At 72.6% G+C, this 56,711-nt stretch carries 50 protein-coding genes and 2 pseudogenes (2 of these 52 only partly in view); 20 read left to right on the top strand and 32 right to left on the bottom strand.

Features of this window, described 5'->3' with window-relative positions:
- Together ACZ31C_RS29860 and ACZ31C_RS29855 are read right to left on the bottom strand one after the other, a co-directional pair.
- Positions 1-198: the 5' portion of a rhodanese-like domain-containing protein gene (locus ACZ31C_RS29860; RefSeq protein WP_465798111.1), read on the bottom strand. It extends 300 nt beyond the left edge of the window; only the first 198 of its 498 coding nucleotides appear in the window; the start codon lies at positions 196-198; its stop codon lies off the left edge, out of view.
- A gap of 64 nt (positions 199-262) precedes the next feature.
- Positions 263-724, bottom strand: coding sequence for a cysteine dioxygenase (locus tag ACZ31C_RS29855; RefSeq protein WP_396747727.1), 462 nt, complete (start codon positions 722-724; stop codon positions 263-265).
- 143 nt (positions 725-867) lie between these two features.
- On the opposite strand from ACZ31C_RS29855, the gene ACZ31C_RS29850 reads away from it, so the two are divergent.
- Positions 868-1,263, top strand: a complete 396-nt coding sequence (locus ACZ31C_RS29850) for an ankyrin repeat domain-containing protein (RefSeq protein ID WP_396747724.1) — start codon at positions 868-870, stop codon at positions 1,261-1,263.
- Positions 1,264-1,272: 9 nt separating this feature from the next.
- Here the strand turns inward: ACZ31C_RS29850 and ACZ31C_RS29845 are convergent, their stop codons facing one another.
- The 4 genes from ACZ31C_RS29845 to secA2 form a co-directional block, all read right to left on the bottom strand.
- Complete coding sequence (locus ACZ31C_RS29845) at positions 1,273-2,037, bottom strand: class I SAM-dependent methyltransferase (protein WP_465798130.1); 765 nt, start codon at positions 2,035-2,037, stop codon at positions 1,273-1,275.
- A gap of 109 nt (positions 2,038-2,146) precedes the next feature.
- Positions 2,147-2,650: a DUF2231 domain-containing protein gene (locus tag ACZ31C_RS29840; RefSeq protein WP_465798110.1), complete on the bottom strand. Its 504-nt coding sequence runs from the start codon at positions 2,648-2,650 to the stop codon at positions 2,147-2,149.
- A gap of 71 nt (positions 2,651-2,721) precedes the next feature.
- Positions 2,722-3,462 carry an ANTAR domain-containing protein gene (locus ACZ31C_RS29835; protein WP_465798109.1) on the bottom strand — a complete coding sequence of 247 codons (741 nt, stop codon included), beginning with the start codon at positions 3,460-3,462 and terminating at the stop codon, positions 2,722-2,724.
- Between the two features lie 183 nt (positions 3,463-3,645).
- Entirely contained in the window at positions 3,646-5,940 is a 2,295-nt protein-coding gene (secA2, locus tag ACZ31C_RS29830; protein WP_350697362.1) for an accessory Sec system translocase SecA2, read from the bottom strand.
- A 347-nt stretch (positions 5,941-6,287) separates the two neighbouring features.
- Between secA2 and ACZ31C_RS29825 the strand changes: the two genes are divergently transcribed.
- From ACZ31C_RS29825 to ctaD, 3 genes are all read left to right on the top strand, one after another.
- A complete protein-coding gene (locus ACZ31C_RS29825; protein ID WP_465798129.1) occupies positions 6,288-7,274 on the top strand; it encodes a glucosyl-3-phosphoglycerate synthase in 987 nt (328 codons plus the stop codon).
- A gap of 138 nt (positions 7,275-7,412) precedes the next feature.
- Complete coding sequence (locus ACZ31C_RS29820) at positions 7,413-8,138, top strand: ATP-binding protein (RefSeq protein ID WP_396747718.1); 726 nt, start codon at positions 7,413-7,415, stop codon at positions 8,136-8,138.
- A gap of 87 nt (positions 8,139-8,225) precedes the next feature.
- On the top strand, positions 8,226-10,226 hold the full coding sequence (gene ctaD / locus ACZ31C_RS29815; protein WP_465798108.1) for an aa3-type cytochrome oxidase subunit I: 2,001 nt from the start codon (positions 8,226-8,228) through the stop codon (positions 10,224-10,226).
- A gap of 97 nt (positions 10,227-10,323) precedes the next feature.
- Here the strand turns inward: ctaD and ACZ31C_RS29810 are convergent, their stop codons facing one another.
- From ACZ31C_RS29810 to ACZ31C_RS29795, 4 genes are all read right to left on the bottom strand, one after another.
- Positions 10,324-11,187, bottom strand: a complete 864-nt coding sequence (locus tag ACZ31C_RS29810; RefSeq protein WP_396747712.1) for a SigB/SigF/SigG family RNA polymerase sigma factor — start codon at positions 11,185-11,187, stop codon at positions 10,324-10,326.
- A 218-nt stretch (positions 11,188-11,405) separates the two neighbouring features.
- The gene (locus ACZ31C_RS29805; RefSeq protein ID WP_465798128.1) at positions 11,406-12,827 is read right to left on the bottom strand and encodes a hypothetical protein; all 1,422 of its coding nucleotides are present in this window, start codon (positions 12,825-12,827) and stop codon (positions 11,406-11,408) included.
- Positions 12,828-12,903: 76 nt separating this feature from the next.
- Entirely contained in the window at positions 12,904-13,989 is a 1,086-nt protein-coding gene (locus tag ACZ31C_RS29800; protein WP_465798107.1) for a thiamine pyrophosphate-binding protein, read from the bottom strand.
- Entirely contained in the window at positions 13,982-15,100 is a 1,119-nt protein-coding gene (locus ACZ31C_RS29795) for a baeRF2 domain-containing protein (protein WP_465798106.1), read from the bottom strand. Before ACZ31C_RS29795 ends, ACZ31C_RS29800 begins: the two co-directional genes overlap by 8 nt.
- Positions 15,101-15,248: 148 nt before the next feature.
- Between ACZ31C_RS29795 and ACZ31C_RS29790 the strand changes: the two genes are divergently transcribed.
- Positions 15,249-15,788, top strand: coding sequence for a hypothetical protein (locus ACZ31C_RS29790; protein ID WP_465798105.1), 540 nt, complete (start codon positions 15,249-15,251; stop codon positions 15,786-15,788).
- 3 nt (positions 15,789-15,791) lie between these two features.
- On the opposite strand, the gene ACZ31C_RS29785 is transcribed toward ACZ31C_RS29790, so the two are convergent.
- Entirely contained in the window at positions 15,792-16,139 is a 348-nt protein-coding gene (locus ACZ31C_RS29785) for a DUF3817 domain-containing protein (protein ID WP_465798104.1), read from the bottom strand.
- Between the two features lie 101 nt (positions 16,140-16,240).
- Between ACZ31C_RS29785 and ACZ31C_RS29780 the strand changes: the two genes are divergently transcribed.
- On the top strand, positions 16,241-17,719 hold the full coding sequence (locus ACZ31C_RS29780) for a glutamate-cysteine ligase family protein (protein ID WP_465798103.1): 1,479 nt from the start codon (positions 16,241-16,243) through the stop codon (positions 17,717-17,719).
- Positions 17,720-17,805: 86 nt separating this feature from the next.
- Complete coding sequence (locus ACZ31C_RS29775) at positions 17,806-18,846, top strand: carboxypeptidase-like regulatory domain-containing protein (RefSeq protein WP_465798102.1); 1,041 nt, start codon at positions 17,806-17,808, stop codon at positions 18,844-18,846.
- A 7-nt stretch (positions 18,847-18,853) separates the two neighbouring features.
- On the opposite strand, the pseudogene ACZ31C_RS29770 reads toward ACZ31C_RS29775, so the two are convergent.
- From ACZ31C_RS29770 to ACZ31C_RS29750, 5 genes and pseudogenes are all read right to left on the bottom strand, one after another.
- Positions 18,854-19,247: pseudogene (locus ACZ31C_RS29770) on the bottom strand (serine hydrolase); the annotation flags it as partial.
- A gap of 56 nt (positions 19,248-19,303) precedes the next feature.
- Positions 19,304-20,317, bottom strand: coding sequence for a hypothetical protein (locus ACZ31C_RS29765; RefSeq protein WP_465798101.1), 1,014 nt, complete (start codon positions 20,315-20,317; stop codon positions 19,304-19,306).
- Between the two features lie 114 nt (positions 20,318-20,431).
- Positions 20,432-20,755: a hypothetical protein gene (locus ACZ31C_RS29760; protein ID WP_396747690.1), complete on the bottom strand. Its 324-nt coding sequence runs from the start codon at positions 20,753-20,755 to the stop codon at positions 20,432-20,434.
- 160 nt (positions 20,756-20,915) lie between these two features.
- Positions 20,916-22,364 (bottom strand): argininosuccinate synthase, encoded by a 1,449-nt coding sequence (gene argG / locus ACZ31C_RS29755; protein ID WP_465798100.1) that lies wholly within the window; start codon positions 22,362-22,364, stop codon positions 20,916-20,918.
- Positions 22,365-22,459: 95 nt separating this feature from the next.
- Entirely contained in the window at positions 22,460-23,353 is an 894-nt protein-coding gene (locus ACZ31C_RS29750; RefSeq protein WP_465798099.1) for a LysR family transcriptional regulator, read from the bottom strand.
- Positions 23,354-23,434: 81 nt separating this feature from the next.
- On the opposite strand from ACZ31C_RS29750, the gene ACZ31C_RS29745 reads away from it, so the two are divergent.
- From ACZ31C_RS29745 to ACZ31C_RS29735, 3 genes are all read left to right on the top strand, one after another.
- Positions 23,435-24,412, top strand: coding sequence for a DMT family transporter (locus ACZ31C_RS29745; protein ID WP_465798098.1), 978 nt, complete (start codon positions 23,435-23,437; stop codon positions 24,410-24,412).
- Between the two features lie 309 nt (positions 24,413-24,721).
- Positions 24,722-25,237 (top strand): NUDIX domain-containing protein, encoded by a 516-nt coding sequence (locus tag ACZ31C_RS29740; RefSeq protein WP_465798097.1) that lies wholly within the window; start codon positions 24,722-24,724, stop codon positions 25,235-25,237.
- A 373-nt stretch (positions 25,238-25,610) separates the two neighbouring features.
- Positions 25,611-26,579, top strand: coding sequence for a hypothetical protein (locus ACZ31C_RS29735; RefSeq protein WP_465798096.1), 969 nt, complete (start codon positions 25,611-25,613; stop codon positions 26,577-26,579).
- A gap of 66 nt (positions 26,580-26,645) precedes the next feature.
- On the opposite strand, the gene treZ is transcribed toward ACZ31C_RS29735, so the two are convergent.
- From treZ to glgX, 3 genes are read right to left on the bottom strand one after another with little or no spacing between them, the layout of a single operon-like run.
- Positions 26,646-28,370, bottom strand: a complete 1,725-nt coding sequence (treZ, locus tag ACZ31C_RS29730; protein WP_465798095.1) for a malto-oligosyltrehalose trehalohydrolase — start codon at positions 28,368-28,370, stop codon at positions 26,646-26,648.
- Positions 28,367-30,670 (bottom strand): malto-oligosyltrehalose synthase, encoded by a 2,304-nt coding sequence (gene treY / locus ACZ31C_RS29725; RefSeq protein ID WP_465798094.1) that lies wholly within the window; start codon positions 30,668-30,670, stop codon positions 28,367-28,369. Before treY ends, treZ begins: the two co-directional genes overlap by 4 nt.
- A gap of 2 nt (positions 30,671-30,672) precedes the next feature.
- Entirely contained in the window at positions 30,673-32,790 is a 2,118-nt protein-coding gene (gene glgX, locus ACZ31C_RS29720; protein ID WP_465798093.1) for a glycogen debranching protein GlgX, read from the bottom strand.
- A 325-nt stretch (positions 32,791-33,115) separates the two neighbouring features.
- Between glgX and ACZ31C_RS29715 the strand changes: the two genes are divergently transcribed.
- From ACZ31C_RS29715 to ACZ31C_RS29700, 4 genes are all read left to right on the top strand, one after another.
- On the top strand, positions 33,116-34,519 hold the full coding sequence (locus ACZ31C_RS29715) for a glycosyltransferase family 4 protein (protein WP_465798092.1): 1,404 nt from the start codon (positions 33,116-33,118) through the stop codon (positions 34,517-34,519).
- A gap of 673 nt (positions 34,520-35,192) precedes the next feature.
- On the top strand, positions 35,193-35,849 hold the full coding sequence (locus tag ACZ31C_RS29710; RefSeq protein ID WP_396747662.1) for a response regulator transcription factor: 657 nt from the start codon (positions 35,193-35,195) through the stop codon (positions 35,847-35,849).
- Positions 35,850-35,980: 131 nt separating this feature from the next.
- Positions 35,981-38,104 carry a M14 family zinc carboxypeptidase gene (locus tag ACZ31C_RS29705; protein WP_465798091.1) on the top strand — a complete coding sequence of 708 codons (2,124 nt, stop codon included), beginning with the start codon at positions 35,981-35,983 and terminating at the stop codon, positions 38,102-38,104.
- A 93-nt stretch (positions 38,105-38,197) separates the two neighbouring features.
- Complete coding sequence (locus ACZ31C_RS29700; RefSeq protein ID WP_465798090.1) at positions 38,198-38,878, top strand: fasciclin domain-containing protein; 681 nt, start codon at positions 38,198-38,200, stop codon at positions 38,876-38,878.
- A 76-nt stretch (positions 38,879-38,954) separates the two neighbouring features.
- On the opposite strand, the gene ACZ31C_RS29695 is transcribed toward ACZ31C_RS29700, so the two are convergent.
- The 7 genes from ACZ31C_RS29695 to ACZ31C_RS29665 all read right to left on the bottom strand — a co-directional run bounded on the left by ACZ31C_RS29695 (position 38,955) and on the right by ACZ31C_RS29665 (position 47,065).
- Positions 38,955-40,238: a citrate synthase gene (locus ACZ31C_RS29695; RefSeq protein WP_465798089.1), complete on the bottom strand. Its 1,284-nt coding sequence runs from the start codon at positions 40,236-40,238 to the stop codon at positions 38,955-38,957.
- A gap of 307 nt (positions 40,239-40,545) precedes the next feature.
- Positions 40,546-42,615, bottom strand: a complete 2,070-nt coding sequence (locus tag ACZ31C_RS29690) for a sulfatase-like hydrolase/transferase (RefSeq protein ID WP_465798127.1) — start codon at positions 42,613-42,615, stop codon at positions 40,546-40,548.
- 28 nt (positions 42,616-42,643) lie between these two features.
- Positions 42,644-44,146: a class I SAM-dependent methyltransferase gene (locus ACZ31C_RS29685; protein ID WP_465798088.1), complete on the bottom strand. Its 1,503-nt coding sequence runs from the start codon at positions 44,144-44,146 to the stop codon at positions 42,644-42,646.
- 9 nt (positions 44,147-44,155) lie between these two features.
- Entirely contained in the window at positions 44,156-44,305 is a 150-nt protein-coding gene (locus ACZ31C_RS29680; RefSeq protein WP_191088694.1) for a hypothetical protein, read from the bottom strand.
- Between the two features lie 243 nt (positions 44,306-44,548).
- Positions 44,549-45,991 carry a sensor histidine kinase gene (locus ACZ31C_RS29675; protein ID WP_465798126.1) on the bottom strand — a complete coding sequence of 481 codons (1,443 nt, stop codon included), beginning with the start codon at positions 45,989-45,991 and terminating at the stop codon, positions 44,549-44,551.
- 17 nt (positions 45,992-46,008) lie between these two features.
- Entirely contained in the window at positions 46,009-46,755 is a 747-nt protein-coding gene (locus ACZ31C_RS29670) for a response regulator transcription factor (protein WP_396747647.1), read from the bottom strand.
- An 85-nt stretch (positions 46,756-46,840) separates the two neighbouring features.
- Entirely contained in the window at positions 46,841-47,065 is a 225-nt protein-coding gene (locus tag ACZ31C_RS29665) for a hypothetical protein (RefSeq protein ID WP_396747644.1), read from the bottom strand.
- A 168-nt stretch (positions 47,066-47,233) separates the two neighbouring features.
- On the opposite strand from ACZ31C_RS29665, the gene ACZ31C_RS29660 reads away from it, so the two are divergent.
- From ACZ31C_RS29660 to ACZ31C_RS29650, 3 genes are all read left to right on the top strand, one after another.
- Positions 47,234-48,178: a serine/threonine-protein kinase gene (locus ACZ31C_RS29660; protein ID WP_396747641.1), complete on the top strand. Its 945-nt coding sequence runs from the start codon at positions 47,234-47,236 to the stop codon at positions 48,176-48,178.
- A 53-nt stretch (positions 48,179-48,231) separates the two neighbouring features.
- Positions 48,232-48,651: an OsmC family protein gene (locus ACZ31C_RS29655; RefSeq protein WP_465798087.1), complete on the top strand. Its 420-nt coding sequence runs from the start codon at positions 48,232-48,234 to the stop codon at positions 48,649-48,651.
- Between the two features lie 429 nt (positions 48,652-49,080).
- A complete protein-coding gene (locus ACZ31C_RS29650) occupies positions 49,081-49,950 on the top strand; it encodes a hypothetical protein (RefSeq protein ID WP_465798086.1) in 870 nt (289 codons plus the stop codon).
- 84 nt (positions 49,951-50,034) lie between these two features.
- Here ACZ31C_RS29650 and ACZ31C_RS29645 read toward each other — a convergent pair whose 3' ends face one another.
- From ACZ31C_RS29645 to ACZ31C_RS29630, 4 genes are all read right to left on the bottom strand, one after another.
- On the bottom strand, positions 50,035-50,481 hold the full coding sequence (locus ACZ31C_RS29645; RefSeq protein ID WP_431729366.1) for a response regulator: 447 nt from the start codon (positions 50,479-50,481) through the stop codon (positions 50,035-50,037).
- Positions 50,482-50,540: 59 nt separating this feature from the next.
- Positions 50,541-50,900, bottom strand: coding sequence for an STAS domain-containing protein (locus ACZ31C_RS29640; protein WP_465798085.1), 360 nt, complete (start codon positions 50,898-50,900; stop codon positions 50,541-50,543).
- 77 nt (positions 50,901-50,977) lie between these two features.
- On the bottom strand, positions 50,978-52,039 hold the full coding sequence (locus tag ACZ31C_RS29635; protein WP_465798084.1) for a cobalamin B12-binding domain-containing protein: 1,062 nt from the start codon (positions 52,037-52,039) through the stop codon (positions 50,978-50,980).
- Positions 52,036-53,619 (bottom strand): PP2C family protein-serine/threonine phosphatase, encoded by a 1,584-nt coding sequence (locus ACZ31C_RS29630; protein WP_465798083.1) that lies wholly within the window; start codon positions 53,617-53,619, stop codon positions 52,036-52,038. The genes ACZ31C_RS29635 and ACZ31C_RS29630 overlap by 4 nt, the downstream gene beginning before the upstream one ends.
- 439 nt (positions 53,620-54,058) lie before the next feature.
- Here ACZ31C_RS29630 and ACZ31C_RS29625 point away from each other — a divergent pair, with 439 nt between their 5' ends.
- Positions 54,059-54,412, top strand: a complete 354-nt coding sequence (locus ACZ31C_RS29625) for an STAS domain-containing protein (protein ID WP_465798082.1) — start codon at positions 54,059-54,061, stop codon at positions 54,410-54,412.
- A gap of 70 nt (positions 54,413-54,482) precedes the next feature.
- Positions 54,483-54,830 (top strand): STAS domain-containing protein, encoded by a 348-nt coding sequence (locus ACZ31C_RS29620; protein WP_465798081.1) that lies wholly within the window; start codon positions 54,483-54,485, stop codon positions 54,828-54,830.
- Positions 54,831-54,900: 70 nt separating this feature from the next.
- On the opposite strand, the gene ACZ31C_RS29615 is transcribed toward ACZ31C_RS29620, so the two are convergent.
- Positions 54,901-55,203 (bottom strand): hypothetical protein, encoded by a 303-nt coding sequence (locus ACZ31C_RS29615; protein ID WP_465798080.1) that lies wholly within the window; start codon positions 55,201-55,203, stop codon positions 54,901-54,903.
- A 230-nt stretch (positions 55,204-55,433) separates the two neighbouring features.
- Here ACZ31C_RS29615 and ACZ31C_RS29610 point away from each other — a divergent pair.
- Positions 55,434-56,078, top strand: a pseudogene (locus ACZ31C_RS29610) (DUF2267 domain-containing protein); the annotation flags it as partial.
- A 41-nt stretch (positions 56,079-56,119) separates the two neighbouring features.
- Here the strand turns inward: ACZ31C_RS29610 and ACZ31C_RS29605 are convergent.
- A protein-coding gene (locus ACZ31C_RS29605; RefSeq protein WP_396747611.1) for an NAD(P)/FAD-dependent oxidoreductase crosses the window boundary here: on the bottom strand, positions 56,120-56,711 show its final stretch. 710 nt of this gene lie beyond the right edge of the window; the window shows 592 of its 1,302 coding nt (coding positions 711-1,302); the start codon falls outside the window, past its right edge — the gene reads right to left on this strand; its stop codon occupies positions 56,120-56,122.

Raw genomic sequence — 56,711 nt, 5'->3', positions numbered from 1 at the left:
GGTGCCGTGCGCGGCGCGCTGGGCGGCCGGACGGATGTCGACCAGCAGGGCACCGGTCCGGTACGCCACGTGGGCCTGCTCGGGGTCGAGCCGGTCGAGTCGGGTGCGGGCGGCGGCCAGGATCTCGTCGATGCCCCGGGAGCCCGGGGGCGGCACCGACGCCGGACAGCGGGCGGCGACGGAACGGTTCTGCGACATCATCGGTTCCTTCCAAGGGGTACGCGGCCGAGTGCACGTTCGGGTGGCGACGCGGCGTGGGTGATCACCATGCCACGCCGGCTTCAGCCACCTCGGCGACGAGCAGCCGGCCCTGCGCGAGGCGATAGCGGGTCATCCGGCGCAGGGCCGGACGGTAGACGTGGACGCTGACCGCGGGGTCGGCGTGCCGGTTGGTCACCACGTGCACGTGCCGGGGCCCGAAGCGTCGGCCGGAGCCGGCGGCGAGCAGGTGCGGGCGCAGCCGCCCGCCGCTGACCGTCTCCTCGGTCAGGACACCCGCCGCGACCAGGAAGGCACCGGAGGAGCCGCCGTGATCGTGCAGGTCGGTGCCCTGCCCGGGCAGCCAGCTCAGCGCCCACACCTCGTGATGGGCGTCGGCGTCGAGTCGGGCGTACCACCGGGTGGTCGGGTCGAAGCGCAGCGGCACGGGCCAACTCGCGGTGTCGGCGGCCCACCGCCGGGCGACGGCGAGCAGGTCCGGCTCGGTGACGGGCAGAGCAGACATGGGACCTCACGAACGGTCAGCGGTGCGGATACCGGACCAGTCTAGACGGCAAACCCTATAGGTTTAGTAGGTAATCCTACATGTTGGGAAGCGGATACGGACCGCGCCGAGCGGCGCCGTGGCCGCACCTCTAACCTGTACCGGTGAGCGAGGAACTCGACGCCGAGACCCTGGAGTTCGCGCACCGGATGTTCGACCTGGCGCGCGACGGCGCGACCACCGAACTCGCCGGTTACGTCGACGCGGGGCTGCCGGTCAACCTGACCAACGAGCGGGGCGACAGCCTGCTGATCCTGGCGGCGTACCACGCCCACCCGGAGACCGTCGCCGCCCTGCTGGACCGCGGCGCCGACCACTCGCGTACCAACGACCGGGGTCAGACCGCCCTGGCCGCGGCGGTGTTCCGCAAGAACGGCCCGGCGGTCCGCGCGCTGCTCGACGCCGGCGCGGACCCGGACGACGGCAACCCGTCCGCCGTCCAGACGGCGCAGTTCTTCGACCTGCCGGAGATGCTCACGCTGCTGCGCCCGACCGCCTGAGCCGACGGGTCAGGCCGCCGGGCGGGTCGCCTCGACCAGGAAGCGCCGGGCGTACGCGACGAACGGGCCCTCGGCCTGGATGCGCGCGTGCAGGCGGGCCAGCGCCGGCCGGTGCGCCGCCACGGTGAAGCCGGGTACGGTCCAGACCACCTTGCGCAGGAACCAGACCACCGCGCCGATATCGTGGAAGACCGTCCGCAGTGTCGCCTCGCGCAGGTCCACCACGGTCAGACCGGCCGCGCGGGCCTGCGCTACCGCCTGCTCCGGATGCCGGTACGCCGGTGGCGGCAACGGCCCGAGGACGGCCTCGCTGAGTTCGCGTACCGTCCCGGGCCCGATCTGCTGCGACAGGAACGTGCCGCCCGGTCGTAGCACCCGCGCCACCTCCGGCCAGTCGGTCCGCACCGGATGCCGGCTGACCACCAGGTCGAAGCTGCGGTCGGCGAAGGGCAGCGGCGCGTCCGGGGAGACCGCCACCACGGTCGCGCCGAGCGGACGCAGGTTCTCCCGGGCCACCGGCACGTTCGGTGGCCACGCCTCGGTCGCCACCAGCCGTCGGGGCGGACGCGGCACCTCGGCGAGCACCTCTCCCCCGCCGGTGTCGATGTCCAGCGCCGCGTCGACCGTCGCCATCCGCGCCGCCACCAGGCGGGCGTACCCCCAGGGTGGACGCTCCTCGGTGGCCCGCCCGGCCAGCCAGTCGAAGCCCCACCCCTCGACCGGGGCGGACTCGCCGTCGGCGACCAGTTCCTCGAAGCTCGCTGCGGTGGACATCATCGGGCCAGCGTCCTCGGGAGGCCGCTGGCCCGGCAACCTGATTAGAGATGTAAGCAGGGGTCCCCTGCTATGCACCAGGCGTTAGCAGGGGACCCCTGCTTACATCTCAATAGGGGCGGGGGCGGGCCACCTCGACGGTGGGGGCGTCCACGCCGCGCAGGCCGTCGAAGCCGGGCGCCGCCGCGCCGGCGGACTCGAAGTGGCGCATCAGCCGCGAGCCGAGGTGCACGCCGACACCACCGATCGCCAGCGCGACCACCTCGACCACCAGCAGCGCGGGCGCCGCGCCCCGGTTCGGCGCGTCGGCCCGGACCAGGCAGGAGATCAGGAACAGCCCGGCCATGCCGGCGTTGACCAGGTTGAAGGTGATCGCGGTGCGGCGGACCCGGTCCGGCGGCACGTCCCACAGGTCGACCATCCCGGCGATCGCGGTCAACGCCGCCGCCACCAGCGCGGCCACCGCCGTCCAGTAGCCGACCTCACCGAGGAAGACCGGACCGCCGGCCACGTCGGCGAGGTCGAAGATGGTCGCGCAGACGAAGAGCCCGTACGGGAACGTCACCAGCATCGGTTGGATGGGGTGCCCCTGCACCCGCAGCCGGCTCTGCATCGATTCCCCCCTGGGTCGGATCAGCCGTCAGTCCAGGGTGCTACCCGGGTGGCAGGCGGGCGAAACGACGCTCAGTTGTCGCGCGGCCGGGAGACGGTGCTGACCAGCCGCTCAGCGACCTCCCGCAACGGGATGGACAGCGACGAGGCGGCGCTGCGCAACACATCGAGGGCGTCCTCGGCGGGGCAGCCGCGCTGCGTCATGATCACTCCGACGGCATGGCCGATCACGCCGTCGGCCAGCAGGGCAGCGTCCTGTTCACCGACCAGCGCGGCGCGCCGCTCCCGCTCGCGGACGGCGGCCAGCAGCAGGCCGGCGTGCTCGGCGAGCAGCATCGCGGTCAACTGGTGACCGGTGGAGAGCACATCGCACTCCCCGGCGTAGAGGTTGACCGCCCCGATCACCTGCTCGTCGATGTCGACCGGCGCGGAGATCACGCCGTGCACGCCGAGTTCCCGCGCCCGGGGCGTCCAGTCCGGCCAGCGGGACTCGGCGTCGAGGTTCTCGGCACCGACCATCTCCCGACGGCGGATCGCCTCCATCGCCGGGGTATCCGGGCCGTAGCTGAGGTCGTCCAACCCGGCGAGCGGAGCGTCGGAGGCGGCCACCCCGGCGGGCTCGCCGGCCCGCAGCGCGGTGAAGCCGCACCAGCTCACCCCGGCCAGCGCGTCACGGGTGATGCGTACCAGCGCGGTGAGCGCTGCGTCGAAGTCCTCCACCCCGATCAGCCCGGCGGTGAGTTCCCGCAGCAGAGCTGCCGTCTCCAGGACGCCGAGGGTCTCGGCCGGCGGAGGGCTGGTCTCCAGGTTCACCGGCAGCCCGCCCCGGTTCCCGCGGCCAGCGTCGTCACCTGACTCCTCCTCGGTCTGCGCCTCGACCTGACGGCGGCTCCGGTAGCACGGACCCGCCCTACTACCCACCGAAACATGGGTCGAAACGGCGCAAACCGGAGCCCCTCCCAGGGTACGACGACCACCGGGAGGGGCGTGGCCGGGTCAGCGGGAACCGGCTCCCGACAGGCGACGGCCGACCGAGGCGATCAGTCGGTCCAGCTCGGAGCCGAACGGGTTGTCGTGCACCAGGTAGGTCCAGGTGGCACTGGGCCGGCTCAGCTCGGACTCGTCCGGCTCCCAGTCCTCGTCGAACTCGGTCTCCTCGAAGGTGGCCAGCGTGCGAGCCTCGATCTCGGGCACCAGGTTGGTGAAGGCGGGCACGGCGGCGCGGTGGAACTCGTCCAACGGGTCGAGGCGGCCCAGGGCCCGCAGGTGCACGCCCTCGCGTACCTCGGAGAGCTCGGCCAGGTGCGCGGCCCAGAGTCGGTCGAGGTGGTAGAGCGCGATCGACCGGGCGGCCCGGGCGAGCAGGTCCTCGTCCATCTCGCCGGCCTTGTCGGGCATCTTGTCCAGCAGCATCAGCGCCGCGACGTCGCTGGTCAGCAACCGCTCACGGCGCTCGGCGAGTGCCTTGCGCTGCTGCTCGATGACCACGCTGTAGCGCCAGGTGTTGCGGTGGATCTCGTGGTTGACGCCTTCCGCGACCCGCTGCGCGTGCTCCACGGCGTAGTCCACCTGCGCGTCGGTGACCAGGCCGTCGGCGTTCATCCGGGGCGACGCCGGCACGGTGTCGCCGGCGTGCCGGACCACCAGGTCGTCCTCCAGGCTGACGAAGAAGACCGACCCGCCCGGGTCGCCCTGCCGCCCGGCCCGGCCCCGGAGCTGGTCGTCGACCCGGCGGCTGTCGTGCCGGCCACTGCCCATCACGTAGAGGCCGCCCAGCTCGGCGACCTGGTCGCGGTCGGCCTGGTCGCTGCCGCCGAGACGGATGTCCACGCCCCGACCGGCCATCTGGGTGGAGACGGTCACCGTGCCGTGGGCACCGGCCTCGGCGATGATCGCCGCCTCCTCGTCGTCGTTCTTGGCGTTGAGTACCACGCAGGGCACGCCGGCCGCGTGCAGACCGGCGGCGAGCTGCTCGGACTCCTTCACGTCGAGCGTGCCCACCAGCACCGGACGCCCGTCGGCGTGGCAGCGCCGGATCTCGTCGATCAGCGCCTCCTCCTTCTCGGCCCGGGTGGCGTAGATGCGGTCCGGCTCGTCCACCCGCACACACGGGGTGTTCGGCGGGATCACCGCGACCTCCAGGCCGAAGAACTCCCGGAGCTGGTCGCCGACCAGCACCGCGGTGGCGGTCATGCCGCACACCTTGGGGTAGAGGCCGATGTACGCCTGCACGGCGATGGTGCCCAACACCTCGCCCTCGGCGGTGGCGTCCAGCCCCTCCTTGGCCTCGACCGCGGCCTGGAGCCCGTCGGGCCAGCGACGCCGCTGGGCGACCCGGCCCCGCATCTCGTCGATCAGCTCGACCGTGCCGTCGCGGACGATGTAGTCCACGTCCCGGTGCAGCAGGGCGTGCGCGTGCAGCGCCACGTTCACCGCGGAGAGCTGCTCGACGTTCTCCTCGTCGTACAGGTCGATGCCGAGCTTGGCCTCGACGGCGGCCAGGCCGGCGGAGGTGAAGGCGGCACTGCGGCCGTCCTCGGCGACCGTGTAGTGCTTGCCCTTGCGCAGGCCGCGTACCAGTCCGGCGGCGGTGTGCACGGGGTCCTGCTCGCCCGGCACCGAACCGGCGAGCACCATCGGCACCCGGGCCTCGTCGATCAGGATCGAGTCCGCCTCGTCGACGATGGCGGTGCGCAGCGGCGGCTGGACCCGGTCGGCGATGTCGGTGACGAGCTGGTCGCGCAGGAAGTCGAAGCCCGCCTCGCTGACCGAGACGTAGGTGACGTCGCAGGCGTACGCGGCCCGCCGCTCGATCGGGGTGGACGCCTCGTTGACCCACCCGACGGTGAGCCCGAGCAGCGTGTAGACCGGCTCCATCCACTGGGCGTCGCGGCGGGCCAGGTAGTCGTTGACGGTGAGCACGTGCACCGGGCCGTTGCCGAGCCGGACGTGCCCGTACGCGGCGATGGCGGCGGTGAGCGTCTTGCCCTCACCGGTGGCCATCTCGGCGACCTTGCCGGAGAGCAGCGACATCGCGCCGAGGAGCTGGACGTCGTACGGCCGTTGGTCGAGGCCACGACGGGCGGCCTCGCGGCCGAGCGCGCAGATCTCCTCGTAGCTCGACGCGGCGTCGGCGGCCTCGGTGAGTTCGGCGTCGTCGAACGCCGAGACCTTCTCCTCGCGGGCCTCGATGGCCGGCAGCAGCTTCTCCAGCGGGGCCAGATCGACCGTGGTCCCCGGGCGCTGGAGGAACCGGCGGAACCTGGTCTTCAACCGTTGCGACACACCCATGAGCCGCAACGGTACGCGACCGGAGGCCGGTTGTGACGGCCCGACCGGCGTGCCGTCGCGTGAGCCGGCCCCCTCGACCGCTCCTCCGGCCGTCTGGAGGCGGTGACTGCGCAGGTCAGCGCCGTTTCGGACACCGCGTGGTCCCGGCGGCGTTCCTCGTCGTGTACGTGCCCGGACCGCCCGCAATCAAACGTTCATCCGGCGGGAACGTGCCCGGAGCACGGTGGTGATCAAGCTGGGTGATGGATCCGATTAGCGTGCGGGGGGCTGGGAAATCCGACTCCCGGTCTTCCCGCGACGATCAGGGGGTGCCTGTGCGGAACACTGAATCTCTGGTCTCGCCCGTGGTGGAGGCCTGGGCCACGTATCGGACGACCTCGGCTGCCGACTGGCCGACGCGGCGGCTGCTGCGGGCCAAGGGCGACAGCCGGGTCAGCGTGGTGCTGCCGGCGCGCAACGAGGAGGCCACCGTCGGGGCGATCGTGTCGACCATCCGCGAACACCTGATGGACCGGGTGCCGCTGGTCGACGAGCTGATCGTGGTCGACTCGCGGTCCACCGACCGGACCGCCGAGGTGGCGCGGGCGGCCGGCGCCGAGGTGGTCGGCCAGGACGCGATGACCCAGGGGCTGCCCCGGCTGACCGGCAAGGGCGACGCGCTCTGGGCCGGGCTGGCCGCGGCGGAGGGTGACGTGGTGGCGTTCGTCGACGCCGACCTGCGGGAGTTCCGCCCGCACTTCGTCACCGGGCTGATCGGCCCGCTGCTCACCGACCCGTCGGTCGACTTCGTCAAGGGCTTCTACCACCGGCCTCTGATCAACACTAGCGGGGTGGAAGCCGACGGCGGTGGTCGGGTGACCGAGCTGATGGCCCGACCGATGCTCAACCTGTTCTGGCCGGAGCTGGCCGGTTTCGTGCAGCCGCTGGCCGGTGAGTACGCCGGCCGCCGCGAGGTGCTGGCCCAGGTTCCCTTCGTCTCCGGTTACGGCGTGGAGACCGCGATGCTGATCGACCTGCTGGAGCTCGTCGGGCTGGACGCGCTGGCCCAGGTCGACCTCGGCGAGCGCAAGCATCGGCACCAGGACACCGCCGCGCTGGGCCGGATGTCCGCGCAGATCATGCTCACCGCCTGGTCGCGGTTGCAGCGCCGGGGCTGGGCCGGCCCGGACGTGCTGCCCTCCGCGCTGCTCACCCAGTTCCGCCGGGGTGGTTCCGACGCGCTGCCGAACCTGGACCGGGAGATCGTGGTCAGCGACGTGTCGGTCCAGGAGCGTCCGCCCCTGGCGGAGCTGCGGCACCGGGTGCCGCGACGCCGGGTGGTCGCCGCGTCGTGACGTCGCTCGTCGCGGTCACGCTCCCACGCGGTACGGGTGGGTGACCGCAGCCCGGCACGGTTTCGCCCGACGGCCGGCCGGGTAGTTGGCAGACCTTGCGGCGGGCGTAGAAGCGGGCGAGACAAGTCGAGGGCGGAGATGGCGAGCCGGATCACCTGTGAGGTAGCCGACGGAGCACCAGTCACGGTCCTCCGGCTCGCCGGCACCCTCGACCTGACCACCACGCGAGAGGCGTACTGCGTGCTGGACCGGTGCCTGTCGGCCCAGCCCGACGCGCTGGTGGTGGACCTGTCCGGGCTGCGGGTGGAGGATCCGCTGGCGGTGTCGGTCTTCGTCGCCGCCGCACGCCGGGCCGCCGGCTGGCCGGTGGTGCCGATGGTGCTCTGCGCGCCGGGCCCGACGGCGGACTCGCTGACCGACTCGACGGCCTGCCGGGTGGTGCCGATGCGAGGCTCCTGCGACGAGGCGACCCGGGTCGCCGGCGCGTCGGCCGTACCCCGGCTGCGGGTGCGGCTGGAGCCGGTGGCGGCGGCCTGCCGGCGGGCCCGGGAGCTGGTCGTGGACGCCTGCGCGCGGTGGAACCTGCCGGAGGCGGTCGGACCGGCCTCGGTGGTGCTCAGCGAGCTGGTCGGCAACGTGGTCCGGCACGCCGGCACGCCGATGCAGGTCACCGTGACGCTGCGGCGGCCGTGGCTGCACCTGGCGGTGGTCGACGGCAGCAGCGCGCCGGCCCGGCCCGGCCGGTCGGGGCACCGCGACGAGGGCGGTCGGGGCCTGCTGCTGGTACGCGAGCTGACCGACCGCTGGGGCACCGCGCCGGCCGGTGACGGAAAGGCCGTTTGGGCCACGCTGCCGGCCAATTGACCGAAATTCCCCCTCTCGCCTGGTTACATGGTCGACGGGGCGGGTAGCCACGCCCGTCCTTTTGCGTCGTCAGCGGGGTGAGAGCGCATGCCCAAGCGGGTAACCACCGAACCCGGACAGGACCGAGGGCCGGCCATCCTGGCCCCGGCCCGATTCGGCGGCTACCCGGGCCCGCTCCGCACGCCACTGCCCGGCGCGAAGCTGGTCAGGTTCCTGGCCACCACCGACCACAAGCAGATCGGCCTGCTCTATCTGCTCACCTCGTTCGGCTTCTTCGTGCTGGCCGGGATCGAGGCGATGCTGATCCGCGCCGAACTGGCCCGCCCGGGTCTGCAGTTCCTCTCGCCGGAGCAGTACAACCAGTTGTTCACCTCGCACGGCGCGGTGATGCTGCTGCTGTTCGCCACGCCTGCCGCGTTCGGGTTCGGCAACTACATCGTGCCGATCCAGATCGGCGCGCCGGACGTGTCGTTCCCCCGGCTGAACGCGCTGGCGTACTGGCTGTACCTGTTCGGCGGGCTGATGGTGATCGGCGGACTCTTCACCCCGCAGGGCTCGGCGGACTTCGGGTGGACCGCGTACACGCCGTTGAGCACCGTGGAGCACTCCCCCGGCGTCGGCGCGAACATGTGGGTGGTCGGCCTGGTCGTGTCGGGTCTGGGCACCATCCTCGGCGCGGTCAACCTGATCACCACGATCCTGACCCTGCGTGCGCCCGGCATGACCATGTTCCGGCTGCCGATCTTCACCTGGAACATGCTGTTCACCAGCGTGCTGGTGATCCTGGTCTTCCCGCTGCTGGCCGCCGCGCTGCTGGCGCTGACCGCCGACCGGCTGCTCGACGCGCAGGTGTTCAACCCGGACACCGGCGGGCCGATGCTGTGGCAGCACCTGTTCTGGTTCTTCGGGCACCCCGAGGTCTACATCATCGCGTTGCCGTTCTTCGGCATCATCACCGAGGTCATCCCGGTCTTCTCCCGTAAGCCGATCTTCGGTTACACCGGCCTGGTGCTGGCCACCATCGCGATCACCGTGCTGTCGATGACGGTGTGGGCGCACCACATGTTCGCCACCGGCCAGGTGCTGCTGCCGTTCTTCAGCATCCTCAGTTATCTGATCGCGGTGCCGACCGGGGTGAAGTTCTTCAACTGGATCGGCACCATGTGGAAGGGGCAGCTCACCTTCGAGACGCCGATGCTGTTCTCCATCGGCTTCCTGGTGACGTTCCTGCTCGGCGGCCTCACCGGCGTACTGCTGGCCAGCCCGCCGGCCGACTTCCACACCCACGACACCTACTTCGTGGTGGCGCACTTCCATTACGTGGTCTTCGGCACGGTGGTCTTCGCGCTCTTCGCCGGCTTCTATTTCTGGTGGCCCAAGATGACCGGGCGGCTGCTCGACGAGCGGCTCGGCAAGATCCATTTCTGGACCATGTTCGTCGGTTTCCACGGCACCTTCCTGGTGCACCACTGGCTGGGCAACGAGGGGATGCCCCGGCGGTACGCCGACTACCTGCCCACCGACGGCTTCACCACGCTCAACACGATCTCCAGCGTCTTCTCGTTCGTGCTGGGCGCGTCCACGTTGTTCTTCATCTGGAACGCCTGGAAGTCCTGGCGGTTCGGCGCCCAGGTGACGGTGGACGACCCGTGGGGTTTCGGCAACTCCCTGGAGTGGGCGACCACCTGCCCGCCGCCGCTGCGCAACTTCGACCGGATGCCGCGGATCCGCTCCGAGCGCCCGGCCTTCGACGCCAAGTACGGCGAACTCGTCTCCGACCTGGGTCGCGACCTTCCGCAGCGGACGGTCAAGCCGCCGCAGGACTTCCGCGACGAACTGCACCGCGAGACGCACCCGCCCGAGTCGCCGGCGGCCGGGGGCGCACACGGCGCGCCGGAGGCCGAGGCGTACCAGCCCGCACCGCAGTCCGGGGCCCGGCCGGTGCAGGTGCCGACGCCGGAGGAGGTGCGTCGTCCCAGCTTCGCCGACACCGACGAGCCGGAGGACAACCCGCTGGGCGCCGAGCGCCGGGAGCAGAACGACCGGTGGCGGCACCCGCGCGGGCGCGGTGACGGCACCGAGAACTGAGCCGGATCGCACGTACTGCATACCGATCGGGGTGCGCGGGGGAAAGCGTTAGGAGGGGTCCCCTGCTATGCACGAGGCGTTAGCAGGGGACCCCTCCTTACCGAACTGTCGTCCGCGCCGTCTTCGTGGTCTCGGACTCGGCCGGGCCGTTCTGCCACGGCGGCGGCGCGTCGGCGAGCATCGCCTGGCGCAGCCAGGTCAACGCACGGGACAGCAGCCGGGACACGTGCATCTGGGAGATGCCGAAGCGGGCGGCGATCTCGGCCTGGGTCTGGTTGCCGTAGAAGCGCATCGCCAGGATCCGTCGTTCCCGCCAGGGCAGCCGGTGCAGCAGCCCGCTGACCGTCACCCGGTCGTCGACGGACTCCAGCGCGATGTCCGACTCGCCCACCAGGTCGCCGAACTCGGCCGAGCTCTCCCCGCCGACCGGCGCGTTGAGCGAGGCCGGACTGTAGCCGGCCGCCGACTCCAGCGCGGCGAGGATCTCCTCCTCCGGCGTCTCCAGCCGCTTGGACAACTCGGCCACCGTGGGCGCGCGGGACAGCTCGCTGGTCAGCGCCGCCGTCGCCTGCCCGACCTCGAGGATCAGGTCACGCAGTCGGCGGGGCACGTGCACACCCCAGGTGCGATCCCGGAAATGCCGCTTGATCTCACCCACAATGGTGATCGCGGCGTACGCGGTGAACGAGCCGCGTTCCGGGTCGTACCGGTCGACGGCGTTGACCAGCCCCAGACGGGCCACCTGTTCCAGGTCCTCCAGCGGTTCCCCGCGTCCCCGGTAGCGCCGGGCCAACCGGCCCGCGAACGGCAACGCGAAGCGGACCAGGTCGTCGCGCGCCTCGTGGCGGCGCTCGGGCGGCAGCCCGGCGATCCGCGCCGCGTACGCGAGCGCCGCCGCGTCGAGATCCTCCAGTCCCCGATCCGTCGGTGGTGGTGTGGTCGTGGTGGTCTGTCCGAACATCCGCGCCTCCCTCAGGAAGGACCCCCGCCCGGATTCGTGGACACCGGGCACGCGCGTGGACACGCACGGGCCGAAAAGTGGGTTCGTGATTGGGATGCCAGCGGGCGACGCCACGCCACGGCACAGGTGATCAGCCTGTCGCAGCCGGCGGTGTTCCCGCTCCGTAGGTACTCAATCACGGCGGCACGGGTTCGCGAGGATGTTTCGTCAGCCCCGCCTCAACAGATGAGCAGGCCGAGCGGGGTGCCGCTGGCGCGCAGCGCGGCCAGGGCGTCGGACACCGCCAGCGGCGGCGGGACGGGCAGGTCGTACGGCTGGGCGCGGAGCACCTCGGTGGCCCGGCGGGTGGGCACGGAGGTGACCGGGTAGCCCCGGGCGGTGGCGCGGTCCAGGGCCCGACGGCGACGACCGAACCCGGCGACGGCCAGCCACTGCGGCAGCCCGGCCAGCGCCGGCGAGCGCACCCCGGGCGGCTCGGGAAGCACGTCCACCGAGGCGAACGGCTCGCTGCCGGCCAGCCACCACTCGGCCTGCTCGACGCTGCGCCGGGTGGCGTTCTCACACCAGTACGGCACCATCCCCGCCCGTACCACCTGCCACGGGTCGAGCAGTCGGCCGCATTCCACCACCAACCGGTCACCGGTCTTGCCGGCGGCGCGCAGCCAGCGCCGGTACAGGTCGGCCACGGCGGCGCTGAGCACCTCCGGTCCCGGGAACAGCAGCCGGTGCACCGGTCGTCCGGCGCGGGCAGTCCACTCCCGGACGGCGCGGTCCAGACCGGGCTCCACCCCATGCTCGGCGGCGGCCGGCGGGGCGGAGATCTCCGGCGGGTCCCAGTTCACGCCGTCGCCCCCGGCCGAGCGCAGCACCTGGCGCAGCGCGTGGCTGTCCGGGTGGAAGTCGACCGGTTCCAGCCCGCTGGCCGGGGAGCCGACCTGGAAGCTGTGCCCGTCGGCGGCGTCGTGCACCGGCCAGGTCCGCGCGTCGCTGAGCACCAGCACCGGCGCGCCGGGCGTCAACCGGTCGGTCAGGAACCGCCGGTACGCGGTCGGCAGCGTCCGCCAGCGGGCGGTCAACGAGACCGTCACGCCAGCCAGCGAGCCTCGGCTGGCCGGGCAGTGCACCTGGCGTACGTGCAGGTCGGGATTGCCGGCCAGCAGCCGTCCGGTGAGGGCGGCGCCGTGGTCCAGTGCGGCGCGGGGGCGGTCCACCGCGCCGCGCGGCCAGTGCGCGGTCATCTCGAACCCGGCGGGCAGCCACGGGATCCCGAGCGCGGTCGCCAGGTGGGCGGCGGCGCCGTGCGGCGAGCCCAGCAGCACCCCGGGGTACCGTCCGCGCGGGTACTGGTCGACGAACCACCCGGCGACCCGGGCGGCGTCGACCTCGGCGGCCTGCCCGGCGGTCAGGGCCACCCGACCGGCGGTACGCGCGGCGGCGGCCCGACGGATCGGGTCCGGGGTGCCGGCGAACCGGGACACCGGCCCGACGTGACCGAGATCGGCGCAGTCGGCGCCGCGTAGCGCGCGGGCGATGGCCGCGACGAGAATTCGGGAGGTGCTGCCCACCGCGACCACCCGGTCGCCGGCCAGCCCCGCACCCGCTGCCGTGAGTCCCGGTCGCGATCCTCGCGCCGGCCCCACCGTGCCCCGTTCGCTCACGCGGCCCGGCTTCCCGCCCGGATGCGGCTTAAACAGGGCATCCCTCCACCGAGCGGGATCAATCAGGTGATCTTCGTCCGTCCACCCCGACGGTGCGCAACGCCCCGGGGAGGCCCACGCCGACCGGACCGACCACCAGTTCCAGCAGGCACGGCCGATCCGCGCCGAACGCCTCGGCCCCGGCCGCTCCGATCAGCTCCGGCCGGTCGATTCGGATGCCGCGCAGACCCAGCAGGCGGGCCCAGCCCGCGTACGGGACGTCGTCGGCGGGCGGGTGGGGCGGCTGCGCGTACCGGGGGTGCCCGGAGCGGGTGTTCAGCACCAGCAGCACCAGGCGCGGGTCGGTCCACGCCGCCCGGTGCCGGGCGACGGCGACCAACTCGGCCAGCCCGGAGGCGCGCATCCCCTCGTCGGCCACGACGGCGAGCACCGGGCGGTCCGGCGCGGCCAGCTTGGCGGCCAGCGCGTACGGCAGGGCGGCGCCGGGCGCACCATCGGCGCGCAGCACCTCGACCCCGGCCGGTATGCGCAGGTGGCGGGCGTACCCGGCGACGGTGCCGCCGCCGTCCACGGTCACCGCGCCGCCCGCCGGCAGCCGGGTGACCAGGTCGTCGAGGGCCTGCCCCGGGTCGACCGCCCAGCCGGCGTCCCCGGGCGGACGGTGACCGGACGCGTCACCGGGCAGCACCAGGCAGACCGGGCCGCCGCCGCGCAGCGCGCTGCCCAGCGCCTCGTCCACCAGCTCCGGCACCCGGGCCGGGTCGGCGGCGTACCGGACGTGCCGGCACGTCCCGGCGAACCGGGGGCCGTCGTCGCGGTGCCCGTCGAGCTGCTGCTCGCCGAGCACCGCCAGCACCGGCAGGGCGGCCCGGCGGGCGGCGTCGAGACCACCGAGCAGCCCCAACGCGTCCGGCCCGCCGTCGGAGAGGCAGACACCGACCCCACCGGCGAACCGGGCGTGCCCGGCGGCCATCAGCGCAGCGCTCTCGGCGTGCCGCACGGGGACGAACTCCGGGTCGCCACCGGCCGCGCGCATCGCCTCGACCAGTGGCGCGGTCGCCGGGCCCGGCGCGCCGTAGACCCGCGCGACCCGCCAGGCCAGCAACCGTGCGACGACCGCGTCCGCGACGGCCGGGTCAGGCACCGCCCCGTCCCGGGGTGACCGGGTCCACGTAGCGCAGCACCGCGCCGACGCCCTCCACCAGCTCCGGAGCCTCGTCCGGACCCAGCACGGTCAGCTCGGCGTCGGTGCCGACCAGGGCCCGCACCAGCGCCGCGTCGGCGCGTACCCGGGCCGGGTCCGACACCGTGGCGAGCTGGCTCGGGTCGGTGGCGATGTCGGTGGCCGCCGGACCGATCCAGAGTTCCCCGTCGGCGGACGGGTCGTCCACCAGCAGCATCGTGTCGACCTGGTTGCGTTGCAGCGCGGCGACCACGGCGTCGAGTCCGACGCCGACGTCCTCCTGCGTGCCGAAGCGGTCCAGCGCGGCGGTGACCCGCTGGTCGGCCACCTCGGCGATGGTCTGCACGGTCAGGTCGTCGAGCAGGCTCTGGTCGGCCCCCTCGGCCCGGGAACCGGCGTCGGTGCGGACCACCATGTCCTGCCAGCGGGCCGGCATCTGGGCGGCGATCATGCCGGTGGCCCGGATGTCACCGGCCACCACGACCACCTCGGCGCCGACCCGTTCGGCCAGCTCCACGGTGGCGGCGGTGACGTCGCCCGCGTTGTGGTGCCACGCCTCCATGGCGGCGCGCTGGTAGCGCGACTGTGACCAGCCACCGGGCTTGACCCGGCGCAACTGGAAGCTCTCCCGACCGGTGACGTGCGCCCGTCGGGGCACCCCACCGGCGCTGACCGACATCGCGTCGGCGCCGGTCCGGTCGGCCAGCACCCGCACCCACGCGACCTGCTCACCCCGTTGGGCCAGCAACGGCATCACGTGCGGCAGCGGCGCGTACGCGGCCAGGTCCCGCCGGGGCGGCGCGGACAGGTACTCGGAGAGCACCACCCGCCCCTGGGCCCCGAAGACGGCCAGCCCGTAGTCCCCGGGCATCGGATCGTGGCCACGCACCACCCGGTCGATGGCGGCGATGGTCGGTTCGTCGGCACCCTGCTCGGCGAGCTGCTGTTGCAGACCGCGCCAGCGCAGGTCGAGTGCGGCGTGGGCGTCCTCGGTGTCCAACGAGGCGTCCAGGTAGACCGAGCACCACGGACCCGGGCGCTGGTAGAGCGGGCGCAGGAAGGACAGCTGCATGCTCGACCCCTTTCCGGCTCGGCCCACCGCTTACCCGCACCACCCGGCTTGTCACCTGCCGGCCACCGCGTGACCGGTTTTCATTCACGTCGTTCAACCCCGAGGATCGATACGATCTGTAGGCGAAAGCGGACTCTGGGTGGTGGACATGGACACGACGTCGTACTCCCGGCGCAGCCTGCATCCGACGGGTCGGATCCTCACCGCGCAGATCGTGCGGCTGATGGACGGCTACCCGCGGGAGGTGCGCGTGGGGCAGCCGGTGCTGGTGGTGGTGGTCGCCGCCGCAGGGTTGATCGGCCTGCTCGCCAAGCTGGTCCGGGCCGTGCTCAGCGCCGGGTCCGGCACCGGCCGACGCAGCTTCAAGGAATTGAAGAAGGGGCCGGAGTACCTGGTCACGCCGGTCCGCCTGCGCGACTCGGACGGCAAGTTGTACGAGGTGGAGCTGCACGGGCACCTGCCGCAGAGCGCGCTGCACCCGGCCGACCACGTCCAGCTCACCCTGCGCGACCAGGGCGACCCGGACCTGGCACCGAAGATCGAACGGATCGTCAACCTGACCACCGGACAACTGCTGCGGCCGCGCACCGCCACCGTGTGGTCGCACCTCGGCCCGCCGCTGCTGCTCCAGGCCATGCTGGGCCTGCTGCTCCTGGCCGGGCTGGCCGCCTGCACCGCGCTGACCTGAGCCTCAGCCGACCGGGGCGGGCTCCCGCTGCGGCGCGGACGTGGTGTCGAGCATGCCGCGTCGGCGGGCCCAGCGCTCGAAGACGATGGTGGCGAACGGCGGCACCGCGCAGGCCAGCGCCACCACCGTGGCCGTCAGGCTCCACCGGTTCACCCGGGCCACGGCCAGCACCAGCAGCCCGTACACCACGAAGAGCGCACCGTGGACCGGGCCGAACACCTTGACCCCCAGCTCGTTGTCGGGCGGGCCGTACTTCGCCGCCATGCCGGCCAACAGGCCGGCCCAGGAGATCGCCTCCGCGATCGCCGCCACCACGAACAGCCGGGTCACCTTTTCGCGCACGTCAGCCATGGTATGTGCCGCCGGATCCGGGAACCGCACGCGGTCGGGGCTTCCGCCCGGATGCATGGACGCGTCACGTCGGGGGTACCAGGGGTGACAGGGTGGTGACCATGGGCGAGGAAGTCGGCGCGCAGACCTTCAGTCGCCAGGATCGGGCTCGCTACCGGGACAAGGTGCGGCGCTGTCTCGACGTCTTCGCCGAGATGCTGCGCGAGTCCCGGTTCGACGTCGACCGGCCGATGACCGGCCTGGAGATCGAGCTGAACCTGGTGGACGAGGACTCCATGCCCACCATGCGCAACACCGACGTGTTGCGTGCGGTGGCCGACCCGAGTTTCCAGACGGAGCTCGGGCAGTTCAACGTCGAGATCAACGTGGCGCCCCGGCGGCTGACCGGCACCGGCCTGGCCGAGTTCGAGCAGAGCGTACGGGCCAGCCTGAACGCCGCCGACCAGCGGGCCCGGACGGTCGACGCCCGCCTGGTGATGATCGGCATCCTGCCGACCGTGCGCCCCGAGCACCTGACCGCCGCGACGCTGTCGCCCAATCCCCGCTACGCGTTGCTCAACGAGCAGATCTTCGCCGCCCGGGGCGAGGACCTGCGGATCTCGGTCAACGGCGTGGAACGGCTGTCGGTGACCGCCGACACCATCACCCCGGAGGCCGCCTGCACCAGCACCCAGTTCCACCTCCAGGTCTCCCCGGCGCAGTTCGCCGACTACTGGAACGCCGCCCAGGCCATCGCCGGGATCCAGGTGGCGCTCGGTGCGAACTCGCCGCTGTTCTTCGGCCGGGAACTGTGGCGGGAGACCCGCATCCCGCTGTTCCAGCAGGCCACCGACACCCGCCCCGAGGAGATCAAGTCGCAGGGCGTGCGGCCCCGGGTGTGGTTCGGGGAACGCTGGATCACCTCGGTTTTCGACCTGTTCGAGGAGAACGTGCGCTACTTCCCGGCCCTGCTGCCGGTCTGCGACGACGAAGACCCGTCCGAGACGCTGGCCGCCGGTGGCGTACCGAACCTGGCCGAGCTGCGGTTGCACAACGGCACGATCTACCGCTGGAACCGACCCGTCTACGACGTGCACCGGGGTCGCCCGCACCTGCGGGTGGAGAACCGGGTGCTGCCGGCCGGGCCGACCGTGCTGGACACCGTCGCCAACGGCGCCTTCTACTTCGGACTCGTCCGGGCACTCGCCGAGGCGGACCGGCCACTGTGGTCGCAGATGTCGTTCAGCGCCGCCGAGGAGAACTTCAACACCTGCGCCCGGCACGGCATCGACGCGCGCGTCTTCTGGCCCGGCCTGGGCTACCTGCCCGTCACCGAGCTGGTGCTGCGTCGCCTGCTCCCGCTGGCCCAGCAGGGCCTGGACCACTGGGGCGTCGACCCGGACGAGCGGGACCGCCTGCTCGGCGTCATCGAGCAGCGCTGCCTCACCGGCCGCAACGGCGCGAGCTGGCAGGTCGCCACCCTGCACCGGCTGGAGTCGACCGATCAACTCGACCGGCCGGAGGCGCTGCGCGAGGTGCTGCGGCACTACGTGGAGCTGATGCACAGCAACCGCCCGGTCCACGAGTGGCCGATCCCCTGACGACCTCCCGACACAGAGAGTGACCGGACAGGCACGGGCACTAGCGTAGGGACGACTTCCTTCCGCCGGGTCGAGAGGATCCGCCGATGCCTCCGTCACACCGACACTCCGTCACCCGTCTCGTCGTACCCCTCCTCGCGCTCGCCCTCGTCGGCGGTGCCCTCCATCCCCTGCCCGCCGCCGCCGGCCCGCGCACCGTAACCGCCGCCACCGGCGAGCTACGGACCACGATGCGGGACGCCGCCACCGGCGCCGACACCCGCGGCTGCCTGAATCTGGTCCCGGTCGACCGCGACCCGCTCACCGTCGTCGCCATCGGCGAGGAACAGATCGGGCGGCTCGCCGGCTGCACCGGCATCGAGGGCGGCGCGGTGGTCGCCACCGACGTGCCACCCGGCCGCTACCGCCTGCTGGCCCGCCCCTACGAACCCCACCACGGCCTCCAGTGGGTCGGCGCGCACGGCGGCACCGGACAACGGGAGAAGGCGACCGTCGTCACGGTGCGGGCCGGCCGGACCGTGACCGCGCCGACGGTCCGCTTCGACCCACCGGGTGCCGTGACCGGCCAACTGTCCCAGCCGGACGGAACGCCGCTGGTCTACTACGCGAGCGTCTCGACGATGCCGTTCGTCGCGCACCCCAAGTACGGTAGCCCCGGTGCCATCAGCGACGACGACGGTCGATACACGCTGACCGGCCTCGGGCCGTACCACTGGCCGTTGTACTTCAGCGCGACCCGCATGGCCAGCCAGTGGTCCGGCGGCACCGCCGACTGGCGCGAGGCACGCACGGTCCGGGTCCGCGCCGGTCGGACCGCCACCCTCGACCAGACGCTCACTCCCGGCACGGTGCTCAGCGGCACCGTCACCGCCCCGGACATCTCCTACTACGCGCAGGTGATCGCCTTCCATTCCCGCACGGGTGACGTGCTGGGCGTGGCGGACGCGGCCTCCGAGTACACGCTGCGGCTGCTGCCGGGGCAGTCGGTGGTGCTGCGCTGCGACTGCGCGTACACGCCGAGCCGGTGGTATCCGAACGCCGCGCAGATCGGCGGCGCCCAACCCCTGCGGGTACGCGGCACCCCGTTGACCGCGCACTTCGACTTCACCGGTGCCGCCGTGCCGTGAGCCCGGCTCAGCGCAGGGCGGCCAGGGTCAGCGTGGTCGCCCGGGCGAGAAGGGCGTCGTCGGACTCGGCGTCCTTCTCGCTCCGGCTGGAGAGCACGGCCAGCACGATCGGAGGCCGGTCCAGGGGCCAGAGCACCGCGATGTCGTTGCGGGTCCGTAGCCGCCGGAGCCGGTCTTGTCCCCCACCACCCAGCCGTCCGGCGCATCCGCCCGGATCGTGGAGTCGCCGGTGGTGTTGCGTCGCAGCCAGTCGACCAGCAGCGCGCGGCGTACTGGTGTCCCGGGTGTCACCCGGCCGGGCCGCCGAGCCGGTCCAGCAGCAGGTTGCCGGCGGTGTTGTCGCTGTGGCGCACCGCCGCGTCGGCGACCTCCCGCAGCGTCATGCCGGTCGCCACGTGCCGCCGTCCCAGCCTGACACCCGGTCCCGCACCTCGCGGCCACGGCCCTATCCGGACCGCTACCGGAACAGCGTGGCGCGCCCGTCGCGGCTGCCCACCAGCCGACCCCGGATGTCCAGGTCGTTCACCTGGTCGGCGGTACCCAGCCCCCGGGTGAACAGGTCGACGGTGCGACCGGCCCACCACAGCACCGGTCGCTGCGCGGAGGAGGGGGTCTCGCTGACTCCGAGGACCACGCCCAGGTCGTTCACGTCGGTCGCCCAACTCCTCGGGCCGCCCAGCGTGCCCAGGTCGGTCAGCACCCCGGCGCGCCAGTGGAAGGCCCGGCCGCCGGCCACGCCGACCACGTGGCCCAGATTGTTGATCGCCATCGCGTGGTGACCGATCGGGGTGACGACGCCATCGCGCAGTCGGCCGCCCACGCAGGTGCACGGGTAGTCGTATGGCGGGACGTTGAACGTGCCCACCACGTCGCCCCGGTTGTTGAGTCCGTCGGTCGTCTCGTAGAAGTCCTGCCGCCCCAGGTCGGTGAAGACGCCGTCCTGCCACAGGAAGCGGTGCGGGATGTCGGTGAGCGGGTTGCTCAGCCCGAGCACCTGCCCCCGGTCGTTGACGGCCACCGCCTCGCTGTAGTCGCCGCCGAGGGTGCCCAGGTCGATCATCTCGCCGTCGCGCCAGAGCACCGCCCGGGTGATCCACTCCGGCCCGGTCGAGGTGCCGACCACGTCGCCGCGTTCGTTGACGTCGACGGCGGTGGACTCCAGGTGCCCCGGTAACACGCCGAGGTCGGTCATCACCCCGCCGCGCCACACGAACGCGTGCCGGGCGCCGCCGGCCGTCAGGCTCCAGCCGACGACCGTGCCCCGGTCGTTCGTCGCGGTGGCGGCGCTGGCGGCACCACCAAGGGTGCCCAGGTCGACGGCGCGGTAGGCGAGCGGGGTGGCGTGGGCGGCGGAGGCGGGCAGAACGGTCAGCGCGGACGCGACCAGCACGGTCGTGGTCACGGCGGCGGACACACGGGTCGGCAACGTCAACGGGTCCTCCTCGGGAGAGCGGTGACCGGTCCACGCCATCCACACTCCCCATGGACGATGGGCGACCAGCCGACTACGCACAGTAGAACGGATTCGCGAGGAAGGTCACCTCAGTCGATCGGCCATCGATCGATGGCCGCGCGCCGCCCGGGTTCAGCCGCCCGCCTGCCACACCTTCCAGAGGCCGTAGAGGGCCGAGACGCCGAGCGCCACGGTGCCCAGCAGGACCGCCTGGCGGCGCTGCGCACTCGGACGGACCTGGGCGACGACGGTGGCCACGTAGAGCACCGCCACGATGATCGTCCAGGCCCACGCGGTGGAGATCCGTTCGTCGACCCGGCACCCGGCCGGCGCCGGGTGGATCGCCGGACACACGTCGACGCGCGGCACGGCCAGATACCAGAAGCCGGCCCAGGCGAGGACCGCGACGACGCTCGCCACGGCGACCGCCAGCCAGGGTCGGACGGCTGCGGGCACGGCCACCTCCTTCGGGACACCCGGGGCGTCGGACGTGCGGGACACCCGGGGGCGGCCAGCGTACCGGTCGCGGATCTTCGTGCCGGAGACGGCACCGCCCGCCGTCGACGGTGGGTGACCGTCGACGGCGGGCGGATGAGCCTGGTCGGAGCCCCGACGGTCAGTCGACGCCGAACTCCATGGCGGCACGGTCGAGGGCCGCGTCCTCGGTCGAGGAGACGCCCCGGGAGGCGATGGCCTCCGCGCCGCCCTCCGGCATCGCCCCGATGAGCCCGGTCGAGGCGGCCTGCGCGGCACCGAGCACCCGCTGCGGCGCACCGCCGACCATGCCCAGGTTGGCGTACTGCTCCAGCTTGGCCCGCGAGTCGGCGATGTCCAGGTTGCGCATGGTGAGCTGGCCGATCCGGTCCGCCGGGCCGAACGCCGAGTCCTCGGTACGCTCCATCGACAGCTTGTCCGGGTGGTAGCTGAAGGCCGGACCGGTGGTGTCCAGGATCGAGTAGTCCTCGCCCCGCCGCAGTCGCAGCGTCACCTCGCCGCTGACCGCCGTGCCGACCCAGCGTTGCAGCGACTCGCGCAGCATCAGCGCCTGCGGGTCCAGCCAGCGCCCCTCGTACATCAGGCGGCCGAGACGGCGACCCTCGTTGTGGTAGTTCGCCAGGGTGTCCTCGTTGTGGATGGCGTTGACCAGCCGCTCGTAGGCGGCGTGCAGCAGCGCCATGCCGGGCGCCTCGTAGATGCCCCGGCTCTTGGCCTCGATGATCCGGTTCTCGATCTGGTCGGACATGCCCAGGCCGTGCCGACCGCCGATGGCGTTGGCCTCCAGCACCAGGTCCACCGCGCTGCCGAACTCCTTGCCGTTGATCGTGACCGGGCGGCCCTGGTCGAAGCCGATCGTCACGTCCTCGGTGGGGATCTCCACCGCCGGGTCCCAGAACCGGACGCCCATGATCGGATTGACCGTCTCGATACCGGTGTCCAGGTGTTCGAGGGTCTTCGCCTCGTGCGTGGCGCCCCAGATGTTGGCGTCCGTGGAGTACGCCTTCTCGGTGCTGTCCCGGTAGGGCAGGCCGCGCTCCTGCAACCACTCGGACATCTCCGTGCGGCCACCCAGCTCGGTGACGAAGCTGCTGTCCAGCCACGGCTTGTAGATCCGCAGCTGCGGGTTGGCCAGCAGACCGTACCGGTAGAAGCGCTCGATGTCGTTGCCCTTGAAGGTCGACCCGTCGCCCCAGATCTGCACGTCGTCGGCGACCATCGCGCGCACCAGCAGCGTCCCGGTGACCGCGCGCCCCAACGGGGTGGTGTTGAAGTACGCCCGCCCGCCCGAGCGGATGTGGAAGGCGCCGCAGGTCAACGCCGCCAGCCCCTCCTCGACCAGGGCGGCGCGGCAGTCCACCAGGCGGGCCAGCTCGGCGCCGTAGTTGAGCGCGCGACCGGGCACCGAGGCGATGTCGGGCTCGTCGTACTGGCCGATGTCGGCGGTGTAGGCGCAGGGCACCGCACCCTTGTCGCGCATCCACGCGACCGCGACCGAGGTGTCGAGGCCGCCGGAGAAGGCGATGCCGACACGTTCACCCGTGGGCAGGGAGGTAAGAACCTTGGACACAAGGAAGAGTATGCACCACCCCGCATACCCATGCAAGTTGGCGGCGCAAGGAAGGGTCCCCTGCTAACGCCTCGTGCATAGCAGGGGTCCCCTCCTTACATCCGGGTGCCGGCAGCTTCGCGGAGGGCGGTGATCGTGGTGCGTACGGCGGGCGTGTCCGCGACGGCGTCGTGCACCACCACGTGGATCGAGCGCATCGGCGTCGGGCGGACCACCCGGATCGGGGTCACCCCGTCGGGCAGGTGTGCGGCGCCGAGCGCGGGCAGCACCGTGAGGCCGATACCGGCGGCGACGAAGGCGAGCGCCGTCCGGTAGTCGTGCGCCTCGACCCGGAACGCCGGGCTGAATCCGGCGGCGGTGCACGCTTCGAGGAGTTTGGCGCGGCACCAGCCTCGGGCGAAGTCGTTGTCGACCCAGCGTTCCTCGGCGAGTTCGGCCAGGTCCACCTCGTCGTGGCCGGCGAGGGGGTGCTCGGCGGGCACGACGGCCACGTAGGGGTCGTCGACGATGTGCTGGGCGGTGAAGCCCGTACCGGGCTCGAAGCCGGGGTCCGCCACGACCACCTGGACATCGGCGCGTTCCTCCCGGCTGTCCGGGATGTGCTCCCGCAGTTGCAGGTCGATCCGGACGCCGGGGAGTTCGGTGAGGATGCGCCGCACCACCAGCGGCATCCACGCCTCGCCCACCGACGCGAAGTACGCGATGGAGAGCGAGCCGGTGCGGCCGGTCCGCAGGTCCGCGATCAGCGACTCGGCCGCGCCGACCCGGGCGAGCACCCGGTCCGCCTCGGCGGCGAGGGCGTGGCCGGCGGCGGTGGGCCGCAGGCCCCGGCCGGCGCGGGCGAGCAGGGTGAGGCCGGTCTCGCGTTGCAGCGCGGTGAGGTGTTGGCTGACGGCGGAGGGGGTGTAGCCGAGGTTGACGGCAGCGGCGGCGACGGAGCCGGACGCGACGACGGAACGGAAGACCCGGAGGCGGTGAACGTCGAGCACCTCACAACCGTAAAGCAGAGCTTAACAGTCGTGAAGAAACAGTCGCTGGTGCTGAATCGTCGGGCGTTCGAGAATCGTTCCATGACGCTCACCGAAGCCCCCACCAGGGCCGCCGCCGACAGGCCCCGTGGCACGGCGTACCCCCGACCTGTGGCACCGCGCCGTCGGTCCTGGCCGATCCTGGCCGCCGCCGGGACCACGGTGGTGCTGTGGGCCTCGGCGTTCGTCGGCATCCGCTTCGCCGGACACGACTACTCGCCGGGCGCGATGGCACTGGGCCGCATGGTGGCGGCGTCCGCCGCGCTGACCCTGTTCGTCGTCGTCACCCGACGGTTCCGGGTCCTGCACACCGACGTGGCGGCGCCCCGCCGGGTCGCCGTTCCCCGGGGCGGCACGCTCGGGCTGATCGTGCTCTGGGGCGTGGCCTGGTTCGGCGGGTACAACGTGGCGCTGAACGCCGCCGAGCGGCTGATCGACGCCGGGACGGCAGCGCTGCTGGTGGCGGTCGCACCCATCCTCGTGGCGATCGCCGCGACGCTGGTACTCGGCGAACGGCTCACCGGCCGCCTCGGCGTCGGCGTGACGATCGCCTTCGCGGGCGTGGCCCTGATCGCGGTCGGCGGCTTCACCGGGCACGCCGACCCGGTGGGAGTCACGCTGGCGGTACTCGCCGCCGCGCTCTACGCCTTCGGCGTGCTGCTCCAGAAGCGTCTCCTGGCGCGGGTCGACGCGGTGACGATGACCTGGCTCGGCGCGTCGGCCGGGACGGCGGCCCTGCTGCCGTTCGCGCCCACGCTGCTCGCGGAGTTCGCCGCCGCCCCGCTCCCGGCGACCCTGGGCGTGCTGTTCCTCGGCGTGTTCCCGACCGCGATCGGCTTCCTCACCTGGGGTTACGTCCTGTCTCGCTGGACCGCGGGCCGCACCACCGCCGCGACCTACCTGGTCCCGCCGGTGACGGTGCTGCTCTCCTGGACGCTGCTGGGTGAGGTACCCGCGCCGCTCGCCCTGCTGGGCGGCGCGCTCTGCCTGACCGGCGTGGTCTTCGCGACGCGCCGCTGAAAGAACGACGGCACGGCCGCACCGCCAGGCGCGCGACGCCGGCCGGTGCGGCCCGTCGCCAGGCATTCCCGCCAGGAGTACGCGCCGACCACCGACCCGCCTTCCACCGGGTGGCACCCGGCCACGCTCGTGCCTCGCCGCGCCGCACGTGGCTCCCGCTCGCGCCTCCCGGCACGGTGCGTGGCCCCGCTCGCGCCTCGCAATGTGCTCACCGACCCCTTTCGAGCTGACGGCGCAGACGGATCAGCGGCACCGATCGACCTCGGCGTGGGACCGCACCGTCGACACCCGGACCACTACCGTCGATTCGTGACCTGGACCGAACCTGCTGTCTGGTACGCCAACCTGCCGACCTTCCACGCCTCGGCCGGCGCACTGATCACCGACCCGACCGGCGACGTCCTGCTGGTCAAGCCCCGCTACCGCGACCACTGGGCGTTCCCGGGCGGCGGCGTGGAGGCCGACGAGGCGCCGCACCACGCGTGCGCCCGCGAGGTCCACGAGGAGTTGGGCCTCACGCTGCCCGTCGGTGACCTGCTCGTGGTGGACTGGGCACCACCCGACGGTCCGCGCCTGCGCTCCCTGATCCACTTCACCTTCGACTGCGGCACGCTCACCGGCACGGAACGCTTCGACCTGCCCGAGGACGAACTCACCGAGGCCGCCTTCTTCCCGCCCACCGAAGCCGAGAAGCGCCTCCCCGCCGCAGTGGCCCACCGGATCAGCGCCGCCCTCCACGCCCGATCCCGACGCAGGCCGATCTACCTCCCCGCCGACCCCACCCCCGCAGCGCCCAACCCGGCAACCACGATCGAAAGAGCCTGACGGATCGCCGAGCACTCGGACCTGTACGCCGACAGGCGCGACCAACCGCGCCTCCGCTGCCCGATCGCCGCAACCCGGGTTCGGCGACCTGATCGTGGCAGTGTGGCTGTTCGACACGCCGGGCTGGGAACAGCTGCACTGCCACGACAACGGTGGACGCCAGCGCCGCAGCGGCGGTGCGGGCGGCACCGACGGGGGTCTGGTCGAGTCGGGGGGCAGCAGCGGGGGCGGGACCGGTCGTAGACTCCCCGGGCTGCGCCGCAGCACGGCGCACCGACTCGGGAGGACGTCCGTGGCGAGTGACGCGCACGAACCGGGAAGACTGTCCACTGCCGACGGCAGCAGCAACCGCCGACCTCTGATCCTGGTGACAGTGGCGGTCGTGGTGGCGATGGTGGCGGGTCTGAGCGTGTGGGGCGCCCGACGGGCCTTGCACACGGGCGGCATCGCCACGTCGGTACCCGTCCGATTCGACCCGAGCCAGCAGTTGCTCCGCTTCGGCTATCTGCCGGGCCCCGTCGTCAGCGCCAGTTACACCACCGGACCCGAGGTACACCACCTGGACATCCATGGATCGTTCGACGACGCGCCGACCACCGAGGAGGAACACGCATCCTCATTCAACCCTGACTGGTCGGTCGAGATCCGGATGGCAGCGCGGGGTGTCGATATCCGCAGTGTCGTTCCCTATGACGAGGACTCGGGCGAGGTGCCCGTTCGCGGAGAACGAATCCGGGTGGGCGATCGTCCCGCCTTCCAGGCCACCTTCGACTACAGCCGGGTCCTGACCTGGGAATACGCGCCGGACGCGTGGATGCACATGATGCTGAGTGCGGAGAGCTCGGACGACCGCCGGGATGAGATCGCGCGTCAGGTGGCCGAGGGGGTTCGCCTGGAAGCCACCCCACGGGCCCTGCCGATCCGGGTGAAGGGCCTGCCCGACGGCGCCGTGCTCGAAAGTACGTGGCTGTACTGGAAGGCGGACGAACACATCTCGTTCTCCGCCGACTATCTGGTGGGGCCGGTCGAGGAGAACCAGCCGGATCCGCGGCCTGTCGTTCGGGTCGGGGTCAGCACGGAGAAGCTGGCCCGCGCCAGACACCTCGACCGAGTCACCGTGGCGGGCCGGCCCGCCACCGCCTTCGAGTCGCGGGGCAGGGGCACCAACAGCTTCTACCGGGTGGCCCGACTGCCCGGTGGGTGCACCGGGTGCGTCGCGGAGGTGCGGATCGAGCCGACCGCTACTGCCGTGATGGGGGATCGAGCGGACGGGTTGAAGCTGGCGGCCTCGATCCGGTTGATGGAGGGCCGCGAGGATCCCGCCGGGTGGCGCTTCTGGTAGCCAGCGGCCACCGACTAGCCAGCGGCCACCGGCGGCCCGCACCGGTGGCCGAGGACGACCGGCCGGTCAGAGCGCCACGATCGCTGCCGTCTCCGCCGGTAGTTCGATGCGGTCGCGTTGCACCGTGACGCCCTCCCCGGTGGCCAGCAGCACTCGGCGGGCCACCCCGGGCAGGGTCACCCGCTGTGGCTTGTCCGCGAGGTTCGCCGCCACCAGGCAGCCACCACGCCGCATCACCAGGAACCGGTCGCCGTGGCGGACGTCGATGGCGAACAGGTGCGGGTCGGACAGCTCGGGGCGGGACTTGCGCAACGCGATCAGGCGGCGGTGGAACTCGTACATCTGTCGGTGTTCGGGTTTGTCCAGCTCGGCCCAGTCCAACCGGGAGCGGACGAAGGTCTGCCGGTCCTGCGGGTCGGGGACGTCGCCGGGCGGCCAGCCGTGGGCGGCGAACTCGCTGCGCCGGCCGGTGACCACGGCAGCCGCCAACTCGGGCTCCGGGTGCGACGTGAAGAACTGCCAGGGGGTGGAGGCCGCCCACTCCTCCCCCATGAACAGCATCGGCGTGAACGGGGCGGTCATCAGCAGCGTCGCGCCGACCCGCAGCAGCGCCGGGGAGAGCGTCGCCGAGAGGCGATCACCAACCGCGCGGTTGCCGATCTGGTCGTGGTTCTGCAGGTACGCGACGAAGCGGTGGCCGGGGGTGCGCGGGTCGACCGGGCGGCCGTGCTGGCGGTGGCGGAAGCTGGACCAGGTGCCGGTGTGGAAGAACGCGCCGGTGAGCACCTCGGCGAGGCACTCCATGGTGCCGAAGTCGCCGTAGTAGCCCTGCCGTTCGCCGGTGAGCAGGGTGTGCAGGGCGTGGTGGGCGTCGTCGTTCCACTGGGCGTGCAGGCCGTAGCCGCCGGCCTCGCGGGGGCTGACCAGCCGGGGGTCGTTGAGGTCGGACTCGGCGATCAGGGAGAGCGGGCGGCCCAGGTGCACCGAGAGCGACTCGACCTCGACGGCGATCTCCTCCAGCAGGTGCACCGCGCGGGAGTCGGGCATCGCGTGCACGGCGTCCAGGCGCAGGCCGTCGACGTGGTAATCGCGCAGCCACATCAGGACGCTGTCGGTGATGAAGCGGCGTACGCCGTCGGAGTGCGGGCCGTCCAGGTTGACCGCCTGGCCCCAGGGGGTGTCCCGGTCGCTGAGATACGGCGCGAACATCGGCGCGTAGGCCCCGGAGGGCCCGAAATGGTTGTAGACGACGTCGAGGATCACCCCCAGCCCCTTGGCGTGGGCGGCGTCGACAAGCCGTTTGAGGCCGTCCGGGCCACCGTACGGTTCGTGCGGGGCGAACCAGCAGACGCCGTCGTACCCCCAGTTGTGCTCGCCGTTGAAGGCGTTGACCGGCAGCAGCTCGATCATGTCGACGCCGAGGTCGACCAGATGGTCGAGCTTGCCGATCGCGGCGTCGAAGGTGCCTTCCGGGGTGAACGTGCCGACGTGCAGTTCGTAGAGGACGCTGCCGGGCAGTTGCCGCCCGGTCCAGGCGTTGTCGGTCCAGTCGAACGTGGCGTGGTCGTAGCGGCGGCTCGGGCCGTGCACCCCGGCGGGCTGCCACCGCGAGCGGGGGTCCGGCAGCGCCCGGTCGTCGTCGTCGAGCAGGAACGCGTAGTCGTCGCCGGCGTCGGGCACCTCGACCCGCCACCAGCCGCCCCGGGAGGCGCGCATCTCGTGGTCGGCGGCGCCCGGCAGGCGCAGTCGGACCCGGGACGCCTCCGGTGCCCAGACGGTGAACTCGGTCATGACGCCTTCCCGGAGCCTTCGAGGGGAGCGAGCAGCGCGACGGGATAGGTGGTGAGCAGGTCGGCCAGACGGACCTGACCGTCACTGTAGACCCGCCCGGTGAACTGGCACGACATCTCTTTAACAGGCAGTGACAGGGTGGTGTCGCGCCAGCCGCCGCCCGACGCCAGGCCCAGCGGCAGCCGGGTGGCGACGGCGAGCGCGCCGCCCCGGTCGAAGGCGACGGCGTGCCGGGCGGCCGGGCCGTGCACGACGACCGGCTGGTAGTCGCCGAACAGCTCCGGGCGGTCGCGACGCAGCCGCAGGGTGCGGGACACCACGAGCAGCTTGGCCGCGCCGGTCTCGTCCACCGCCGGCTGCCAGCCGGCATCGAGCCGGGCCAGCAGCTCCCGGCGTACGTCGAAGTCGACCGGGCGGCGGTTGTCCGGGTCGACCAGGGAGTCGTCCCACAGCTCGGTGCCCTGGTAGGTGTCCGGCACCCCGGGCATGGCGAGCTGCACCAGCTTCTGCCCGAGCGAGTTGGACCAGCCGGGCGGGGTGATCTCGGCGGCGAACGCGGCGATCGAGGCGTGCACCGCGGGATCGTCGTACATGGCGTCGACCAGGGCGTGCATCGCCTGCTCGAAGGCCGGGTCGGGGTCGGTCCAACCGGTCGAGGCGGCGGCCTCCCGGGCGGCCTTCTCGGCGTACGCGTGCATCCGCTCGCGCGCGATCGGCCAGGCGCCGACGACGGTCTGCCAGAGCAGGTGGGCCAGCGCGGCGTCCGGCAGCGGCACGGCGGACGTCCAGGCGGTGACCTGCTCGGCCCAGCGGCGCGGCAGCTCGGCGAGGACGGCCAGGCGGGCGCGGACGTCCTCGCCGCGTTTGGTGTCGTGGGTCGACAGCGTGGTCATGCTCGCCGGCCAGCGTTCGTGCCGGGCGGCGGCGAAGCGGTGGAACCGGCCGGGCAGGGTGCCGAAGTGGGCGGGGCTGCCGCCGACCTCGTTGAGCGCGACGAAACGGGTCCACCGGTAGTAGGCGGTGTCCTCGACGCCCTTGGCCATCACCGCGCCGGTGAACTGCGGGAAGCGGCGGGCCAGCTCGTCGTCGGGGTCGCGCAGCCGCCGGGTCACCGCGTCCAGCGCACCGGTCAGGTCGGTGCGGCGACGGCCGGCCTCGGCGCGGGCGTTGGCCAGGTGTCGGGCCCCGTCGGGCGGGTAGCCCCGGTAGACCGGGAACGCGGCGGCCAACTCGGCCAGGGCGGCGCGCGCCGCGTCCGGCTCCACGTCGGGGGCGAGTGCGGCCAGCCGGGCCAGCTCGGTGGCGAGCAGCCGGGTGGCGGCGCCGAGTTTCGTGTCGTGGGTCAGGTCGGCCCAGGAGGTGGCCCGGCCGACCAGCCGGGTGTCCAGGGCGGTGAAGTCGGCCTCGGCGTCGCTGTCGACGAAGAGTCCACCGACGGCGTGGAGGGCGTCGTAGCCGGTGGTGCCCTCCACCGGCCAGGAGGGCAGTTCCTCGCCGTACTCCAGGATCTTCTCCACCACCAGCCACGCGTCGGGGGCGGCCTCGCGCAGCCGCGCCAGGTAGCCGCCGGGGTCGCGCAGCCCGTCGGGGTGGTCCACCCGGATGCCGTCGACCTCGCCGGCCGCCACCCAGGCCAGGATCAGCTCGTGGGTGGCGGCGAACACCTCCGGGTCCTCCACCCGCAGCCCGGCCAGGGTGGCGATCGAGAAGAACCGGCGGTACGTCAGCTCGGCGTCCCCGCGTCGCCAGGAGACCAGCTCGTAGTGCTGCCGGTCGTGCACCTCGCCGGGACTGCCGTCGTCGGTGCCGTCGGCGATCGGGAAGCGGTGCTCGTGGTAGCGCAGCTCGCCGTCGGCGATCTTCAGGTCGGCCAGCGCGTCGGGGTCGTCGGCGAGCACCGGCAGCAGCAGTCGGTCGCGCGTCCAGTCGATGTCGAACCAGCGGGCGTACGCCGAGTCGCGTCCCCGGCGCAGCACGTCCCACCAGGCCGGGTTGGCGGCCGGTACGGCGACTCCGGCGTGGTTGGGCACGATGTCCACGACCAGGCCGAGCCCGGCCGCGCGCAGTGCCCGCAGCAGGCGCTGCCGGGCGGGCTCGCCGCCGAGCTCCGGGTTGACCCTGCGGTGGTCGACGACATCATAGCCGTGCGCGCTGCCCGGCGCGGCGGCCAGCAGCGGCGCGCTGTAGAGGTGGGTGACGCCGAGGTCGGCGAGGTAGTCGGCGAGGCCGGCGGTGGCGTCCAGGTCGAAGCCCGGGCTCACCTGCACCCTGTAGGTCGCCCCGACGGGGGTCACGGTCATGGTCAGTCCACCCTCTCCAGCACCACCAGCGAGCGGTCCGGTACGCAGACCGAATCGCCGGTCTCCACGGTGGTGCCCTTGTCCTGGTCGGGTTCGGCGGTGCTGATCACGAGCTTCCAGCGCTGGCCGAACTCGGCCGGCGGCGGGGTGAAGTCCAGTGGCGCGTCGTGGGCGTTGAAGCAGAGCCAGAACGAGGCGTCGTGGTGGCGCTGGCCGTACTGGCCGCGTTCCCGGATGCCCTCACCGTTGACGAACAGCGCCACCGAGCGGCCGAAGTCGTTGCCCCAGTCCTCGCCGGTCATCTCCCGCCCGTCCGGGGTGTACCAGGCCAGGTCGGGCAGGGGCTCGTCGACCCCGCGACCGTGCACCGGCAGGCCGGTGAAGAAGCGACGGCGCTGGAACACCTGGTGCTGACGCCGGAACTGGACCAGCCGGCGGGTGAAGTCGAGCAGGTCGCTGTCGATCGCGTCCCAGTCGACCCAGGCCAGTTCGCTGTCCTGGCAGTACGCGTTGTTGTTGCCCCGTTGGGTGCGGCCCAGTTCGTCGCCGTGGCCGATCATCGGTACGCCCTGGGAGAGCAGCAGGGTGGCGATGAAGTTGCGTTGCTGCTTGGCGCGCAGCGCGCGTACGCCCGGGTCGTCGGTGTCGCCCTCGACGCCGCAGTTCCAGGAGCGGTTGTGGCTCTCGCCGTCGCGGTTCTCCTCGCCGTTGGCCTCGTTGTGCTTGTCGTTGTAGGAGACCAGGTCGGCCAGGGTGAAACCGTCGTGGCAGGTGACGAAGTTGATGCTGTGGAAGGGGCGGCGGCCGTCGTCCTGGTAGAGGTCGGCGGAGCCGGAGATCCGGGAGGCGAACTCGGCGAGGGTGGCCGGCTCGCCGCGCCAGAAGTCGCGGACGGTGTCGCGGTACTTGCCGTTCCACTCGGTCCACTGCGGCGGGAAGTTGCCGACCTGGTAGCCGCCGGGGCCGACATCCCACGGCTCGGCGATCAGCTTGACCCGGCTCACCACCGGGTCCTGCTGCACCACCTCGAAGAAGGTGGAGAGCCGGTCGACCTCGTAGAACTCGCGGGCCAGGGTGGCCGCCAGGTCGAACCGGAAGCCGTCGACGTGCATCTCGGTGACCCAGTACCGCAGCGAATCCATGATCAGTTGCAGCGAGTGCGGGCTGCGGACGTTGAGGCTGTTGCCAGTGCCGGTGTAGTCGACGTAGTACTGCCGGTTCTCCTCCGACAGGCGGTAGTAGCTGGGGTTGTCGACGCCCTTGAAGCTGAGCGCCGGGCCGAGGTGGTTGCCCTCGGCGGTGTGGTTGTAGACCACGTCGAGGATGACCTCGATGCCGGCCGCGTGCAGCGCCTTGACCATGCCCCGGAACTCCTGCACCTGCTGGCCCAGGTGGCCCAGCGCAGAGTAGGCGTGGTGCGGGGCGAAGAAGCCGATGGTGTTGTAGCCCCAGTAGTTGCGCAGTCCCATGTCGGCCAGGCGGTGGTCGTTGACGAACTGGTGCACCGGCATCAGCTCGATGGCGGTGATGCCGAGCCGGGTCAGGTGCTCGATCATCGGCGGCGAGGCGATGCCCGCGTACGTGCCGCGCAACTCCTCGGGGATGCCGGGCAGCCGCATGGTCAGCCCGCGCACGTGCGCCTCGTAGATCACCGAGCGGTGGTACGGGATGCGCGGCGGGGCGTCGTTACCCCAGTCGAAGTACGGGTTCACCACCACGGACTTGGGCATGAACGGCGCCGAGTCGGTGACGTTCATCCGGTCCGGGTCGCCGTGCTCGTAGTCGTAGACCGCCGGGTCCCACTGCACGTCCCCGTCGATCGCCTTGGCGTACGGGTCGATGAGCAGCTTGTGCGGGTTGCAGCGCAGCCCGTTCGCCGGCTCGTACGGGCCGTGCACGCGGTAGCCGTACCGCTGGCCGGGCCCGATCCCCGGGATGTACGCGTGCCAGACGTACGCGTCCACCTCGCGCAGTTCCACCCGACGTTCGTGTCCGACGTCCCACTCGTCGAAGAGGCACAGCTCGATCTTGTCCGCCACCTCGGAGAAGATCGCGAAGTTGGTGCCCATCCCGTCGTACGTGGCCCCGAGGGGGTACCGCTCGCCCGGCCAGACCTGCATGTCGCTCCTTCGGCCACGTGTCACGGGCGCGCGCCCGCGCCCGTAGCGCACCCGTCCGGGGGAGCCCGGCCGAGGCGCGCGGCGGTAATGCCCCGCACGGTCCGCCACCAATCCATCCGATCGGGTGAATGCCCGGTATCCAGCCGACTCATGCGAGATGAACCCTTGCGGTGCCCTCCGTCACTGTGACCGTTCTCAAGGTGCGTTATCGGCCATCATGCCGTTTCCTTGTTACCGGGCAAGTTCTCGCGTGCCCGAAATCCGACGCTGTTCCCCCGCCGCCACCGATGCCGGCGCATTCTCTGCTGCACGGACGGAGACTCTTGTGACGACCCTGCGGATCGGCGGGCGTTCCGCCACCGCCACGGACCGAATCCACCGGCCCACCCTCACCTCGCGACCCCAGATCCCGGCCCAGCCCGGTCCGGCCACCCCGCCGCGCACCCACCGCATCCTGATGCTGTCGTGGGAGTTCCCGCCGGTGCTCGTGGGCGGCCTGGGCCGGCACGTGCACGCGCTCTCGGTGGCCCTGGCCGCCGCCGGCCACGAGGTCACCGTCGTCACACGTCACTGCGAGGGCGCTCCGCTGGAGGAGTACGTCGACGGCGTCCGCGTCGTCCGCGCCGCCGAGGACCCGGTGGCCTTCCCGCTGGCCACCGAGAGCCTGCTCGCCTGGACGATGGCCTTCAACCACACGCTGACCCGGGCCGCGCTGCGTGCCGCCTCCTCCGGCGGCTACGACGTCATCCACGCGCACGACTGGCTGGTCGCGCACGCCGCGATGACCCTGCGCGACCACCTGGACCTGCCGCTGGTCAGCACCATCCACGCCACCGAGGCGGGCCGGCACCAGGGCTGGCTGCCCGAGGAGATGAACCGCACCATCCACGGCGTCGAGCACTGGCTCAGCACCGAGTCGACCCGGGTGGTCGTCTGCTCCGGATACATGCGCGAGGAGGTCAGCGCCCTGTTCGGGGTGCCGACCGACCGCGTCGACGTGGTGCCCAACGGGGTGGAGCCGCACCGCTGGCGGGTGTCGGCGAGCGCGGTGGCGCAGGCTCGGGCCCGGTTCGCCGGGGACGGCCCGCTGGTCACCTTCGCCGGACGGCTGGTCTACGAGAAGGGCGTACAGCACCTGCTCGCCGGCCTGCCCAAGCTGCGCGAACGGCACCCCGGGCTGCGCGCGGTGATCGTCGGCGACGGGCCGTACCGTGGCGAGCTGGAGGCCGACGTGCACCGGCTCGGCCTGGGCGGCATGGTCAGCCTGCCCGGCTTCCTCGGCGGCACCGACCTGCCGGCGGTGATGGCCGCCTCGGACTGCTTCGCGGTGCCCAGCATCTACGAGCCGTTCGGCATGGTGGCGCTGGAGGGTGCCGCCGCCGGTGCCCCACTCGCGGTCGCCGAGACCGGCGGGCTTGCCGAGATCGTCGAGCCCGGCGTCACCGGCATGACGTTCCGGCCGCACGACCCGGACGCGCTGACCGACGCGGTGCACGCGGTGCTCTCCGACCAGGAGCGCGCCCGGGCGCTGGCCCGTCGCGCCCGTGCCATGGTGCACGAGCAGTACGGCTGGGCGGCCATCGCCAGCCGCACCGGCTCGGCGTACGCGGCGGCCATCGCCCAGGCCCCGAACGTCGCCGCCGAACGCGCCGCGCAGCTCATGGCGCACGGTCGGTCGCGCCCGGTGGTCCCGGAGGGCAACCTGCTGGCCGCCGCCGGCCTACGCTGACCCACACCCGCGCCGTCGCACGACACGGCCCTGGCTCCCGCCGCACGCGGGCGCCAGGGCCGTCACCGTCTCCGGCACCGTTCGGGTCGCGTGGCGGAAGTGCCGCGTGGCGGAAGTGCCGCGTGGCGGAAGTGCCGCGTGGCGGGAGTGCCGCGTGGGCACTGCCCGGGTGATGCGACCGCCGCAGATGCCGCCACCGACCGGGACGTGGCCAGCCCGGCGGTCGGTGGCGGCGGAAGAGGTACTCCTTCGCCGCGCCTGTCGAGCTGACGGCGAGAACGGATCGCCGACGCCGTGCAGGTCCGCTCGACCGGCTGGTGGACGAGGCCGACGGATGCTCGACCCCGGCCGCGAACGGAGGCCGCCCAGATGCTCGACCCAGGCCGCGAACGCACGGACGGGTCAGCTCGACAGGCGTCGAGGGTGGTCGACCACCGCGACGGCGAGCAGCCCCCAGTGCACCGACCTGGCGGCGACGCGCGGATGACAACTCCGACCAAGCCGGACCAAACGAGTGCGTGTCGGCCTGCGCCGGGTGGCGGCCAGACCCGTTCGGCCAGAGGTTTTTGTCGTTACGATCTTGTATCTGCACTGGTCACCGCTACTTAACATCCGACAGACTCGCAGGGATTCGGGGAAGGCCCCCGCCTACGCGAGGTCGAGGAGGGTGTGCGTGCGGGTGCTCCTGGTGGAAGACGACCTACGCGTGTCGGCGGGTCTCTCCGCCGCACTGCGGCGGCGGGGGCACGAGGTCGTGCAGGCGCTGACGGCCGCCGAGGCGGTCGAGGCGGAGCCGGTGGACCTCATCCTGCTCGACATGAACCTGCCGGACCGCGACGGCCTGGAGGTGTGCCGGCGGATCCGCCAGCACAACGAGGGGGTCGCCATCATCGCCGTGACGGCGCGCGCCGAGGAGCACGACCGGGTGGCCGGGCTGCGTGCCGGGGCGGACGACTACGTGGTCAAGCCCTTCTCGATGGTCGAGTTGCAGGCCCGGATCGAGGCGGTGATGCGGCGGACCACGCGGACCGCCCGGCCGGCGACGTTGGTGCAGGTGGGAACGCTGCGCATCGACGTGGACGCCCGGCGGGTCTGGGTGGCCGACCGGGAGGTCGGCCTGTCCCGCAAGGAGTTCGACCTGCTGCTGGCGCTGGCCCGGCAGGCGGGCACCGTGGTGCCCCGGGACCGGTTGCAGTTGGAGGTCTGGCAGACCACCTGGGCGACCCGGCACAACCTCGACGTCCACGTGGCCGCGCTGCGCGCCAAGCTCGACGACGCCGGACTGGTCGAAACCGTACGCGGTGTCGGTTATCGCCTCCGGGCCGGCTGAGCGTCGGCTCAGGTCCGGGAGCGCGCGAACCTCAAGGCATCCTCAAGAATCCCTGCTCGCAGCCCCGTCGTCGGCCGTCTGCGGGTGTGCTGTCGGTATCCAAGCCCTCCCTCCTGTTTGGAGAACCCCCCTTGAGATACAGACGGACAACGGCCGGTGTCTTCTCCACACTTCTCGTCGCGGTACTCGCGGCGACCGCCCAGCCCGTCCCGGCGTACGGGCAGCTGCCCGCCACGGCCCTGACGCAGGCGGAACCGAACCAGGTCCAGGGCCTGACGGTCGTCCAGAGCGACGGGTACGCCACGCTGGCCTGGACCCACGTCGACGGCGCCACCGACTACCAGATCGAGCGCACCGCTCTCGCGGAGGACGGGACCCCCTCCGCTAACGGTGTGATCGTCGGTGTCTGGCGGCCCAACCGTCAGATCAACAACTCCGAGCCCACCTTCGCCGACGCCGGCTTCGTGCCGGGCAACCGGTTCCAGTGGCGGGTACGCGCCCGCTTCGGCACCGAGGCGCAGCCGTACTCGGCGGCCGTCAGCGGCGCCACCAAGGCGCACTGGGGCGACCCGAACGTCCCCGGCCAGAACCTGCGTACGCAGTGGGAGAACACCCTCGGCGCGCAGTACACCAGCGACGTCAACGAGTACGCCTACACGGCGGCCATCGACGAGCTGAGCGAGCGGGTCCGCGTCGTGGAGCTCGGCCGCACCATCAACAACCGGCCGATCAACATGTTCGTCATCGGCTACCCCACCCCGCCGGCGACCCCGGAGGCCGTGGCCGCGACGAACCCGCTGCTGCTCAACTGCAACGTGCACGGCAACGAGCCGGGTGACCGCGAGGCCTGCTTCATCATGGCCCGCCAGCTGGCCTTCACCGACGACCCGGCCACCCTCGACCGGCTGTCGAAGACCACCATGCTGATCCTGCCGACGATCAACGGCGACGGTCGGGCCGCCAACAGCCGGGGCAACTCCACCGGCCAGGACCTGAACCGGGACTACTCGCTGATCCGCCAGCCGGAGACGCAGACCTTCGTGGAGATGATCCGCGACTACCGCCCGATCGCCAGCTACGACGGTCACGAGTACGGCAACGCCAACACCGGTGACCTGCCGATGCTGCCGCCGCGGCACGCCAACGTGGCGCAGGGGATCTTCGACGAGTCGCAGAACATGATCGAGGGTCACATGTACACCCAGGGCGCCAAGGACGGCTGGTGGGCCTGCCCGTACGGGTGCACCGGGGCCAGCGTCGGCCTGGGTGAGGAGACCATCCTCCGGAACACTCTGGGTCTGAAGAACGTGGTCAACTCCCTGCTGGAGCTGCGCAGCTCGGGCGGCCCGACCCGGCCGGACGAGACCAACACGGCCAACAACCGTCGCCGCAAGACCTACTCGGCGCTGTGGACGTTCAACCAGTTCCTGGCCTACCACCAGGCGAGCGCCAACAACCTCACCAGTGCCCGGGCCGAGGCGATCAAGTTCCAGTCGGCGAACACCGGCCGGATCGTCTTCCGCGGCTCCCGCCCGATCGAGGCGCACCCCGCCCCGCACCCGGGTGACACCCCGCCGCCGGTCGACGCCCCCACGCCGGCTCGGATCCTGGAGCAGGCGCCGTGCGCGTACAAGCTCACGGAGGCGCAGTACAACGGTGCCCGCACCGACGGTCCCGCCGGCCGGCAGACCACCGTGGCCCAGCGGCTCGCCGCGCACGGCTGGAAGGTGATCAAGGTCGCCGACGGGTACGTCGTGCCGCTGTCCCAGCCCGAGCGGGGTCTGGTGCCGCTGCTGCTCGACGAGCAGGCCGTGGAAGGCCTGGTCGTCGGCGAGCGGATCGCCGCCACCGTGACCGGCACCCGTAACGGTCCGCTGACCGTCTCCGGGGTGACCTGCGTGGCCGACGCCACCCTCCGTGGTCCGATCAAGGTCCAGCCGGGTGCCGCGCTGATCGTCAACGGCAGCTCGATCAACGGGCCGGTGGACGCCAGCGGTGCGGCCGGGTTCGTCCTGACCGCCAGCACGGTGCACGGACCGGTCAACGCCACCGGCGTCCGTGGCCCGGTGGTCCTGGTCGGCAACCGCACCAACGGCCCGGTCAACGTGGTCAACAACACCGGTGACGCTCCGCTGGTCGCCGGCAACACCGTGAACGGCCCGCTGTCCTGCTCCGGCAACACCGCCACGCCGGTCAGCCTGGAGGTCGTCAACTCGGTGAGCGGTCCGAAGTCCGGCCAGTGCACGCGCCTGTGACCTGCTGAACCTCGACCGACCGACGTACCGGCAGGCCGGATCCGCGCCCGGCCTGCCGGTACCCCCCTCTCACCTACGCACGTGGAGGCAACCGTGACCGACACCCTCAGGCCCTCGACGACGGACCTGCGACGGGCCCGACGGCGCGCGGTCCCGGTCGCCGGTGTGGCCCTGGCCGCGCTGCTCGCGGTCGCCGGCTGCACCGGCGGCGCGGATCGCGACGCCGACGCGGCGGACGCCGGGACGCCCGTCGCCGTCGCCGTGACCGGCCCGCTCTGCGAGCAACTGCCGGCGGGCACCGAACCCGGCAACCCGGGCTCGCTGGCCGGCCAGCCCGCCGACCAGGCCCTCCAGTGGATTCCCGTGCTGACCACCTTCGAGGCGGCGGTCCGGGCCACCGGTCTGGGCGGCGAACTGGCCGGCGTGACCGTGCTGGCCCCCACCGACGACGCCTTCTCGGCGAAGTTCTCCCGGACCAACCTCGACGAGCTGCTGCTGCACGACGTCGACGACCTGCGGGACCTGCTGCGCGAGCACGTGGTGACCGGGCCGATGTCGGCCTCCGAACTGGTCGCCGCCGGCACCGTGCGCACCCTCGCCGACACCGAACTCACCGTCACCGGACAGGGCGAGGCCGCCCGGTTCGGCGACGAGGCGCAGACCGTCTGTGCGGACTACCAGGCCGCCGGCACCCGGATCCATGTCATCAACCGGGTCCTCGGCTCGCTGCCCACCACGGCGGGCGAGGACGACGACGGCCACCCGGCGCACTGACCGTTCGCGCGCGTCGTGGATGTAAGCAAGGGTCCCTTCCTAACGCCTACGGCATAGGAAGGGACCCTTGCTAACCTCAGCGCTTCTCGAAGGGGAGGTAGTCCCGCTCGACAGAACCGGTGTAGACCTGCCGCGGTCGGCCGATCTTGGTCTCCGGGTCGTTGATCATCTCGCGCCACTGCGCGATCCAGCCCGGCAGCCGGCCCAGCGCGAACAGCACCGTGAACATCTTGGTCGGGAAGCCCATCGCCTTGTAGATGAGCCCGGTGTAGAAGTCCACGTTCGGGTAGAGCCGGCGGTCGACGAAGAAGTCGTCGGCGAGCGCGATCTCCTCCAACTGCATGGCGATGTCCAGCAGCGGGTCCGGCTTGGCCATCCGGCCGAGCACGTCCTGCGCCGCCTTCTTCACGATCGCGGCACGCGGGTCGTAGTTCTTGTAGACCCGGTGGCCGAAGCCCATCAGCTTGACGCCGTCCTGCTTGTCCTTGACCTTGCGGACGAAGGACTGCACGTCACCGCCCTCGGCCTGGATGCGCTCCAGCATCTCCAGCACCGCCTGGTTCGCGCCGCCGTGCAGCGGGCCGAACAGCGCGTTCACGCCGGCCGAGACCGAGGCGAAGAGGTTGGCGTTGCTGGAGCCGACCAGCCGCACGGTCGACGTGGAGCAGTTCTGCTCGTGGTCGGCGTGCAGGATGAACAGCATGTCCAGCACGCGGGCCATCACCGGGTCGACCTCGTACGGCTCCGCCGGCACGCCGAACGTCATCCGCAGGAAGTTCTCCACGTAGCCCAGCGAGTTGTCCGGGTACAGCAGCGGCTGCCCGATCGACTTCTTGTAGGCGTACGAGGCGATGGTGGGCACCTTCGCCATCAGCCGGACCGTGGACATCTCCACGTGCTCGGCGTCGAACGGGTCCAGACTGTCCTGGTAGAAGGTGGAGATGGCGCTGACGGCCGAGGAGAGTACGGCCATCGGGTGCGCGTCCCGGGGGAACCCGTCGAAGAACCGACGCATCTCCTCGTGCAGCAGCGAGTGCCGCCGGATGCGTTCGGTGAACTCGGTGAGCTGCTCGGTGGAAGGCAGCTCACCGTAGATCAGGAGGTACGAGACCTCCAGGAAGGAGCTCTTCTCGGCCAACTGCTCGATGGGGTAGCCACGGTAGCGCAGGATGCCCGCATCGCCGTCGATATAGGTGATCGCGGACGAACAGGCGGCGGTATTGACGAAACCGGGATCGTAGGTCGTCATCCCGGTTTCCTTCAGCAGCTTGCCCACGCCGACCCCGGCGGGGCCCTCGACCGCGGAATGTACCGGCATCGACAGCTGCCCGCCGGGGTGATCGAGCTTGACTTCCGTCATGTGGTTCCTCGCTTCGCCGGCAGATCTACGTTGAATTGCCTTCGCTTCTACCGTAATTGCGGTTGCGGCGACACCGCCTGCCGTGGTTCGGCGGTGAGGTATGCGTCACCCGATTCCCGACCACAGCGCTGGGAAACCCCGACGACGAGGACATACAGGCACGAAGAAAGCACGAAGAGTGTCGGTACGCGACGGGTGCGGAACTGTCCGAGCGCTCAGTCACGCACTCGGCGCGGGGCGACGGCCAGGTCGCGTGCGGGCGCGTCGGCGGCGTCGGCTGACTGCCGACCGGACAGCCCTCGCGACGTCACGTGACGGTCAGCCGACGCAGGTCGCCGGCGGCATCGACCAGGTACAGGTCGAGCCGGTTGGCGCCGGGACGGAACAGCTTGTCGTCGGCGAGCAGTGCGGCGAAACGGCGACCGCCCTGGTCTGGGGCCACCACCGGCACCACGGCCGCGACCACGCCGTTCACCGCCACCGCCAGCGAGGTGCCGTCGGCGACCTGGTCGGGCACCGTTCCCCAGACCATCGCCGGCAGCCGGCCGTCGTCCGGGTCGACGGCCCGGAAGGCGTCCTGCCCGCCGACGATCGCGGTGCCGCCGGGCGGCGCGTTGCCCACGGTGGTGCCGACCAGCGGGTGCGGTGCCGGCGACGGCAGCGCGGCGGGCACGCCGCCGCTGATCGGCATGGGCTGTGACGGCCGGTCGTAGAAGACCTTGCCCGGATCGGTACGCGGCGTCTGCCGGGCCGAGCGGCCGTCGACCCGCCACGGCAGCCGGATGGCCGCCTCGTCGGCGATGGTCGGCAGCAGGTCGACGTGTTCCCAGTTGCGGTCGTCCACCTGCCCGGCGCGCTGCCCCGGCGTCCGGACGAACGTCGGCACCCAGGCCACCTGATCGGGCGCGGCCCGGATGGCGTCCTCGCCCCGGCCCTGCACCCCCTCGGTGAAGCTGACGCCGTGGTCGGCGGTGACCACCACCAGCGCCCGGTCCCACAGCCCGCTGGCGCGCAGCGTACGGATCGTCTCGCCGATCAGCCGGTCGGTGTAGCCGAGCTGCGCCAGGTGCCGCTGCCGGGCCAGGTCCACCCACCCCCGCCCCTCGTTCGGGAAGTCCTCGGGCGCCTCGTAGCGGGCGCCGGACGGCAGGTACGCCCACGGGCTGTGCGGCATCAGCAGGTGCAGGAAGTGCAGCGTGGGCCGGGTCGACGGGGTGAGGCCGTTGAGGAAGCTGGTGAACCGGGCCGGCTGGTTGACGTTGAGGCTGTCCCAGCGGAACTTCGGGTCACTCGGCACCGGCTCGGCGGCGTCGATGCCCGCCTCCTCGGCGGTGCGTTCCCGGTACGAGTCCTCCGGGTCGATCCGGCTGTCGTGCGGGGCGGTGATCTGCCGGGCCAGCGCGCCGGTCTCCCGGACCAGCACCCCGATCCCCTGTTCCGGGGTGACCGGCTGCTCGCAGCGGCTGGGCGGGCAGAGCCGGGTGATGCTCTCCTCGGCCCGGATGTCGTACAACCCGGCGAAGGCGGTGAAGAGGTTGTCCGGGTAGTGCGAGTAGTGCGGGGCGTACGGCTGGGCCGGGTAGCGCCCGGTCAGCATGGCCGGCAGCGCGTACGGCGTCCAGCCGCTGACCCCGGTCGAGTTGCGGTACCAGGTGGACCCGGCGGCCAGCTCGGCGAAGTGCGGGAAGCGGGCCGCGTCGATGTTGCCCTCCGCGTCGAGCAGCGACACCAGCGGCAACTCGTCCAGCACCAGCATGACCACCGGCGGGTGTCGGTCCCCGGTGGCCGTACCGGCCGCGCCGCCGTCGCCCCGGGGCAGCACCACCGGCCCGGTCGGCGAGGCGAACACGAACAGCCCGACGAAGATCAGCGGCCCCACGGCGGCCACCCGTAGCACCCGCCCCGGCGTCCGCCACCGCCGGTGGACGAGCGCCGCCCCGACCCCGGCCACCGCCGCCACCAGCAGCAGCGGTACGCCCCGTAGCGGCGTGACGTGCCGACCCACCTGCACCGCCAGCGCGCCGACCAGCAGGCCGAGCAGCAGCGTGTGCGTCGCGGCCCGGGTGAGCCGGCCGGCCAGCCCGGACAGCAGGCCGAGCAACCCGAGCGCGACGGTGGGCACCACCGCGACGAGGGCGACCAGCAATAGGATCTCGCCCCGGTCGGCGCGGTGGAACAGGAAGAAGTCCGGACTGCGGCCGAGGACGTCCAGCAGCGGCTGGGTGACCGCCAGCCCGACCAGCGCGGTCACCTCCAGCACCCGGCCGCCCTCGGTCCGCCAGCCGCCCCAGCCCCACGACCACGTGCCCCGTACCCACCGGCGCTCCGCCTGCCCGGCCCCGACCCCGTCGGCGTCCGTCCCGTCCGCGCGGGTCATGTCGGCGCGGGTCGCGTCGGTGGGTCGGTCAGCCACCCAGGGCCACCCGGTAGAGGGTGCGGGTGCCCGAGGGCAGCTCCAGCCGGTCCTCGACGGTGCCGTGCGCGGCGAGCAGCGCCTCGAAGGCGTCCCGCCGGTAGTCGGGGAAGAGACCGTCGGGCTTGTTCGCCAGCAGCCGGGCGGCCATCGGGTCGTCGGGGTGGACGAACTCCACCACCAGCCGGCCGCCCCGGGCGGCGTACCCGGCCAGGCAGCCGACCACCTCGGGCAGCGGCACGTTGCGTCCGATGGCCAGGTGGTGCACCAGGGCCAGGGCGAGCACGGTGTCCGCCTCGGCGCGGGCGGCGAACGAGGCGCGCTCCACGCCGCGCCACCCGCCGCCGGGCGACGGGTCGGCGAGGTCCATCACCAACGGCAGGATGCGCCGTTCCCCCTCGTCGCGCAGCGTCCGGTAGAGCCGGTCGAGCACCGCCGGGTCCTGCTCGACAGCGACGACGTAGTCGGCGTGCCGGGCGGCGAGGCGGGCGTACCGGCCGTCGTTGGCGCCCAGGTCGAGCACCAGGCACGGCCGGGCGGCGCAGGTCAGCGCGGCGGTGACGAACCGTTCCTTGCCGGCCCGGTCGTCGCCGGAGTAGCCGCAGGTGCGCTGGTAGTCCACCCAGTGGGTGGCGGTGGGCCGGTGGTCGAGGCGGCGGACCAGCTTCTCGATGCCCCGCACGGTGGCCAGGGCCAGTTCCCGGGTGTAGCCGGCGGCGCGCAACTGGGCGCGGACGTCGGCGGTGCTGGTGTCGGCGCTGCGCCGCTGCACGCTGCCGTGCAGGTGCACATGGGTCGGTACACCCGGCAGCAGCCGCCGTACGCCCCGGAACAGCGGGACCATCTGCTCCGGCTCGATGCCGTCGATCCGGGCCCGCAGCCAGGGCCGGAAGTCCATCCCCAGGTGGGCGCCGAGCATCAGCGGATAGAGCAGCGTCTGGCAGAACTGCCGGTAGCCGGCCCACGGTTCGCCGTCGCGCAGCGGGGCGAAGGACCCGATGTCGATGAAGACCGGCTCCACGCCGCGCCACTGGAGGTTGTACGCCGAGCCGTCCTTGGTGGTGAAGCCGGCCGGCAGGGCCGCCCGGAGGATCTCCAGGTGCAGCAGGGCCGCGTCGCGCAGCATGGCGAAGGACCACTCGTACGGGTGGGAGACGAACGGGATGCGCTCGTGCCGCAGCACCGCCGCCCACGCCGGGTGTTCCGTGCCGGTCGGGTCCGCCGTGCCGACCGGCACGGCGGAGGGCGGCACCTGCGCGCCCGCCGGCAGCTCCTCGGTGCCGCAGACCTTGCCGGCGGCGAGCAGGGGCGGGAAGAAGGTGCTGCCCGCGAGCGCCCGCCAGTGCTGGGTCGCGGTCTCGTCCAGCGCCCGCAGCACGTCGTCACCGGCGTGGAAGACCCGGTTGGCCGGGTCGCGGAAGGAGCCGGGCTCGGACCGCAGCTCGACGCCGGACGAGGCCGGCCGGGTGGACCGGCCGAGGTCGGGGATCGCCATGCCGGCGGGTCAGTTCTGGTCGGTGGGCTGGCGGCGGAACCGGTCGACGAGTCTGCGCCAGTAGAGTTTGGCCGCCACCGCGACGCCGGCGACGCCGCCGACCACCGCCTGCACGATCAGGCTGCCGGATCCCGCGTCCAGGTAGGCCAGGTGCTCCACCGACCGCTCCTTCCCCTCGCCGTCCTCGTCGTTGATCCGGCACACAATTCACGTTTCGCACGTTTTGCCGGACTCCTGCCACCGTACGCGGATTGCCGCTGCCTGTCGGGCACAACCGAGTACTTCCCCGCGTTCGATTCCGCCCGCCCGCACCCGCGCCGCACCGCCCGCTCCCCCGCCAGCCGGCGTGGAGGTGAGCAGGGGTCCCCTGCTATGCACGAGGCGTTAGCAGGGGACCCCTGCTTACCTGCCGTCGGCGGCGAGGTGCGGGAGACGGACGGTGAAGACGGTCCGACCGGGGCGGGTGTCCAGGGTGACCGTCCCGTGGTGGGCCTCCACCACGGCGGCGACGATGGCCAGGCCGAGGCCGGTGCTGCCGTGGGCCCGGGAACGGGAGCTGTCCCCCCGGGCGAACCGCTCGAACACCTCGGGACGCAGCTCGGGCGGTACGCCCGGCCCGTCGTCGGCGACGCGGAGTTCGGCGACGCCGTCGGCCAGCCGCAGTCCGGTGGTGACGGTGCTGCCGGGCGGCGTGTGCACCCGCGCGTTGGCCAGCAGGTTCGCCAGCACCTGGTGCAGCCGGGCCGGGTCGCCGGACACCCGGACGACGGTGTCGGGCAGGTCGAGCTGCCAACGGTGTTCCGGGCCGGCCACGTGCGCGTCGCTGACCGCGTCCACGACCAGCGCGGTGAGGTCGACCGGTTCGACGGCCAGCGGTCGGCCCGAGTCGAGCCGGGCCAGCAGCAGCAGGTCGTCCACGAGCCGGGTCATCCGGGTGCTCTCCGACTCGACGCGGCGCAGCGCGTGGGCCACGTCGGGCGGGACCTGGTCGCGACCCCGGCGGGCCACCTCCGCGTACCCGCGGATCGCGGCCAGCGGGGTACGCAGCTCGTGGCTGGCGTCGGCGACGAACTGGCGTACCCGGGTCTCGCTGGCCTGCCGGGCGGCGAGCGCGGCGGCGACGTGCCCGAGCATCCGGTTGAGCGCGGACCCCACCTGACCGACCTCGGTGCGCGGGTCGGTGTCGGCGACCGGCACCCGTTCGGAGAGGGCCACCTCGCCCCGGTCCAGCGGCAGTTCGCTGACGTGGGCGGCGGTGGCGGCGACCCGACGCAGCGGACGCAGCGTGGCCCGCACGATCAGCGCCCCGGCGGTGCCGGCGACCAGCAGCCCGGCCGCGGTGACACCGGCCTGCGCGGCGACCATCCACCAGACGGTCTCCCGCACCCCGGACAGCGGCACCGCGAGCACCCGGACGGTCCCGGTGGCCGACGGGCGGGCCACCAGCCGGTAGCCGCCCCGGTCGCCCAGGTCGACGCTGCGGGGGCGACCGTCGGCGGGCACCCGGGCCAGCGCCGAGACCTCCTCGACCGGCACCTCCCGCTCCTGGCGGTCGACGAGCGTCCACGCCTCGGTGACCCGGCCGTCGACGATCCGCGCGCTGACCGTGCCGGACGGGAAGCCGCGCGGGACCCGCACGTCGCCGTTCCACGGCCCGCCGCCCGGCCCGGGCTCCCACGGCACGCCGGGACGGCCGCCGGGCATGGACTGCAACTGCTGGTCCACCCGGGAGATCAGGAACTGCCGCAGCGCCACCGTGGTCAGGCCGCCGATGGCCAGGCTGACCACGGCCAGCAGCGCGACCAGCGTGACCACCAGGCGGGTACGCAGCGACCAGCCGGCCAGCCAGCGCCGCAGCACCCTCACTCCGCCGGCTTGAGCAGGTACCCGGCGCCACGCAGCGTGTGGATCATCGGCGGACGACCGGCGTCGATCTTCTTGCGCAGGTACGAGATGTACAGCTCGACCACGTTGGCCTGGCCGCCGAAGTCGTAGTTCCACACCCGGTCGAGGATCTGCGCCTTGCTGAGCACCCGACGCGGGTTGCGCATCAGGTAGCGCAGCAGCTCGAACTCGGTGGCGGTGAGCGTGACCAACTGACCGTCCCGGCGTACCTCGTGGCTGTCCTCGTCCAGCGTGAGACCGCCGACGGTGAGGACCGAGTCGGGGCGGGCGGCGACCGCGAACCCGGAGCGACGCAGCAGCGCCCGCAGCCGGGCGATCACCTCCTCCAGGCTGAACGGCTTGGTCACGTAGTCGTCGCCGCCCACGGTCAGCCCGGCGATGCGCTCCTCGACCGCGTCGCGGGCGGTCAGGAACAGCACCGGCAGGGTGGCGCTCTCCGCGCGCAGCCGACGCAGCACCTGGAAGCCGTCGAGGTCGGGGAGCATCACGTCGAGCACCACCGCGTCCGGCTGGAACTGCCGGGCGGCGCGGACCGCCGCCGTCCCGTCCCCGGCGGTGCGGACCTGCCAGCCCTCGTATCGCAGCGCCATCGACAGCAGGTCGGTCAGCGTCGGTTCGTCGTCGACGACCAGCACGCGGACCGGTTCGCCGTCGGGCCGGCGCAGCTCGACGCGGCCCGGCCCGACCGCTCCCTCGCTCATCATGGTCCCCATCGTGAGCGGACGGACTGGGCTCCGCTTGTGCGGTTGCTGTGTGCCGGCTGTGTGGATCCCCCGCGTACGGGTTCGCTCACTCGCTCACGCCGACCGGGTCGGTCCGGACGAAGCGCATCGTCCAGTCCCCCGTGCCGTCGGGCCGCTGCCGCGCATAGAGATGGTCGGCGGCGGGGTCCGGTGCGGACTCCGGCCGGCGCAGCACCCACAGCCGGGGCGGCGCCCCGTCGGGGCCGGCCGGCAACGCCCGGACCAGGTCGTCGGCCGGGCCGCCAACGAAACGTACGGTCACCTCACTCATCGTGTGCTCCGCTCTCCGTTCGTCCGGTTCGTCGCCGTCCCGGCTCGCACGCTAACGCACCGGCCGCCGTCGGAGGCCGGTTTGCCCTGATCAACGACGGGGTACCGTGCCCGACGCCGCGCAGTCAGGTGGAGCACGGCAGGGCAACACGAGGGCGAGGAGCGGTCCATGCGGACGCTGGACGGGCGTTACCGGCTCGAACAGCGCATCGGCGTCGGTGGGATGTCCGAGGTGTGGCGGGCCCACGACACGGTGCTCGACCGGCCGGTCGCGGTGAAGCTGGTGTCGCCGGGTCAGCCGGACGGGGACGCCTCGGTCGAGCGGATCCGCGCCGAGGCCCGCTCGGCGGCCCGCCTGGTGCATCCCAACGTCGCCAGCGTGCACGACTTCGGCACCTGCGCCGGCCTGCCCGGGCGCGAGCAGCCGTACATCGTGATGGAGCTGGCCGAGGGGCTGACGCTCGCCGCGCACCTGCGCGCCGGGCCGCTGGACTGGCAGATCGCGGTCCGGGTCTGCGCCGAGGTCAGCGCGGCGCTGGCCGCCGCCCACGCGCACGGCATCGTGCACCGCGACGTCAAACCGGCGAACGTGATGCTCACCCCGTCCGGGGTGAAGGTGCTCGACTTCGGCATCGCCACTCCGACCGGCACCGCCGACCCCACCCCCGACGGCGTGGTGGTGGGTACGCCCGCGTACCTCGCCCCTGAGCAACTGCGCCGGGCGCCGGCCACCCCGGCCGCCGACATGTACGCCCTCGGTGTGCTGCTCTACTGCTGCCTGGCCGGGCGGCTGCCGTACTCGGCGGACAGCGTCACCCAGTTGCTCGGGCCGCACGGGCGGCAGCCCCCGCGCCCGCTGCCCGAGGTGCCGGGCCTGCCCGCCGAGGTGGCCGACCTGTGCCGGCGCTGCCTCGCCGACGATCCCGACCGGCGGCCGACCAGCCTGGTCACCGCCCTGCTGCTGGCCGAGGCGGTGGACGCCCGGGTGTACGTGCCGATGCACCAGCCCCTGCTGCCCCGTCAGCGCCCGCCGGTGAGCCCGTGGACGGAACGGGCGGCGGCCGAGGTCACCGAGGCCGCACCGCGCGTGCAGTGGAGCCGGCATCCCCGGTGAGTTTCACCCGATCGGGGTCGGGTAGCCGGGCGGGGAGCGACGGGAGGAACGCGATGAGTTCCTGGCTGAACGAGGTTGCCACGGCCACCGCCGAGGGCGGCCACATCCACACCGACGACGAGGCGCTCTCCACCGGCCTCGCCTCTCCGTTGGCGGCGCACTGCAGCGGGCTCACCCCGTCGCAGCTGCTCGCCGCCGCCTTCGCCTCCTGCCTGCACCACGCGGCGGTCGAGGCGGCCGGGGGAATCACCGACGAGGCGCACACCGTGCAGGTACGCGCGGAGGCCAGCCTCGGACGCGACGACGACGGCCGGTACCGGGCCGATGTGCACGCCTCGATCTCGTCGGTGGGCCTGACCCGCCAGCAGCTCACCGAGCTGGTGGAGCAGGCCGACCGGCTGTGGCCGTTCTCCAGCGCCGACGGCGGCCGGCACCGGCTGACGGTCACTCCGGCGGAGAACGGCCGGCACTGACCCGCCTGAACGCCGCCACCGAACCTGCCGATCATGGAGTCGTGGCAGCCGACTCGCGGATCATGGGTGTCATGCCCCCGCCACAGGTCCATGATCGACGGGCGTCCGGGTTCCGAACCTGAGGCGGGAGGGACGGGTGTGGCGGGTGGGGACCGGGGGGCCGACCGGCCGGGCCGGTGACGGCCCGGTGGATCGATGCGACCGTCCACCGTTCGGACGAGGGGCAGCCGTCGACGGATCGACGGCGACGAGATCCCTACTTCGTCCGGTTCGCCCCGGCAAATCCGGCATGGCGGGAACGACGGATAGCCGAAGTGCATCCGCTATCCGGTGAACCGTGCAGTATCGACCGGTCGACAACCACAGATTGTGACGCATGCCACCAAGCGGGCCGGTGGCATCGGGCCGAAGGCTTTCTAGCCTCGGCGGGTGCATCCCGACGACCCCATCGACCAGAAGCTGAACCCCGAGCCACCGGCAAGCCATACGGCCGACGGAGCATCGTCCGAACGGGCGATAGGGCGACACCGACGCGTGGTGACCTCACGTCGTGGCGTCCGCGCCCTGCTGGCCTCCACCCCGGTCCGGGTGGCCCTCGCCACCGGCGTGACCTGCTGCCTCGGCGCGGCGGCGGTGGCGACGGCGAACCGGGACGACGACGAGACCCCCCGGGCCCAGGTCGCCGAGTCGGTGGCCGACCGCGCCCTGGCCGCCGAGGACGACCCCGCCTCCCGCTCCTTCGACCGCAGTCCATCTCCCACGCCGGCCAGCCCGAGCCCCAGCGCGTCGCCGACCGCCTCGCCGACGCCGAAGAAGACGACCTCCCCGAAGCCGAAGAAGACGACCCCGGCCCCGCCGGCCCGCCCCAAGCCGGTCGCCGGGCTGACCCAGGCGCAGATGGACAACGCCAAGGTGATCGTGGAGGTCGGCGAGGACCTCCAGATCCCGCGCCAGGGCCTCGTCGTCGCCGTCGCCACCGCCATGCAGGAGAGCACGCTGCTCAACTACGCCAGCGGTGTGCTGCCCGAGTCGCAGAACTACCCACACCAGGCCATCGGCTGGGACCACGACTCGGTCGGGCTCTTCCAGCAGCGACCCAGCAGCGGCTGGGGCAGCGTCCGCGACCTGATGCGGCCCGCGTACGCCTCGCGCGCCTTCTACGAGGCGCTGCTGAAGGTGCCGGGCTGGCAGCAGATGAGCCTGACCCTGGCTGCCCAGGCCGTGCAGATCTCCGCCTACCCGTACGCGTACGCGCAGCACGAGGAGCGGGCCGCCACCATCGTGGCGGCGCTGACCTGACCCGCCGTCGCCGGTCCGGCCCGTTCTCGCGTCTGCGCGGGCGACAGCCGGACCGGCGGGGCCGGACCGACCGCGACGGCGGTCTCAGGCGCGCTTGGGCAGCACCACGACCCGGCCGAAGAACTCGTCGATGCGGTGCACGACGTCGTTGAAGTCGTCCAGGTCGATCGGCTTGGTGACGTACGCGTTGGCCTGCAACGTGTAGCTGCTGATGATGTCGGTGTCCGCGTTCGACGTGGTCAGCACGACGATCGGAATGGTCCGCAGGTCCTCGTCGTTCTTGACCTCGCCCAGCACCTGACGCCCGTCCATGCGGGGCATGTTCAGGTCGAGCAGGATCACGTCCGGCCGGTGAGCCCCGGCGTGCCGCCCCTCGCGGCGCAGGAACTCCATCGCCTCCTGGCCGTCGCTGACCACGTCGATGACCTTGTCGACGGTCGAGGTGGCCAACGCCTCCTCGATCATGAGCACGTCACCCGGGTCGTCGTCGACGACGAGGATGTGTACCGGGTCAAGGGTGCGTGCGCCCATCGTTGCCTGCCCTCAGGTCGTCGAGGGCGGAGCCTCTCGGCCCCGCGCTGGCGGGAAATCTAGCCGATCCCCGGGCGGTCCGTGGCCGCCGGGTCGACGGCGTCAGCACCGTACCCCAGCACCTCGGCGAGACCCGTCACCTTGAGCACCCGCTCCACCCGGCCGGTCGCGCCGGTGACGCGCAACCAGCCGCCCTCGGCCGCCGCCCGGTTGTCCCCCCGGACGAAGACCGAAATGCCGGTGGAGTCGCAGAACGTGAGGTCCGTCAGGTCGACCAGCAACCGGCGTTCCCCCGAGTCGGCCAGCCGGTCGATGACGGCGTTGAGTTCCCCGGCGGTACTCATGTCGAGTTCGCCGGTGAGCCGGAGGCAGGTCGGCCCGCCACCGAGGCGCTCGGCGTACGTGACGGTGAACGTCACGGTGATCCCTCCCGCCGTACAGAGCCGGATGCTTGCAGTGGCGCAAGTATAGTGCCAGCCTGACGGCCGGCCGGATCTTACGCCCCGGCGGGTGCCGAGCGGGCGCAGCGCGCCGCGACCACCGAGCGTCCCGACCGGAGGTATCCGGCGGCACGGGGGAAGTCCTGCAGAACGCGGGCGTAGTGGCTCAGGACGACGTCCACCGCGACCTCCGGCACGCCGCGACTGTCCAGGACGGCCACCAGCCAGTCGACGAACTCGGTGAACAGCGTGTCGTCGTCGACATAGAGCGCGGCGGCCAGGAAGTCCAGGATGTGGCCGAGGTCGCTGACCGTCGAGTCGAGCTGCGCCGGGCTGTAGTCCCGGGCGGCCGGATGCCGCTGCGCCAGGTCGACCAACGCGCTGTCGATCAGTTCGCCGCGCCGGGCGACCAAAGCGGCGTACTCGTCGTCGGCGAGGTGCGCCAGGCTGGCGGCCGGCGGCCCGGCCCGCAGCGTGCGCTCGTCGGCGAGCAGACGGGCCGCGGTCGGACCGTCGGGCGCCCACAGCACGCCCAGACGCCGCGCCCAGCGGCCGTCCACGCCGAAGCCCCGCCCGCCGACCACCACCGGCACGTCCGCCCGCTGGCAGGCCTGGACCATGCGATGCGCGTGCGGCAACCGCATCGGCAGCGCGCACGCCAGCGCGACCGCGTCCGCGTCGTGCCGGTGCAGGTACGACACCAGGTGCGCGGCCGGCACGCTGGCCCCCAGGAAGGTCACCTGCCAGCCGCGCAGCCGCAGCATCTCGGCGACCAGCCGGGCCGGCAGCGCGTGCCACTCGCCGTCCATGCAGGCCACCACGATCCGGCCCCGGGTCGGCCGCACCTGGCAGTACGCGGCGACCGCCGCCACCACCCGCTCGCTGATGTGGGTGGCGGCGTGTTCCTGGGCCACGCTCCACTCGTTGCGGGCCCACCGCTCCCCCACCTCGGCCTGAGCCGGGGCGACCAGGTCGAGCAGCACCCGTTCGGCCGCCACCCCACCGTCGAGCAGGCCCCGGGCCACCTCGATGGCGGCCGGCTCGTCGGCCTCGGCGAGGCAGTGCAGATACTCCTCGTACGCGGTGGCGTCGAGGACACCCCTGGTCGCGGTGGTCACGACCCGTTCGTCCCGTCCCCGGGCGGGGCGGGCACCGCGTGCAGGTGCCGGTGCGAGCGCGGGCCGGTGCCGGTGGCGCGCAGCGCGAGCACCGCGATGTCGTCGTGGTCGCGGTGGGCCAGCCAGTCGCCGGTGACCTGCTCGATCCGCTCGGCCAGGGCGGGTGCGGGCATCCGCTGGCAGCCGGTGACCGCCTGCACCAGGCGGTCCGTGCCGAGCTGCTCGTCGCCCCGCCGCCCGCCGCGCGCCTCGGTCACCCCGTCGCTGTAGAGCAGGCACGTCTCACCGGGGGCCAGTCGGACGGTGACCTGACCGACGCGCGGGTCCGGCACGACGCCGATGAGCATTCCGCGCAGCGGCAACTGCTCGACCTCGCCGGAGGCGCGCAGCACCAGCGGCGGCAGGTGCCCACCGCCGGCCAGGGTCAGCGACAGTCCGCCGTCGCGGTGCGGCCGGACCACACCCAGCACCAGCGTGGCGAACCGGCCCTGCCCGTGGGCCAGGGTGGTCTCCAGCAACGCGTCGTTGAGCAACTGCAACAGCCGGGCGGGCTGCTGCTCGACCCGGTGCAGCGCGTGCAGGCACTGTCGGAGCTGGCCGGTGAAGACGGCCGCCTCCACGCCCTTGCCGGAGACGTCGCCGAGAAAGAACACCGAGCCGCCGTCGGGCAGCCGGTGCGAGCCGTAGAAGTCGCCGCCGATGCGCAGCCCCGCCTGGGCCGGACGGTACGCCGTACCCCACTGCACGCCCGGCGCCTCCGCCGGTGCCACCGGGAGCAGGCTGGACTGCAGGGTGTCGGCCACCTCCGCCTGCTCGCGATAGAGCAGTGCGGTGGTCAGCGCGGCACCGGCGCGGGCGGCGAACGCGCGGATCAGGTCGACGTCCTCCTCGGCGTACCAGTCGGTGGCCGCGCGGGCCACCAACAGCACACCTGCGGGCGCGTTCCGGCCGGGCAGCTGCACCAGCCGGGCACAGACGTCGGCAGCGGACATCCCGGGCAGCCAGCCCGCCTCGACGGCCTGCTCGACGAGCCAGTCGACGGTGTGCGGCTGGACGCCCTGGAGGCTGTCGGCGACCGCCGGCGGCAGCTCGGTGGCAGAGAGCACGCCCCGGTCCACCACCGGCGCCTCGTCGTCGGCGCGGCTGGCCCGCCACCAGCGGGCCCGGCCGGAACGCGGCGCCATGACCAGCACCGCCACCTCCGCGAGGGTGGGTACGGCGAGCCGGACCACGGCCGCGGCGGCCCGGTCCGGATGCAGCGGGTTGCCCAGCTTCTCGCCGACCACGGCCAGGAAGGCGGATCTGGCCCGCTCGGCCGAGAGCGCGTCGGCGCGTGCGGCGCTCTCGCTGACGTCCTCCACGTACCAGCAGCTCCGACCGGCCGTCAGCGGCACCCGTCGGGCCCGGAGTCGGCGGCCGTGGTGGACGAATTCGGTCAGGTCGGTACGCAGGCCGTCGACCGTGCCGAGCGTGCCGCCGACGGTGATCTCCGGCAGCAGGCGCTCGGCGACCGGGCTCACGTGCCACACGGTGTCGTCGGGACCGCACACCACGAGTCCCTCACGGAGGTGCTCGACCACCTCGGGCCAGTCTGCTGCGGCGTGGGAGCGCTCCAGGGCGGAGAGACCGGCGGGCCGGGGCGCATCTGGACGCCATGCCGAGACCCGGGCGACACGCGGCGGGGTAAACCGTCCGTCGCCGGGCTCGAGATCCCTGACGTCGGCACCCGTCACCAGCTCGGCCCTAACTCCTTGTCGATTCCGCACCCGCGTTGCGCGGGGTGCACGGTCGCGTTCCTTCCACCTACCCTACGCTGCTCCCGCCGCACCGCCACCCGGCAGCGATGCCGGGCGGCCGGGCCTTTCGGAAGCAGGTCCGGGCACGCGTCCGCGCCGGTCGCGCCCGGGAGGCGGGGCAGCTCAGGGATTGTTACGATCCGGAACGCCCCTGCCACCCACCCCTGCGGAAGGCTGATCGTTGCTGTCACACGGTCGGAGACCCGAGTCGACGCCACTGAGCATGTCGGTCGACCGGGCCGATCCCCGGGCACCCGTGATCCGGGTCGGCGGCGACCTGGCCTACACCACGGCGACCCCGCTGCGGGTGGAGATCGACCGGCTGCTGGGCACCGATCCCGCCACGCTCGTGCTCGATTTCGCCGACCTGCAGTTCATCGACAGCACCGGGCTCAGCGTCATCGTGCACGCCTGGCGCGAGGGGCAGCAGCACGGCAGCACGGTGCAGCTGTGCGCGGTGCCGCGTTTCCTGGAGACCATCCTCGACATGACCGGTGTCACCGGACTGCTCGCCCGTGCGGGCGGCGGCGGCGAACCGGCGACCGGACCGGAGGACCAGCCGACCGTCACCGCGTGAAAAGACAGTCTCCGGGGAAAACGCGGACCCCGCGACTTGCGTCAGGCGCACGGGCTGGGAGCATGGAGTCATGTCCTCCTCGCTGTTGGCCATCGAGGTCAGCCGTCTCGACGCCGGGCGCGCCGAGCTGCGGCTGACCGGTGACCTGGACTTCGACAGCGCACCCGACCTGATCGCCGCCGTCACGGAGCTGCACCGTTCCGGCTATCAGCAACTCGTCATCGACCTCGCCGGGGTCGGCCTCTGCGACTCCTCCGGGTTGAGCGCCTTCGTGGTGGCCCACCGCCGAGGGTCCGACCCGATCCGACTGGTCAACGTCAATCCGTCCCTGCGTCAACTGCTGGACCGCACCGGCCTGGCCGAGCTGCTGCAACTGCCACCGGCCGTGGACGGCGACGGCATCACCGCCGTCGGCTGAACGCGCGAGACGCGGCCCGGCAGGGGTGGTCCCCGACCCTGGGACCAGGGGCCGGGGACCGGAGGATGGCTCAGGGCGTCGGCACCGCACGGGTGCCCATGCGCTGCGGCTCGGCGATGCTCTCCGCGTCGTCGGGAGGTCCGGCCTCCGGCGGTTGGAACAGATAACGGACGAACTCCCCGTCCGTGCCGTCGTCTTCCGCGCCGGGCCACTGGCCGGCACAGTCGACACCGATCACCTCCCGGCCGGTGCCGTCGGACTCCTCCAGCAACGCCCACAGCGTCACCGGGTAACACCGGGTGCTCTCGGCGGTCAGACGCCATCGCGCGTACCAGCCCGGTCGGGCGGGGACGATCTCGACAATCTGCTTCATCGGACCTTCCCTTCCGCGTGCCTCGGAAGTTCGTGCCTCACACCGGGTTCTCCGGCCACCCCGATCATCCGGCCGACGCGGGTGAGCGCCCCTCACCCGGGCCGGATGAAGCCCTCCGGCGCGGCCCGGGCGATCGTCTCGCCGTCCCGTGGCGGTCGTTTCCTGCTCGGTGGCAACGGGAACGCGACACGGTGAGGCCCGACGAGAACCGACGGAAGCGAGGTGTCACCGTGCGCAAGCAGATGGAGGGCGACAACCAGCGCCGCCGTGCTCTGGCCCGGCAGGCCCGCGAGCGCGGCATGCAGGCCGCCGACACCGGCGCGAGCCTGAGCGCCTCCAAGCAGCCCACGCACCTGAAGCAGGCCAAGCGCGCCGGTCCGCCGCCGGCCGGAAAGAGCCGCAAACCGGACACGACGCGAGGTGGACCCACACCTCCGCCGGCCGGCGTCGCCGCGAACCCTCGGCCCCGACCCGAGCCGGGCACGAACGCCCCAGGGATCACCAGCATGGGATACCGGGAACTCGTCGACGACGTCGTACGGCGATCCGGGGTCGACTTCCGTACCGCCAAGGTCGGAGTCGAGTCGACCGTGCTCGTGCTGGCCGCGGCCTTGGAGGCCGGCGAGCGCCAGCGACTGCTGCGGGCGGTACCGGCCGGGCTGCACGACGTCGTGCCCGTCGACGGCGTGCGACGTCACCAGGACCTGCCCGGGTTCCTGTCCGAGGTGGGTCGGATCAGCGGCCGTACCCCGGAACAGGCCCGCTACCAGGCCGAGGCCACGCTGGCGGCGCTCGCCGAGCAGGATCGCGACCTGGTCGACTCGCTGGACGTACCGGACGGGTTGCGCGATCTGCTGGCTCCGCCGACAGCCGGCTGATCCCCGCCGCCGGGCGGGCGTCCCCGCCCGGCGGCCGGTCAGCGGGCGTGGCTCGGCAGCTCGGGCGACTCGCTCTCCAGCGGCACCGCGTCGGCGGGGATCAGACCCAACTGCGCCGCCGAGCGGGGCAACGCGGCGTCGAGCAGCCAGTCGGCGCTGACCCGGGCCCGGTTGCCCGGCATCGCCAACAGGTGGTACCCCCGGGTCACCGCCTTCGCCGGCAGACCCGACAACGGCACCTTGAGCGGGTTCGCCGCCGCCTGCTTGCCACCGAGGTCGACCACCCAGCCGAGGTCGTGGTGCTTGTACGGCCGACGCCGCCCCTGCCCGTAGGAGGCGGCGATGTTGTGTGCGGCGAGCTTGCCCTGCCGCTGGGCGTGCTGGGCGGTCATCGTGCAGATCTCGCCGGGCCGGGTCAGGTCGGGCACGGCGGCGGCGTCGCCGCAGGCGTACACCTCGGGGAAGCCGGGCACGTTGAGGTACTCGTCGACGACCAGCCGTCCTTTCTCCGTCCGCAGGCCCAGTTGCGCCACGAACGGGTCGGGGCGTACGCCGACGCACCAGATCAGGGAGCAGGTCGGCACGTACTCCCCGTCGGTGAGGGTGACCCCGTCGGCGGTGGCGACCGCC

Source organism: Micromonospora sp. NPDC023869 (assembly GCF_055559695.1).
Note: the sequence above shows the minus strand (reverse complement) of the source record. Positions and strands in the feature narration are given on the sequence as shown.

What these genes read in the sequence shown, in the direction of transcription:
- ACZ31C_RS29855 (WP_396747727.1), bottom strand. Translation starts at nt 724, where the DNA reads ATGTCTGCTCTGCCCGTCACCGAGCCGGACCTGCTCGCCGTCGCCCGG.
- ACZ31C_RS29845 (WP_465798130.1), bottom strand. Translation starts at nt 2,037, where the DNA reads ATGTCCACCGCAGCGAGCTTCGAGGAACTGGTCGCCGACGGCGAGTCC.
- ACZ31C_RS29840 (WP_465798110.1), bottom strand. Translation starts at nt 2,650, where the DNA reads ATGCAGAGCCGGCTGCGGGTGCAGGGGCACCCCATCCAACCGATGCTG.
- secA2 (WP_350697362.1), bottom strand. Translation starts at nt 5,940, where the DNA reads ATGGGTGTGTCGCAACGGTTGAAGACCAGGTTCCGCCGGTTCCTCCAG.
- ACZ31C_RS29820 (WP_396747718.1), top strand. Translation starts at nt 7,413, where the DNA reads ATGGCGAGCCGGATCACCTGTGAGGTAGCCGACGGAGCACCAGTCACG.
- ctaD (WP_465798108.1), top strand. Translation starts at nt 8,226, where the DNA reads ATGCCCAAGCGGGTAACCACCGAACCCGGACAGGACCGAGGGCCGGCC.
- ACZ31C_RS29810 (WP_396747712.1), bottom strand. Translation starts at nt 11,187, where the DNA reads ATGTTCGGACAGACCACCACGACCACACCACCACCGACGGATCGGGGA.
- ACZ31C_RS29795 (WP_465798106.1), bottom strand. Translation starts at nt 15,100, where the DNA reads ATGCAGCTGTCCTTCCTGCGCCCGCTCTACCAGCGCCCGGGTCCGTGG.
- ACZ31C_RS29790 (WP_465798105.1), top strand. Translation starts at nt 15,249, where the DNA reads ATGGACACGACGTCGTACTCCCGGCGCAGCCTGCATCCGACGGGTCGG.
- ACZ31C_RS29785 (WP_465798104.1), bottom strand. Translation starts at nt 16,139, where the DNA reads ATGGCTGACGTGCGCGAAAAGGTGACCCGGCTGTTCGTGGTGGCGGCG.
- ACZ31C_RS29780 (WP_465798103.1), top strand. Translation starts at nt 16,241, where the DNA reads ATGGGCGAGGAAGTCGGCGCGCAGACCTTCAGTCGCCAGGATCGGGCT.
- ACZ31C_RS29775 (WP_465798102.1), top strand. Translation starts at nt 17,806, where the DNA reads ATGCCTCCGTCACACCGACACTCCGTCACCCGTCTCGTCGTACCCCTC.
- ACZ31C_RS29765 (WP_465798101.1), bottom strand. Translation starts at nt 20,317, where the DNA reads ATGGCGTGGACCGGTCACCGCTCTCCCGAGGAGGACCCGTTGACGTTG.
- ACZ31C_RS29745 (WP_465798098.1), top strand. Translation starts at nt 23,435, where the DNA reads ATGACGCTCACCGAAGCCCCCACCAGGGCCGCCGCCGACAGGCCCCGT.
- treZ (WP_465798095.1), bottom strand. Translation starts at nt 28,370, where the DNA reads ATGACCGAGTTCACCGTCTGGGCACCGGAGGCGTCCCGGGTCCGACTG.
- treY (WP_465798094.1), bottom strand. Translation starts at nt 30,670, where the DNA reads ATGACCGTGACCCCCGTCGGGGCGACCTACAGGGTGCAGGTGAGCCCG.
- glgX (WP_465798093.1), bottom strand. Translation starts at nt 32,790, where the DNA reads ATGCAGGTCTGGCCGGGCGAGCGGTACCCCCTCGGGGCCACGTACGAC.
- ACZ31C_RS29695 (WP_465798089.1), bottom strand. Translation starts at nt 40,238, where the DNA reads ATGACGGAAGTCAAGCTCGATCACCCCGGCGGGCAGCTGTCGATGCCG.
- ACZ31C_RS29690 (WP_465798127.1), bottom strand. Translation starts at nt 42,615, where the DNA reads ATGACCCGCGCGGACGGGACGGACGCCGACGGGGTCGGGGCCGGGCAG.
- ACZ31C_RS29685 (WP_465798088.1), bottom strand. Translation starts at nt 44,146, where the DNA reads ATGGCGATCCCCGACCTCGGCCGGTCCACCCGGCCGGCCTCGTCCGGC.
- ACZ31C_RS29670 (WP_396747647.1), bottom strand. Translation starts at nt 46,755, where the DNA reads ATGATGAGCGAGGGAGCGGTCGGGCCGGGCCGCGTCGAGCTGCGCCGG.
- ACZ31C_RS29665 (WP_396747644.1), bottom strand. Translation starts at nt 47,065, where the DNA reads ATGAGTGAGGTGACCGTACGTTTCGTTGGCGGCCCGGCCGACGACCTG.
- ACZ31C_RS29660 (WP_396747641.1), top strand. Translation starts at nt 47,234, where the DNA reads ATGCGGACGCTGGACGGGCGTTACCGGCTCGAACAGCGCATCGGCGTC.
- ACZ31C_RS29655 (WP_465798087.1), top strand. Translation starts at nt 48,232, where the DNA reads ATGAGTTCCTGGCTGAACGAGGTTGCCACGGCCACCGCCGAGGGCGGC.
- ACZ31C_RS29645 (WP_431729366.1), bottom strand. Translation starts at nt 50,481, where the DNA reads ATGGGCGCACGCACCCTTGACCCGGTACACATCCTCGTCGTCGACGAC.
- ACZ31C_RS29625 (WP_465798082.1), top strand. Translation starts at nt 54,059, where the DNA reads ATGTCGGTCGACCGGGCCGATCCCCGGGCACCCGTGATCCGGGTCGGC.
- ACZ31C_RS29620 (WP_465798081.1), top strand. Translation starts at nt 54,483, where the DNA reads ATGTCCTCCTCGCTGTTGGCCATCGAGGTCAGCCGTCTCGACGCCGGG.
- ACZ31C_RS29615 (WP_465798080.1), bottom strand. Translation starts at nt 55,203, where the DNA reads ATGAAGCAGATTGTCGAGATCGTCCCCGCCCGACCGGGCTGGTACGCG.